The sequence below is a fragment of the Mammaliicoccus sp. JADD-157 genome, assembly GCF_049310805.1.
Taxonomy (GTDB): Bacteria; Bacillota; Bacilli; order Staphylococcales; family Staphylococcaceae; genus Mammaliicoccus; species Mammaliicoccus lentus.
On the sequence record NZ_JBMOVZ010000004.1, the window covers coordinates 115,343 to 166,349 of the forward strand.

Annotated in this window: 47 protein-coding genes, 1 tRNA gene, 1 rRNA gene, 1 other RNA gene and 2 riboswitches (1 of these 52 only partly in view); of the genes, 35 read left to right on the forward strand and 15 right to left on the reverse strand. The window is 33.1% G+C overall.

Features of this window, described 5'->3' with window-relative positions; all coding sequences use genetic code 11:
* Both ACO6VN_RS12115 and ACO6VN_RS12120 read right to left on the reverse strand, forming a co-directional pair.
* A protein-coding gene (locus tag ACO6VN_RS12115) for a GNAT family N-acetyltransferase (protein ID WP_194200229.1) crosses the window boundary here: on the reverse strand, positions 1-205 show its start. It extends 452 nt beyond the left edge of the window; only the first 205 of its 657 coding nucleotides appear in the window; it begins with the start codon at positions 203-205; its stop codon lies off the left edge, out of view.
* Positions 206-353: 148 nt separating this feature from the next.
* Positions 354-1,694 carry a YsnF/AvaK domain-containing protein gene (locus ACO6VN_RS12120; protein ID WP_194200228.1) on the reverse strand — a complete coding sequence of 447 codons (1,341 nt, stop codon included), beginning with the start codon at positions 1,692-1,694 and terminating at the stop codon, positions 354-356.
* Positions 1,695-1,950: 256 nt separating this feature from the next.
* A riboswitch (purine riboswitch) is annotated at positions 1,951-2,053 on the forward strand.
* 106 nt (positions 2,054-2,159) lie between these two features.
* On the opposite strand from ACO6VN_RS12120, the gene xpt reads away from it, so the two are divergent.
* Genes xpt through guaA form a run of 4 tightly spaced genes read left to right on the forward strand, consistent with a single transcriptional unit; the run spans position 2,160 to position 7,073 of the window.
* Complete coding sequence (xpt, locus tag ACO6VN_RS12125; RefSeq protein WP_070044839.1) at positions 2,160-2,735, forward strand: xanthine phosphoribosyltransferase; 576 nt, start codon at positions 2,160-2,162, stop codon at positions 2,733-2,735.
* Between the two features lies 1 nt (position 2,736).
* Positions 2,737-4,005, forward strand: a complete 1,269-nt coding sequence (locus tag ACO6VN_RS12130) for a nucleobase:cation symporter-2 family protein (protein ID WP_064204283.1) — start codon at positions 2,737-2,739, stop codon at positions 4,003-4,005.
* Positions 4,006-4,039: 34 nt separating this feature from the next.
* On the forward strand, positions 4,040-5,509 hold the full coding sequence (guaB, locus tag ACO6VN_RS12135; RefSeq protein ID WP_016999221.1) for an IMP dehydrogenase: 1,470 nt from the start codon (positions 4,040-4,042) through the stop codon (positions 5,507-5,509).
* Between the two features lie 19 nt (positions 5,510-5,528).
* Positions 5,529-7,073 carry a glutamine-hydrolyzing GMP synthase gene (gene guaA / locus ACO6VN_RS12140; RefSeq protein WP_016999222.1) on the forward strand — a complete coding sequence of 515 codons (1,545 nt, stop codon included), beginning with the start codon at positions 5,529-5,531 and terminating at the stop codon, positions 7,071-7,073.
* Positions 7,074-7,152: 79 nt separating this feature from the next.
* Here the strand turns inward: guaA and ACO6VN_RS12145 are convergent, their stop codons facing one another.
* Positions 7,153-8,259 (reverse strand): Gfo/Idh/MocA family protein, encoded by a 1,107-nt coding sequence (locus ACO6VN_RS12145; RefSeq protein ID WP_016999223.1) that lies wholly within the window; start codon positions 8,257-8,259, stop codon positions 7,153-7,155.
* Positions 8,260-8,512: 253 nt separating this feature from the next.
* Here ACO6VN_RS12145 and ACO6VN_RS12150 point away from each other — a divergent pair, with 253 nt between their 5' ends.
* Positions 8,513-9,103, forward strand: coding sequence for a type 1 glutamine amidotransferase family protein (locus ACO6VN_RS12150; RefSeq protein ID WP_016999224.1), 591 nt, complete (start codon positions 8,513-8,515; stop codon positions 9,101-9,103).
* 69 nt (positions 9,104-9,172) lie between these two features.
* Here the strand turns inward: ACO6VN_RS12150 and ACO6VN_RS12155 are convergent, their stop codons facing one another.
* Complete coding sequence (locus tag ACO6VN_RS12155; RefSeq protein ID WP_194200226.1) at positions 9,173-10,399, reverse strand: hypothetical protein; 1,227 nt, start codon at positions 10,397-10,399, stop codon at positions 9,173-9,175.
* A gap of 341 nt (positions 10,400-10,740) precedes the next feature.
* Here ACO6VN_RS12155 and ACO6VN_RS12160 point away from each other — a divergent pair, with 341 nt between their 5' ends.
* Positions 10,741-11,379, forward strand: a complete 639-nt coding sequence (locus ACO6VN_RS12160) for a hypothetical protein (RefSeq protein ID WP_135031838.1) — start codon at positions 10,741-10,743, stop codon at positions 11,377-11,379.
* 68 nt (positions 11,380-11,447) lie between these two features.
* Here ACO6VN_RS12160 and ACO6VN_RS12165 read toward each other — a convergent pair whose 3' ends face one another.
* Complete coding sequence (locus ACO6VN_RS12165; protein ID WP_070044842.1) at positions 11,448-11,981, reverse strand: hypothetical protein; 534 nt, start codon at positions 11,979-11,981, stop codon at positions 11,448-11,450.
* A 132-nt stretch (positions 11,982-12,113) separates the two neighbouring features.
* A complete protein-coding gene (locus ACO6VN_RS12170) occupies positions 12,114-13,727 on the reverse strand; it encodes a BCCT family transporter (RefSeq protein WP_422404744.1) in 1,614 nt (537 codons plus the stop codon).
* A 242-nt stretch (positions 13,728-13,969) separates the two neighbouring features.
* Between ACO6VN_RS12170 and ACO6VN_RS12175 the strand changes: the two genes are divergently transcribed.
* Positions 13,970-14,545, forward strand: coding sequence for an ArsR/SmtB family transcription factor (locus ACO6VN_RS12175; protein WP_016999229.1), 576 nt, complete (start codon positions 13,970-13,972; stop codon positions 14,543-14,545).
* Positions 14,545-15,792 (forward strand): MFS transporter, encoded by a 1,248-nt coding sequence (locus ACO6VN_RS12180; protein WP_026023626.1) that lies wholly within the window; start codon positions 14,545-14,547, stop codon positions 15,790-15,792. Before ACO6VN_RS12175 ends, ACO6VN_RS12180 begins: the two co-directional genes overlap by 1 nt.
* A 19-nt stretch (positions 15,793-15,811) precedes the next feature.
* Here ACO6VN_RS12180 and ACO6VN_RS12185 read toward each other — a convergent pair whose 3' ends face one another.
* Positions 15,812-16,393 (reverse strand): alpha/beta hydrolase, encoded by a 582-nt coding sequence (locus ACO6VN_RS12185; RefSeq protein WP_016999231.1) that lies wholly within the window; start codon positions 16,391-16,393, stop codon positions 15,812-15,814.
* Between the two features lie 36 nt (positions 16,394-16,429).
* Here ACO6VN_RS12185 and ACO6VN_RS12190 point away from each other — a divergent pair, with 36 nt between their 5' ends.
* The 5 genes from ACO6VN_RS12190 to ACO6VN_RS12210 all read left to right on the forward strand — a co-directional run bounded on the left by ACO6VN_RS12190 (position 16,430) and on the right by ACO6VN_RS12210 (position 19,673).
* Positions 16,430-17,401, forward strand: a complete 972-nt coding sequence (locus ACO6VN_RS12190) for a VOC family protein (protein ID WP_422404745.1) — start codon at positions 16,430-16,432, stop codon at positions 17,399-17,401.
* Positions 17,402-17,416: 15 nt separating this feature from the next.
* Positions 17,417-17,779, forward strand: a complete 363-nt coding sequence (locus tag ACO6VN_RS12195) for a hypothetical protein (RefSeq protein WP_070044845.1) — start codon at positions 17,417-17,419, stop codon at positions 17,777-17,779.
* A 229-nt stretch (positions 17,780-18,008) separates the two neighbouring features.
* On the forward strand, positions 18,009-18,332 hold the full coding sequence (locus ACO6VN_RS12200) for a PadR family transcriptional regulator (RefSeq protein ID WP_070044846.1): 324 nt from the start codon (positions 18,009-18,011) through the stop codon (positions 18,330-18,332).
* Complete coding sequence (locus ACO6VN_RS12205) at positions 18,325-18,885, forward strand: HAAS signaling domain-containing protein (protein ID WP_064211292.1); 561 nt, start codon at positions 18,325-18,327, stop codon at positions 18,883-18,885. The genes ACO6VN_RS12200 and ACO6VN_RS12205 overlap by 8 nt, the downstream gene beginning before the upstream one ends.
* The gene (locus ACO6VN_RS12210) at positions 18,882-19,673 is read left to right on the forward strand and encodes a DUF4097 family beta strand repeat-containing protein (RefSeq protein ID WP_422404746.1); all 792 of its coding nucleotides are present in this window, start codon (positions 18,882-18,884) and stop codon (positions 19,671-19,673) included. The genes ACO6VN_RS12205 and ACO6VN_RS12210 overlap by 4 nt, the downstream gene beginning before the upstream one ends.
* Before the next feature lie 116 nt (positions 19,674-19,789).
* Here the strand turns inward: ACO6VN_RS12210 and ACO6VN_RS12215 are convergent, their stop codons facing one another.
* On the reverse strand, positions 19,790-20,122 hold the full coding sequence (locus ACO6VN_RS12215; protein WP_016999237.1) for a helix-turn-helix domain-containing protein: 333 nt from the start codon (positions 20,120-20,122) through the stop codon (positions 19,790-19,792).
* Positions 20,123-20,260: 138 nt separating this feature from the next.
* A riboswitch (guanidine-I (ykkC/yxkD leader) is annotated at positions 20,261-20,359 on the forward strand.
* A 50-nt stretch (positions 20,360-20,409) separates the two neighbouring features.
* Here ACO6VN_RS12215 and ACO6VN_RS12220 point away from each other — a divergent pair.
* Together ACO6VN_RS12220 and ACO6VN_RS12225 are read left to right on the forward strand one after the other, a co-directional pair.
* Positions 20,410-20,733, forward strand: coding sequence for a DMT family transporter (locus tag ACO6VN_RS12220; protein WP_194200223.1), 324 nt, complete (start codon positions 20,410-20,412; stop codon positions 20,731-20,733).
* 1 nt (position 20,734) lies between these two features.
* On the forward strand, positions 20,735-21,049 hold the full coding sequence (locus tag ACO6VN_RS12225) for a DMT family transporter (RefSeq protein WP_194200222.1): 315 nt from the start codon (positions 20,735-20,737) through the stop codon (positions 21,047-21,049).
* 7 nt (positions 21,050-21,056) lie between these two features.
* Here ACO6VN_RS12225 and ACO6VN_RS12230 read toward each other — a convergent pair whose 3' ends face one another.
* Complete coding sequence (locus ACO6VN_RS12230; protein WP_422404747.1) at positions 21,057-21,509, reverse strand: GNAT family N-acetyltransferase; 453 nt, start codon at positions 21,507-21,509, stop codon at positions 21,057-21,059.
* Between the two features lie 107 nt (positions 21,510-21,616).
* Between ACO6VN_RS12230 and ACO6VN_RS12235 the strand changes: the two genes are divergently transcribed.
* The 3 genes from ACO6VN_RS12235 to ACO6VN_RS12245 all read left to right on the forward strand — a co-directional run bounded on the left by ACO6VN_RS12235 (position 21,617) and on the right by ACO6VN_RS12245 (position 25,030).
* Positions 21,617-22,513, forward strand: coding sequence for a TIGR01777 family oxidoreductase (locus tag ACO6VN_RS12235; RefSeq protein ID WP_422404748.1), 897 nt, complete (start codon positions 21,617-21,619; stop codon positions 22,511-22,513).
* 127 nt (positions 22,514-22,640) lie between these two features.
* Complete coding sequence (rocD, locus tag ACO6VN_RS12240; RefSeq protein WP_422404749.1) at positions 22,641-23,852, forward strand: ornithine--oxo-acid transaminase; 1,212 nt, start codon at positions 22,641-22,643, stop codon at positions 23,850-23,852.
* Between the two features lie 107 nt (positions 23,853-23,959).
* Positions 23,960-25,030 (forward strand): NAD/NADP octopine/nopaline dehydrogenase family protein, encoded by a 1,071-nt coding sequence (locus tag ACO6VN_RS12245; protein ID WP_422404750.1) that lies wholly within the window; start codon positions 23,960-23,962, stop codon positions 25,028-25,030.
* 80 nt (positions 25,031-25,110) lie between these two features.
* Here the strand turns inward: ACO6VN_RS12245 and ACO6VN_RS12250 are convergent, their stop codons facing one another.
* Positions 25,111-26,274 carry an MFS transporter gene (locus ACO6VN_RS12250; RefSeq protein WP_064204269.1) on the reverse strand — a complete coding sequence of 388 codons (1,164 nt, stop codon included), beginning with the start codon at positions 26,272-26,274 and terminating at the stop codon, positions 25,111-25,113.
* Positions 26,275-26,451: 177 nt separating this feature from the next.
* On the opposite strand from ACO6VN_RS12250, the gene ACO6VN_RS12255 reads away from it, so the two are divergent.
* Complete coding sequence (locus ACO6VN_RS12255) at positions 26,452-27,381, forward strand: VOC family protein (RefSeq protein ID WP_278759399.1); 930 nt, start codon at positions 26,452-26,454, stop codon at positions 27,379-27,381.
* A gap of 273 nt (positions 27,382-27,654) precedes the next feature.
* On the opposite strand, the gene ACO6VN_RS12260 is transcribed toward ACO6VN_RS12255, so the two are convergent.
* The 4 genes from ACO6VN_RS12260 to gltC all read right to left on the reverse strand — a co-directional run bounded on the left by ACO6VN_RS12260 (position 27,655) and on the right by gltC (position 31,123).
* Positions 27,655-28,422, reverse strand: a complete 768-nt coding sequence (locus tag ACO6VN_RS12260) for a YibE/F family protein (RefSeq protein ID WP_017000867.1) — start codon at positions 28,420-28,422, stop codon at positions 27,655-27,657.
* On the reverse strand, positions 28,422-29,537 hold the full coding sequence (locus ACO6VN_RS12265; protein WP_017000868.1) for a YibE/F family protein: 1,116 nt from the start codon (positions 29,535-29,537) through the stop codon (positions 28,422-28,424). The genes ACO6VN_RS12260 and ACO6VN_RS12265 overlap by 1 nt, the downstream gene beginning before the upstream one ends.
* A 71-nt stretch (positions 29,538-29,608) precedes the next feature.
* Complete coding sequence (locus tag ACO6VN_RS12270; protein WP_194200215.1) at positions 29,609-30,220, reverse strand: DNA-3-methyladenine glycosylase; 612 nt, start codon at positions 30,218-30,220, stop codon at positions 29,609-29,611.
* A 15-nt stretch (positions 30,221-30,235) separates the two neighbouring features.
* Positions 30,236-31,123 (reverse strand): glutamate biosynthesis transcriptional regulator GltC, encoded by an 888-nt coding sequence (gene gltC, locus ACO6VN_RS12275; protein ID WP_064204266.1) that lies wholly within the window; start codon positions 31,121-31,123, stop codon positions 30,236-30,238.
* Positions 31,124-31,267: 144 nt separating this feature from the next.
* Here gltC and gltB point away from each other — a divergent pair, with 144 nt between their 5' ends.
* The 6 genes from gltB (at position 31,268) to ACO6VN_RS12305 (ending at position 40,460) form a co-directional block, all read left to right on the forward strand.
* Positions 31,268-35,761, forward strand: coding sequence for a glutamate synthase large subunit (gene gltB / locus ACO6VN_RS12280; RefSeq protein WP_422404751.1), 4,494 nt, complete (start codon positions 31,268-31,270; stop codon positions 35,759-35,761).
* Between the two features lie 15 nt (positions 35,762-35,776).
* Entirely contained in the window at positions 35,777-37,234 is a 1,458-nt protein-coding gene (locus ACO6VN_RS12285; protein ID WP_415363607.1) for a glutamate synthase subunit beta, read from the forward strand.
* Between the two features lie 60 nt (positions 37,235-37,294).
* Positions 37,295-37,387 (forward strand) — tRNA-Ser (locus ACO6VN_RS12290).
* 132 nt (positions 37,388-37,519) lie between these two features.
* The gene (locus ACO6VN_RS12295; RefSeq protein WP_135031811.1) at positions 37,520-38,437 is read left to right on the forward strand and encodes a S66 peptidase family protein; all 918 of its coding nucleotides are present in this window, start codon (positions 37,520-37,522) and stop codon (positions 38,435-38,437) included.
* A 17-nt stretch (positions 38,438-38,454) separates the two neighbouring features.
* Positions 38,455-39,555: a dipeptide epimerase gene (locus ACO6VN_RS12300; protein ID WP_135031809.1), complete on the forward strand. Its 1,101-nt coding sequence runs from the start codon at positions 38,455-38,457 to the stop codon at positions 39,553-39,555.
* Positions 39,552-40,460: a C40 family peptidase gene (locus ACO6VN_RS12305; protein ID WP_017000875.1), complete on the forward strand. Its 909-nt coding sequence runs from the start codon at positions 39,552-39,554 to the stop codon at positions 40,458-40,460. The genes ACO6VN_RS12300 and ACO6VN_RS12305 overlap by 4 nt, the downstream gene beginning before the upstream one ends.
* Here the strand turns inward: ACO6VN_RS12305 and ACO6VN_RS12310 are convergent.
* Complete coding sequence (locus ACO6VN_RS12310; RefSeq protein ID WP_216683973.1) at positions 40,449-41,195, reverse strand: serine hydrolase; 747 nt, start codon at positions 41,193-41,195, stop codon at positions 40,449-40,451. The genes ACO6VN_RS12305 and ACO6VN_RS12310 overlap by 12 nt on opposite strands.
* Before the next feature lie 120 nt (positions 41,196-41,315).
* On the opposite strand from ACO6VN_RS12310, the gene treP reads away from it, so the two are divergent.
* From treP to ACO6VN_RS12360, 10 genes are all read left to right on the forward strand, one after another.
* The gene (gene treP / locus ACO6VN_RS12315; protein WP_422404752.1) at positions 41,316-42,752 is read left to right on the forward strand and encodes a PTS system trehalose-specific EIIBC component; all 1,437 of its coding nucleotides are present in this window, start codon (positions 41,316-41,318) and stop codon (positions 42,750-42,752) included.
* A 27-nt stretch (positions 42,753-42,779) separates the two neighbouring features.
* Positions 42,780-44,423 carry an alpha,alpha-phosphotrehalase gene (gene treC / locus ACO6VN_RS12320; protein WP_194200208.1) on the forward strand — a complete coding sequence of 548 codons (1,644 nt, stop codon included), beginning with the start codon at positions 42,780-42,782 and terminating at the stop codon, positions 44,421-44,423.
* Between the two features lie 32 nt (positions 44,424-44,455).
* Complete coding sequence (gene treR / locus ACO6VN_RS12325) at positions 44,456-45,193, forward strand: trehalose operon repressor (RefSeq protein WP_017000879.1); 738 nt, start codon at positions 44,456-44,458, stop codon at positions 45,191-45,193.
* Between the two features lie 45 nt (positions 45,194-45,238).
* Positions 45,239-45,507: signal recognition particle sRNA large type (gene ffs / locus ACO6VN_RS12330), an RNA gene on the forward strand.
* A 92-nt stretch (positions 45,508-45,599) separates the two neighbouring features.
* On the forward strand, positions 45,600-46,133 hold the full coding sequence (locus ACO6VN_RS12335) for a GNAT family N-acetyltransferase (RefSeq protein ID WP_064204258.1): 534 nt from the start codon (positions 45,600-45,602) through the stop codon (positions 46,131-46,133).
* A gap of 71 nt (positions 46,134-46,204) precedes the next feature.
* Positions 46,205-47,896 (forward strand): DNA polymerase III subunit gamma/tau, encoded by a 1,692-nt coding sequence (dnaX, locus tag ACO6VN_RS12340; RefSeq protein WP_064204257.1) that lies wholly within the window; start codon positions 46,205-46,207, stop codon positions 47,894-47,896.
* Positions 47,897-47,987: 91 nt separating this feature from the next.
* Complete coding sequence (locus ACO6VN_RS12345; protein WP_017000882.1) at positions 47,988-48,308, forward strand: YbaB/EbfC family nucleoid-associated protein; 321 nt, start codon at positions 47,988-47,990, stop codon at positions 48,306-48,308.
* 2 nt (positions 48,309-48,310) lie between these two features.
* The gene (gene recR, locus ACO6VN_RS12350; protein WP_026023728.1) at positions 48,311-48,907 is read left to right on the forward strand and encodes a recombination mediator RecR; all 597 of its coding nucleotides are present in this window, start codon (positions 48,311-48,313) and stop codon (positions 48,905-48,907) included.
* A 78-nt stretch (positions 48,908-48,985) separates the two neighbouring features.
* The gene (locus ACO6VN_RS12355) at positions 48,986-49,834 is read left to right on the forward strand and encodes a patatin-like phospholipase family protein (RefSeq protein WP_017000884.1); all 849 of its coding nucleotides are present in this window, start codon (positions 48,986-48,988) and stop codon (positions 49,832-49,834) included.
* A 301-nt stretch (positions 49,835-50,135) separates the two neighbouring features.
* Positions 50,136-51,007: ribosomal RNA gene (locus ACO6VN_RS12360) — 16S ribosomal RNA — on the forward strand; the annotation flags it as partial.

A 51,007-nucleotide genomic window follows, 5' to 3' on the forward strand; every position in this document is an offset into this window, starting at 1 on the left:
CATAATGACCAGTTGATAGGCTAACAACCATATCATCTTTAAGACCAACTAAAAATATATAATGATTTTTGATATATTCAGATGTTAATGAATGTATGAACACATGACGATCTTCTCTGATTTCTACTTTGAAAATTTCCTCATACATATCTAATGCTTTTTTAAACAATGGATCATCTATTGATGTGACAACTTCAAAATTCATGTTAATAAACCCCTCGACTCAAGATTTAGTCATATTATAACATATCACACTAAAAATGCTTATACAGTATTTTCTTATATTTCATATACGTAAAATAGAGCCCGAGACAATTATTTATGCCCCGGACCCTTTTAATATTAATGATGTTTTATTGTTTATCATCATCAGTAGGATTATTAATATCTGCTTCTTCTCGTCTTACATTTTCTGAAACGTGTTCTGTGTCTTGTACTTTGTTTTTCTTGATTACAATTTCTTCAGACACTACGTTTTCTTTATCAACATTCACACGTTCTTCATGTAATGGTACGTGAATAGAATCATCCTCATTTGATTCAAAGTCGCTATCTACTTTTTCGTTTACTGGTCGACGCTCGATAGTAACTTCTTCTTTTTCTACAGGTACATCGAACTCTTCAGTTTCCTCAACTACATGTTTATCAACTGAAGCTTCACCAGTTTCAACGTTTTCTTTGTCGACGTTCACTCGCTCTTCATGTAGTCTAACAGCTTCTTCATCTTCTGCCGTTGTATTTGTACTATCAGCAGCGTTTCTGTTTTCATTAGAAGTTAAGTCAGACTGTCGTGTTAAATCGTCATTAGTGTCTTGAGCATTTAAATTTTCTCTTTCATCATTTAAAGATGAACGCTCAGTTTCAACACTATCATCGTGAACTCTAGTGAATTCTGATTCATCTTCACGTGTTAAATCTCTTTGATCTTTTACATTATCAGCTTCACCATATGGTGGTTTTGAATCATTATTATTACGATTTTTAAGTTCTTCTAAATCTCTTTCGTTATCACTAGATAATGTTTCATTTTCATTTTGCTCTGATTGGTTCGCTGCATAACCTGCTGCACCTAAACCAGTAGTGCCCGCAAGAGTAGAAGCTGTAGAATGATCATCAACATCATCATGTGCTTCATTTTCTTCATCTATGCTGTTACCATAGCGATTGGTATCTTTATCATCTTGTGAATCGTCTGATTCATTGTTTACATCTTTTGATGAATTTGCAGAAGCAGCTCCAGCTCCGATACCAGCACCTGTTCCAGCTGAAACACCGCTATTACTATCTTCTTTTGAGAAAGGTTTAGTGTCATCGTAATGTTCGTTACCTAATTGTGAATCTTTCGGATGGCTAGAATCAAAGTTCTCAGTTTCTTCAGTATTATCATTGTCGATATACAATAATATTTTTCCATCATTCAGAGCATTTTTATACTCATCTACATTTTCGTCAGGAACATTGATACCTGTAAGTACTCTTTCTTCTGCGCTTTCACCTGAGAATAATGCAGTAAGTTTATCACTAAATGATCCTCGAGAATTCTTTACTTTTACGTCTGTATATTCTAATGAGTTATCTTCTAATCGGTTTTCAGTTATAACTTGTAAATCACGTTCTCCTAATCCATCTGCTTTCAATTGGTCTATTCGTTGTAGTAATTCACTTTCTGTATTAAACTTTTCGATTTTACCCATACTTAAAACCTCCATAAATTTTGTAATGTGCAAAAACCATCAATCAGTGAATACTCTTATGATGTTTATAGATTAATTTAATATTGTTTTCATAAATACAATATAATTCACAAATACCCTTCTATGAGATAATCAAACAAAACAGGATAAAAATTCTCATTATTTTAATTATTCTGTCTATTTAGAATGTGTTTAAATCCCGTGATAATAAGGTTTTTCCTATTGTAAAAATACTGATATTTTGTTATTATCAATGAATAATTTATTACTAAAAACTCATATAATCTGAAGAATATGGCTTTAGAAGTTTCTACCGCATTGCCTTAAACGATGCGACTATGAGTAAACGAATAACTCTGGAACCAGACTATCAATTTTGTGTGGTTTTATATTATTTTTTACTCATCTTACCTATATTTTAGGATTAAGGTGTGTTTTTTTAATCTAAATGAGGAGGCGAGTAGTGTGAGGACACTACAGAATAGGGTTAAAGAAGATGGTGTAGTTATTGATGAAAAGATACTTAAAGTTGATTCATTTTTAAATCACCAAATTGATGCAAAACTTATGTACGAAGTAGGACAAGCAATTGTCGATCATTTTAAAGAGAAAAAAATAACAAAAGTGTTAACGATTGAAGCTTCAGGTATTGCGCCAGCTATTATGGCTTCTCTACATTTAGATGTGCCTTGTTTATTTGCCAAAAAAGCAAAACCTTCTACAATGACAAATGAATTTTATCACACAGATATTCATTCGTTCACAAAGAATACAACAAGTACAGTTGTTATTTCGAAACAATTTTTAGATGAAGATGATCATGTATTGATTATTGATGACTTTCTAGCGAATGGTGAAGCATCATTAGGTTTACACCGATTAGTTCAATCAGCTAATGCAACTACTACAGGAGTTGGAATTGTAATAGAAAAGAGTTTTCAACCGGGAAGAGAAAAATTACAATCAGAAGGATTAGACGTCTTATCATTGTGCCAAGTTGCATCTTTAGCAGGTAACAAAGTCAAATTGGTGGACGAATAAGATGAGAAATTTCATACTAAGTGTCCAACATTTATTAGCAATGTACGCTGGCGCAATCATGGTGCCTATTATTGTAGGTTCAGCATTAGATTTTACGCCCGAAGAAGTAGCGTATTTAGTAGCAATAGACATATTTATGTGTGGTGTAGCAACATTTCTACAAGTATATAAAGGAATTGGTATTGGACTGCCGGTCGTCTTAGGTTGTACATTTACCGCTGTTGCACCCATGATACTTGTCGGAAACACACACGGAATTAGTGTGTTATATGGTTCAATATTCTTATCAGGTATTATCGTTATTATAATGTCTCCATTCTTTTCATATTTAGTAAAATTATTCCCACCAGTTGTTACGGGTAGTGTTGTAACGATTATAGGAATAACACTTATGCCTGTTGCAATGAATTACTTAGCTGGTGGGGAAGGCGAAAAAAACTATGGAGATAGTAAAAATATATTTTTAGGTGTATTCACACTCGTTATCATTTTACTGATTCAACGATTGTCTAAAGGATTTATTAAATCAATTGCTATTTTATTAGGTTTATTAATCGGAACAGCAGTTGCATCATTTTACGGATTGGTAGATACTTCAGAGTTACATAAGTCAAATTGGTTAGAACTACCACGTCCATTTAGATTTAGTGGTTTCGAATTTGAGTTTGGAACAACAATAGTCTTTGTCATTATCGCAATCGTCAGTTTGATTGAATCCACAGGTGTGTATCATGCACTTAGTGAAATTACAAAACAACCTATTTCTAGAAAAGATTTATCTAAAGGTTATCGTGCAGAAGGTATAGCTATTGTGATAGGTGCCATATTTAACGCGTTTCCATATACAGCCTACTCTCAAAACGTTGGCTTAGTTTCTCTATCTGGAGCTAAGAAGAATCAAATCATGTATATGATGGTTGCACTACTCATTATATGTGGTTCTATTCCAAAGTTAGGTGCGTTAGCAAGTATGATTCCTTTCCCAGTGTTAGGTGGTGCAATGATCGCAATGTTTGGAATGGTTATGGCATATGGTGTGAAAATGCTAGGTGGCATAGATTTCAACAAGCAGAACAATTTACTTGTGATTGCAGTATCAGTTGGGATAGGCGCAGGCATTACCGCAGTACCACAGGCATTAGAAACATTCGGTGAACAATATGCATGGTTAACTCAAAATGGTATTGTATTAGGGACATTTGCAGCTATTATATTAAATTTATGTTTTAATGGGTTAAACAATCAACAAACCAGTGAAAATATGAAATAATGAAAATGAAAATAAATTAATGGAGGTTATATTCATGTGGGAAAATAAATTTCAAAAAGAAGGATTAACGTTCGATGATGTATTACTTGTACCAGCTAAGTCAGAAATATTACCTAGTGATGTTGATTTAAGTGTGAAATTATCTAAGAATATTAAATTGAACATTCCAATTATTTCAGCAGGTATGGATACAGTAACTGAAGCTAAAATGGCTATAGCTATGGCTAGACAAGGTGGTTTAGGTGTTGTTCATAAAAATATGTCTATTGAACAACAAGCTGATGAAGTTCAAAAAGTTAAGCGCTCAGAAAATGGTGTTATTACAAATCCATTTTACTTAACACCTGAAGAGCAAGTATATGCAGCTGAAGCATTAATGAGTAAATATCGTATTTCTGGTGTACCTATTGTAAATAACGAACAAGATATGAAACTTGTTGGTATCCTTACGAATCGTGATTTAAGATTTATAGAGAATTTCTCAATTAAAATTTCAGACGTTATGACAAAAGAAGATTTAATTACAGCTCCAGTTGATACAAACTTAGAACAAGCAGGAGAAATCTTACAAAAATATAAAATAGAAAAACTTCCATTAATTTCTGAAGACGGTAGTCTAAAAGGCTTAATTACAATTAAAGATATCGAAAAAGTGATTGAGTTCCCATATGCTGCAAAAGATAGTGCAGGTCGTTTATTAGTAGCGGCAGCGTTAGGTATTGCTAAAGATACACCTATACGTGCACAAAAACTAGTCGAAGCGGGAGCAGATGCTTTAGTTATAGATACAGCTCACGGACACTCTAAAGGTGTATTAGAAGTTGTTAAAAACATAAGTGAAACATATCCTGATGTAACGATTATTGCAGGTAATGTAGCAACTCAAGAAGGTACTAAGGCGTTGTATGAAGCGGGAGCAGACGTTGTTAAAGTTGGAATTGGACCAGGTTCAATTTGTACGACACGTGTTGTAGCTGGTGTAGGTGTTCCTCAAATTACAGCTATTTATGAATGTGCTACTGAAGCACGTAAACATGGTAAAGCTATCATTGCAGATGGCGGTATTAAGTTCTCAGGAGACATTGCTAAAGCATTAGCAGCAGGCGGTAACGCAGTAATGCTAGGTAGTCTTCTTGCAGGTACTGAAGAAAGCCCAGGACAAACTGAAATCTTCCAAGGTCGTCAATATAAAGTATATCGTGGTATGGGATCACTTGGTGCTATGGAACAAGGTTCTAAAGACCGTTACTTCCAAGAAGATACTACAGCTAAAAAATTCGTTCCAGAAGGTATTGAAGGTAGAATTGATTTCAAAGGACCTTTACAAGATACAATTTATCAACTAACTGGTGGTATTAAGAGCGGAATGGGTTATACTGGTTCTGCTAACTTAGAAGAACTAAGAGAAGAAGCTCAGTTTATTAGAATGACTGGCGCAGGACTTAAAGAATCACATCCACATGATGTTCATATAACTAAAGAAGCACCAAACTATTCATTTTAATTAAAGGAGCAGGACTATTATGGAAATGGCTTTTGAGCAAGAATTAATTCTTGTATTAGATTTTGGTAGTCAATATAATCAATTGATTACACGCCGTATAAGAGAAATGGGCGTATATAGTGAATTACACGACCATGAAATCTCAATGGAAGAAATTAAGAAGATGAATCCTAAAGGAATTATCCTTTCCGGAGGCCCAAATTCAGTATATGAAGAAGGATCTTTCACAGTAAATCCTGAAATTTTTGAATTAGGTATTCCAGTTCTAGGTATTTGTTATGGTATGCAATTAATGACAAAATTACTGGGCGGTTCAGTTGAAAGAGCAAGTGAACGTGAATATGGTAAAGCGACATTAAACGTAAAATCAGATGACGATTTATTCTTTAGCTTGCCTAATAGCCAAACTGTATGGATGAGTCACAGTGATAAAGTTATTGATATACCTGAAAACTTCGAAATCATTGCAGATAGCCCAAGTTGTCAAAATGCAGCTATAGAAGATAAATCAAGAAAGCTATATGGTGTTCAATTCCATCCGGAAGTAAGACATACAGAATACGGAAATGATTTATTAAGAAACTTCATTCGTCGTGTTTGTGAATGTACAGGGAACTGGACAATGGAAAACTTCGTAGATATTGAAATCGAAAAAATTAGAGAACAAGTTGGAGACCGTAAAGTACTATGTGCAATGAGCGGCGGAGTAGACTCTTCAGTAGTAGCTGTCTTGCTACATAAAGCAATCGGTGATCAACTTACATGTATTTTCGTAGACCATGGACTTCTTAGAAAAGGAGAAGGCGACATGGTTATGGAGAACTTTGGTGAAGGCTTCAATATGAACATCATCAGAGTAGATGCTAGAGATCGTTTCATGAAAAAATTAGATGGCGTTTCAGACCCAGAACAAAAACGTAAAATCATTGGTAACGAATTTGTGTACGTATTCGATGATGAAGCTTCTAAATTAGAAGGTGTAGACTACTTAGCACAAGGTACACTTTACACAGACATTATTGAATCAGGAACGAAAACTGCACAAACAATTAAATCACACCATAACGTTGGTGGATTACCAGAAGATATGCAGTTCCAATTAATCGAACCAATCAATACACTATTCAAAGATGAAGTGCGCGCATTAGGAATTGAATTAGGCATCCCAGAACACCTTGTATGGCGTCAACCATTCCCAGGCCCAGGGTTAGGTATCCGTGTATTAGGAGAAATCACAGAAGACAAATTAGAAATCGTTAGAGAATCAGATGCGATTCTAAGAGAAGTCGTACGTGAAGAAGGTCTAGAAAGAGAAATTTGGCAATACTTCACAGTATTACCAGACATTCGTTCAGTAGGTGTTATGGGAGATTACCGCACATATGACTACACAGTAGGTATTCGTGCTGTAACTTCAATAGATGGAATGACAAGTGACTTCGCCAGAATAGACTGGGAAGTATTACAAAAAATATCAAGCCGTATCGTTAATGAAGTAGACCACGTAAACAGAGTAGTCTATGACATAACATCTAAGCCCCCAAGTACAATCGAGTGGGAATAAAAATTCAATAGAATATGGGATGATCCTTTTCCTTAATAAACCCTCCTGTCAAATGTTGATTTGACAGGAGGGTTTTATCTTAATTCGTAATTTCATCAAGTGAAACTTTGCGGTCTTCTTTTAATGAAAGTGTGCTTGCATCTGCGGTTGCTATCGATTCTAGAGCTGCGACACCGTTAAGGAGGTTAACATATTCTTCTGTTACATCTCCTCCTTTAAGAACGTTGTGAAGATAAGACATTTCTTTATCAATACATGTTTGAAGCCATAATGGACATCTGACGCCTGGTTTACCATAAGCAATCGCACCATCCATACCACGACCTGTGTAAATATCAGTTCTTTCATCATCTTCTTGTTGCGTTTCATGTACTAAAAAGTGTGATTCTTTTTCGCCTTTTATTCTTAGTGTGCCACCAGTATTATAAAGATCAAGTTTGATAGCTCCTTTTGTTCCTTCGATAAGGACGTAGTGTTCTCCCCAACGAAAGGCATTTCCATATTCTAATAAAGCATATCGATCATCGTCATACTCTAAATTAATAATTAACATATCGTCTTCATCACCGAAATTATCGCCTTTGTGATAAACATTTCCACCAACAATTGTAACTTTTTGTGGTAGACCTCCCATAATAAACTGGATACAGTCTAATCCGTGAATATGATGATATAAATGGCCGACTGATTGAGAACGTATTTTTTTCCAAGAAACTTTTGATTGTTGTTCTTCCCAACCTGTACGAGTAGCATGACAATATAATACTTTTCCAATTTTGCCTTGTGTAACTAGTTCTTTTGCATAATGAACGCCATTAAAGAAATTCATAATATGTCCCGCCATGAAGATAACACTATTTTTTTCACAGGCATCTACCATAGCTCTACAATCTTCAAAATTTAAAGCTATTGGTTTTTCGCAAAAAACATGTTTACCATTTTCAGCAGCTTTAATAACTGGTTCACGATGAAGATAACTTGGAGATGCGACAATAACACAATCAATGTCATTGCGAGCTACTAAATCATCGAGACTTGAACACGTTTCAGCTTCTAATTCTTCAGCGATTTCCTCTGCATGATTTGGATCAAATACTGCAATTACTTTAGCATCTTCAATTTTATTAATGGAGCGTGCTAAATCAGCTCCAAAATAACCTGTTCCTACAATCCCATAATTAATCATCAATGCTATATGATAGGTATAGAACTACATTTTCATGTGCAGTTAATTTCGAGACCATGGAATCATTTCTCCTACTATGTAAAGCATACAATTACAAATACATTATTTCCATCAACGAAAAATAAAAACATCGACTAATTTAGATAAATCACTATTTCCTAGGAAATTATAAATTTAATTATTCATCTAATAATTTATTTTATCCCTTAAATTTTGTATGATTAAAACAATAAAATAAAAGGAGTCTTCAATTATGAAAAAAGCATTGTTTCTTTTGTTAGATGGTTTTGCTGATTGGGAAGGTAGTTATTTGTCTTCGACTTTAAATCAAAGTGAATCTTGGTCTGTTAATACGATTTCAATTGAAGAGAAGGTAGTTTCTTTAGGAGGTTTTACTGTTTTAATTGATTATATAATTGGTGACGAACCTAAAAATTATGATCTTTTAATAATGATTGGTGCTAATTCTTGGGACAATGACAATCATAAACTATTAAAGTTTGTGCAAGAAACCTTTAATAAAGGTATTCCTGTGGGAGCTATATGTGGTGCTGTTGATTACTTAGCGAAACATGGTTTCTTAAATGACTCAAGACATACTGGAAATACCGTTTATTTATGGGAAGATTATAATGAATATAATTCTAAGGATAATTTTATAGAAGAACAAGCAGTGAAAGATGGAAAATTAGTTACTGCAAATGGTACAGCTCCTATTGAATTTACAGAATTAGTATTAGAATTAATAGAATTTGCTAGCCCGAATAATATCGAAAAAAAGATTTATATGTATAGAAATGGCTTTTATAAATACAATGATAAATATGGAAATCCTTTTGTTTAAATTGTCTATATAACTAAATAAAAGACCCTAAAAATTCAGCTTTACTCCTGAATTTTTAGGGTCTATTTTCTATTTCTTAGTTTCAACTTTCACGAAATTTTCGCTCTTTAATTCGTTTATAAGGTCTTCTTGTTTTTCATTTGTGAAGTTATTCATAACTTCTATTGTGGATTCATCTTTGATGAGGCGTTTGCCTTCTAGTGTGTAATTTTTATAGCCGTAACCTTTATATCTTGTCGTATCATCTGAATATTTGTCATGGTCTGTTATTTTGGCTGTAGTAAGTATTGTATATTTGTCCGGTTCTAACGTAGATGTTGGTGTTACTTTTTCTGATTCGTTATCATCTTCTTCATAACCGAAGCTATACTCATCTTCTTCAGATCCAATTTTGTAATAGCTGCTTAATATTTCTGTTGATTTCTTATTGTATTTCGTACTTTTGTTGTCTTCTTTAATTTGTGTTTTTGTTTTGTCGATGATGTCATTAATGTTATCTATATCATTAACGTCTGGTAAATCTTTAACTTCAACTTGATATGTTTTTGATCCTTTAAATGTTTTTGAACCACTGTCTTGTATATTACTTATTAATTCTTTTGGTAGTTCTAAATTTATTTTATCACCATTTTTCAAGTTGCCGTTGTTAGAGACGGTAAAATTATATGAGCTAATATCATAACCATCACTTTCATCATCTTTAGTAATTAAGTTTAATTTTCCAGAGTTGTTTAAACCAGTAAATTTCGTTTCAATATTAGAGAATATGTCTTTAGTTGTTACAGTTTTAGGTTTTTTAAGGCCTTTTGCTTTGAATGATTTTTTGAATTCTTTCACTTTAAGTTTGTAATCATCTGAAATACCTTTTTTTACAGATAATTTTACTGTCGTTTTATCACCATTAGATAAATTACTATCATTATATGTATCGAGCTCAACGCTATCGTATATTTTCTCTGCTTTTTCAAGTTTCTTTTGTTCTTCGTTATTGAAGTTCATAGGGTCTATATCATCTTCATCGCCATTCTTTATCATATCAATGACTTCTTTATTTTTAAATTTGCTTTGTTTTAGCGCTTGAACTAAAAGTTTACGTTCAATCTTTTCTTCTGAGCCTTCAGTTAGTGCAGCATTTCCACTTTTATCATATCCAGAAAATTCTACATCTACGTCTCCTTTTACATCTATCGCTTTGTTTTTAACGACTAATGTAATAATAGTTGCCACAATAATAATAGCTATAATTGCAATAATAAGCCATTTGAATTTAAGTAAATAATGTTTAAATTGTTCCATATCAATTTCTCTCTCCATCCAATTATATATTTATATATATAATTATATACATAATATATATCGTTTTAAAGGGCTCAAAGTAAATCAGATTTAGAAAAACTTATTTTATTAATTGCTTTGTTTGTTATGGAATTTTTTAACAAATATATGTAATATAAAGTTAATATCATATTTGGATAGGTGAATTTTGCAGGGAGTGAAACGTTATAAAGAAGTTACTTTTAGCACTAGTTGCATTTATTGTAATAGGGGCTGCTATATATTTTTTTGTTAATTTAAAATTTGATAGAGATAATAAAATACATCACTATACTTCAAAAGATGGAATTGAGGGTGAATATATGATTTATCCTGTTTCAAACCCTAAAGGTGTATTAGTTTGGTTGCATGGTGACGGTGCTTATGAATTAAGTCATCCTGATTCAGAGTTGTATCTAGGTGGAAAACTTGGCGTTAAGAAGGTAGCTAAAGATAAGAATTTAACTTTAATTGTTCCTAAAACACCAGCCGATGACTATACTTGGTGGAAGAAGGGCGAAGAAAACTCAAAATATTTAATAGAACTTATTTCTTCTATACCCAATCATGATCATTTATGGATTGGAAGTTTTTCAGGTGGTTCAGAAATGACAACTTATTGGTTAATTGATCAATTACCAATGTTAAACGTTAAAGAAGGAGGAGCGGTTCTATTTGGTGGCGGGGGTTCGCCGAAAACAGAAGGTATAGCGAATCATGTAAAAAAAGATGAAATAGTATCAGGAACATTTCCATTAACTTGGATTGTTGGTGAAAATGACTATGGCCTTCAGACTGAAGATGATCCATTCAGTGCTATTGAAACAAGTAAAGAAGGTCAGTTATTCTATAAGAAACAAGGATGGAAGACAGAAAGAAAAGAATTAAAAGGATACGAACATGTACTTTCTAAAGATGGTGAAGGTTTATATGGTTATTATCTAAAAGAATACATAAATTAGAATAATATTATAGAATGGGACTACGAAATTTTTTTAATAAAACGAAATTTCTGTCCCACTCCTTTATGTCACTTTATGTTGAGGATTTTTTCGATATCTTGAGTAGACTTCCATTCTTCTAAAGTAGAAGGATCAATATGTAGAAATGTTCCATCTTCAGTGTTGATGTATTCTCCGTCTTGAGAACCTTTACCACCGAAGTAATAGGGCTGATTATTTTTTTCGAAATAATCTTTAAGGGCTTGTTTTAAAGATTGTCTTAATTTAATTTCTTCTTTAACTTCATTATTGTCGTAATAATAATTATCGATTTTAGTCGAACCTGAAGTTATGCCACGGTGTTGGTTCATATATGCTATTTCTTCCCAACTAAAGTATAAGTATTCGCCCGTACCAAAGGAATATTGAGTAAGTGGAACAATAGAATCCTTCCATTTAATATTAATAAACTCAGTTAAATCTTCAATTTTTAGAATGTAGTTATCATTATGATCTTTCTTAACATTAGGAACACTATTAATCCAACTTACTACATCTTCTTCAGTATTGAATGCACCTATTAATTGAGTTGTTTCATCGTCTTGAAGAGATAATATATACACTATAATCGCCTCCTTTTTTCCTAATTTTACCACAGCATAATAAATTTAAAAGGTAGAGGAACAGAAATCTAATTGTCATAAAAAAAGATCCCGAGACGAATTTTTATGTCTCGGAATCTTAAAATGTTTATATTATACAGGTCCATTATCATAATAAGTTTCTTTTTTAGAACTATCTCTTTTTTCATTCTCAAATGAATCTATATATTCTTGATAACGTCTTTTATTTGGTGTAATAGTCATACCTAAATACTTACGATCACCGTTAGCATCTTTATAGAATGCAATCACCATCAAAATAATTACAAAGCTAAATGGTAGAGCTGAAATAATTGCGGCGGATTGCAGAGCGTCTAGACCTGTATCGCCACCTGCTAATAACAATACATACGCAATAGCTGATAAAGAAACGCCCCATACAATTTTTACAAAACCTGATGGATTTAATCTGCCGAAAGATGTTTGCATGCCTAAAACAAATGTTGCTGAATCTGCTGATGTAATAAAGAAGGATGCAATCAGAGCTAACGCTACAATTGATAGAACAAATCCAAACGGCAGTTCATTAAAAATACCAAATAATTGTGTTTCTGCAGGCAATTTAAATATAGCATTGTGTTCTTTTCCAGTTTCTATACCTGTAACACCGAATACAGTGAACCATATAATACTGATTACTACAGGTACTCCTAGAACACCACATACGAATTCACGAATAGAACGACCTTTAGAAATTCGAGCAATAAATAAACCAACGAATGGACTCCAACTCATCCACCAACCCCAGTAATATATCGTCCACGTTTGCAGCCATTGTTCTTTTTGCTCATTTAATGGTGCGACGTCTAAACTGTTATAAATAAGCGTGTTTAAATAATCACCAGTACCTGCTGTCATCATATTTAAAATTAATAATGTAGGGCCAACTATAAATAAAATAACGAGTAATATAGTTGCTAATATCATATTTAAATTACTTAAATATTGGATACCTTTACTTAAACCGCTCCAAGCACTATATAAGAACAGAACTGTTACAATGACGATGATAATGCCTTGTACTAGTTTATTATTTGGCACATCAAATAAGTAATTTAAACCTGCATTAATTTGAATAGCACCTACACCTAGAGAGACAGCTACACCTATGATTGTAGCGAAGACAGATATAACATCTACTGCTGTACCTATAGGGCCTTCAACTTTATTACCTAAAATAGGACGTAATGTTCTAGATATAAGCCCATTTTCACCTTTACGAAATTGAGAATAAGCTAAACATAAAGCAACGATTCCATATATTGCCCAAGGGTGAAATCCATAGTCCATAAAGGAACCTCTAAAAGCTTCTACCATTGCCTCTTTTGTTTCAGGCTTTGCTGTTGGAGGAGCAAGATAATGAGCTATTGGTTCAGATGCCCCATAGAACACTAGACCGATTCCCATACCTGCACTAAATAGCATAGCCAACCATGAAACTGTATGAAATTCAGGTTTGTCATCAGGCTTTCCAAGTTTTAATTTCCCGATAGGGCTAAAGACTAAGAAAATAGTAAAGCCTAAAATAACTGTATAAAGTAACATGTAATACCATCCGAAAGTAGTCGATACCCAAGCTGACATCATACCAGTGATTTCTCCGAATTGTTTTGGGAGAATAGCGCCGATTACTACAAGGAAACCAACAATACTTGCCGCATATACAAATACATTAGAAAATTGTTTTTCTTTATTGATAACATTCACTTCCCCTTTAAAAATAAAATACAGTTTTAAATCATACCATAGTGAGTAAGATATTCAACCGTGCATAGGGAGGTAGTGAACTTTCATGAAAGTGTTTATAAGTATTAAAAATTCTGTTGATTATGATTAGACCATACTTTGTACCAAATTTTGACTTACATGTATCATTAAAATATATACCCCTTGTTTTAATTTATTTAATCGGTTAAAATAAATTAACCGTAAAATATGGAGGGGAAATAATGGAATATAATAGATATGAAATTAATACTTTTGATGAACTGAAATGTATTTCTGATAAATTGAGAATGGAAATCTCAATGTTGCTTATTGAAAAAGAAATGACAGCAACTGAAATTGGCAAGAAACTAGAGATACCGAAAGCCAAAATTTTTTATCACCTTAAAGAATTAGAAAAGTATGAAATGGTTAAATTGAGTCGAAGCGAGGTTAAAGGGAGTAACGTGTATAAATATTATGTGGCGACGCATAATGGTTTTAAAGTGAATCCTCATTTATTGAATGTTTATCAAGAAGAAATTTCTAATTCTACTAAAGGTATGATGCTAGCGCAAATTAATAGAACAATTGATGTTTTGAATACTTATGGTTTAATTACTACTGATGAACAGTTAATTTCTAAGACGGTTCAAGCTAGGTGGTCTAAAGCGCAGTTTGAATCTTTTAATGAGCGACTAGATCAATTAATTGAAGATATTGATAAACAAGAAAAAGATGGCTCAGAACCTTTATATTATTTAAACATGGTAGGGTTTGAAGTTAGCGATAAAATTTTTAATCGTCAGGATAATGAATAATGCGGTCAGTCTTAAAACATCATTCGTTTATGCGCTTGATATTTGGGAGGTTACTAACAAATACTGCCGACAGTATTTATTTCATTACCACGATGTGGCTTATTTACGATATTACTAAAAGTTCAGCTATGACGGGATTATTGAGTAGTTTAATTGTAATACCAAGCTGTTTACAAATGTTTTATGGTCCTGTTATTGATCACTTTAATGTGAAGAAAATACTCATTAATTCTCAGCTTGTGCAAGCAGTTTTGATTGGGTTTATTGCAGTTATGTTATTTTTCAACTATGAAAATGCAGTTATTATTATCATACTTGTAGTATCAGCTGCTCTATTAGGCGAAGTGTCTTATCCTATTAGTAATAAATTAGTCCCTTCGTTATTACCAAAAGATAAAATTGTAACCGGTAATGCCATGATGTCTTTTTCTAATCAAAGTATGGATTTAGTATTGAATACTGTTATATCTATTTTAATATCAGTGGTGAGCATTTATTCATTATATGTTATGAATACGATTGTGTTTGTTGTAGCAGCAATTGTGTATTCTACAATTAAAATAAAAGCAAACCAAAATATAACGAATCAATTCAGTTTCAAAGATTATAAGCAATCTTTAGTAGAAGGTATGTATATTGTTAGACATTCTTTGCTATGGATTTTTCAGATTGGTGCTTTTTCCGTTAATTTTGGTATTGGAATAGTTTATACAGCATTACCAGTCTTATCTCATTATTTAAATGAACCTGTATACTACGGATTATTCTTGTCTGCTATTTCATTAGGTATGGTTTCATCGACTTTAGTTGTAAGTTTTATTAAGAAATTTCCTTTCGGTAAAATTATGGTTATCACATTTTTAATGTCGGGTGTATGTTTGTTAGTAGGATTTATTTTGCCCGTTTATCTATATATTGCTTTCTTTGCTGTCAGTTGGCTTTCAGTGGGATTAGCTAATATTTTATTTTTATCAGCTGGACAAGCAATTATTCCAGAATTTATGTTAGGACGCATTACATCCATTACTAGTAGTTTAGGTGTGATAGGTTTGCCATTGGGCAGCTTGATAGGAGGATTCTTATTAGAAGTGATTAATCCTATTTCCATGATTAGTTTAACAGGATGTTTCTTTATTATATTAGGCATCATTTGGTTATTGCATCCGCAACTATTTAAGTTAAAAGCGATTGACCATTTAACTTTGGAAGATTTTAATATTAAAATAAAAAATAATCCTCCAAATTAAAATTGGAAGATTATAATTGTTAAATTAAACTTTTTAATAACTCTATTTCTGGATCAACTAGCTCATGGCCGCTATCTAATAGTTCAAAATGAACTTTTTTGAAGTAAGGTTTAAGTTGTTCTGCTAAACCTTTCACATCGCCTGGAAGCGCAGAATAATCGTTAGCACCAGCGGTAATAATTAAAGAAGTGTTATGATAATTTTTTGAAATGTTATAATTTAATTGAGCTGGATGTAATAGTAAAATTTGATCTACGTGTGCTAAAGATTGCTCGAGCAGACCAAGTATAAAGTTTGCTCCATTTGAGTACCCTAAAAATATGACTTTATCATATGAATGTTCGTAAATGAAATGGTTCCAAAATTGTATGAATGATTTTGTACGATGGTTAAAATCATCTCTATCAAGTTGATTGTTTTTCAGTGGTGCAAAAAAGCGTCTTTCTGTGCCTTCACCAACGTTGCCTAAAAAGCTAAGTGTATTGACATCTGGCATTATTTCACCGGAGATAGGTAGCAGCTGATATTGATTGCCCCCAGTACCGTGAAACAGTACAATAAGCGTATTGTTATTTTGATTTTCTTGTAAGAAGTATTCCATAAAATCTCCTCCATAAATTTGAAAGGGGTGTCGTGTATGAATCACCATTCAATTATACACCATGTATCCATTATAAATAATGACGCAGAACAATCTTTTAATTTCTATCGTAATATATTAGGTCTTAATTTGCTAATGAAGACTGTAAATCAAGAAAATTATGAAATGTATCATATATTTTTTGCAGATAAATACGGACGTCCTGGGACTGAAGTAACTTTATTTGAAATGAAAGAGGGAACTAATAATCATTTCGGTACGAATGCGTTTGATAGATTATTATTTAAAGTGCCTTCAAAAGAATCTTTAAAATACTGGGAAAGACGCTTCGATGAACTTGACGTTTGTCACTATGGTTTAGAAATTTACACTGACCGCAGTCTTATTCGCTTCGAAGGTCCAGACGAGACACCACTAGGTTTAATCGTTATGTCTGATCAAGAGAGTTTAGATGATTATTACACAGATGAAAAAGGTATAATACCTATAGAATATCAAATTATTGCATTGGACTCTGTACATATGCGAACAATGTATCCTGAGGCAAGTAAACAATTTTTTCAAAAATTATACAACTGGGAAGCGTACGAACGTACTACATTTTTCGATACTCAATTACCCGTTGAGATATTGCATAACAATCAACACAGTATGTACCATGAGATACATATCGTGCATGACACATTTAATAAACTTGAAGAACAAGGGTTTGGGGGTATTCATCACGTAGCTATCTCAGCAGATGATGAGGAAGCACTTGTTCAAATTGAAAAGACATTAGATAAATTGAATATGAAACACTCATCAATAAAAAATAGAGGTTTCTTTAAATCTATTTATTATAGAGATCCTAACCAAGTGCTTTTTGAAGTTGCAACAATGAAACTCAATATCGACGAAGTGAAGTTCGAACAAAAATCTTTCGAAGAAATACCACTTTATTTGCCAGAACATTTAGAAGAAAAACGTACATTTATTGAAAAACAACTTAGAAAAACAAAATTTTAAATGAGGTGATTCTAATTGAATTCAGTAATTGAAAATATTAAATTTAAGCCACTTCGATTTACATTTACGTTTGTATTACCAGCTATTTTAATCATAGTATGTTTAGCCATATTTAAAACATCAACATTCACTTTATGGATGGGCGCGTTCTGGATTATACTATTTTTCCTAAACTTTAATCTATTTATATCGAGTGAAGTTTTAAATGATAAACTTAATAACATAATTAAAGAAAAAGGAATTACAAAAGAACAACTATTTGATATAACTGGTTTAACTAAATATGAAGTGACTGAAAGAAATGGTTATTATGACTTTTATTTCTCAGGATCTAAAAAGAAAAAATATTTAAAAATGCTTAAAAATTATAATGCTTAAATAGATAGTATTTGATTTGAAAATCCTTGTTCAAGATAATTCTCCTAATCCGTTAGATGTTAACTTTCGGATTAGGAGATTTTATTTTTATATCGTATTTTTACTTTTTGATATAAATATATCTAAAGTATTTATTGTTCAGTACCTTGCATTGTTTAATAGTGTGTGGTATATTTTTTGCAACAGCTATTATACATTGTTTAGTACTGAATAATGTGGGGGAAAAATTATGAATATACAATTTAAAAAAGGTGCACTTGAATTTATAGTATTACTTATTATCAAAGGTGAAGACCAATATGGGTATTCATTAATTCAAAAAATAACACCTAGAATCATGATATCTGAAGGAACGATTTATCCATTACTTAGACGTTTAGTTAAAGACGATTATTTAACGACTTATTACAAACCTTCAACTGAAGGACCAGCTAGAAAATATTATAAAATAACGGATTTAGGAATTGAGAGGTTAGAAAGTTTGTTAGATGAATGGAAGAGCTTTACAGAAGCGGTAGATTTATTTTTAGAGGAGAGTGAAATTGATGAATAAAAAGACATATTTAAACACGTTAAATAAACATTTGAAGAATATTTCTGATGAGGAACGTGCCGATATTTTAGATGAATATGAAACTCATTTTATTAGTGGTATCGAAGACGGACAAACTGAAGATATGATTGCTAAAGAGCTAGGACATCCTAAAGAAATTGCTAAAGAGCTCAATGCGACATTAGCACTTGATAGAGCAGAAACAAATAATAAAGTGGGTAATGTATGGCAAGCCATTATATCTGTGATGGGACTAGGAATATTAAATTTCTTTGTTATTTTAATTCCATTTGTCATTATTATTTCTATTTTATTTAGTTTTATCGTGACAACATTATCTTTATTAATTACACCAGCAATGTTGATTGTAAAAGGGCTTTACAATGGATTTGATGCAATACAATCAATTGACGTTTATGTTGTCCTAACTAGTTTTGGTTTAGGTTTAATGATATTTACAGTCACTTATTTATTAACGAAATGGTCGTATAAATTGTTTGTAAAATATTTAAGATGGAATATTTCTATCGTTAAAGGAAGTGCTAAATCATGAATAAAACATTATGGATATTATTTGGTGCTGGATTAATTTTGTTTATATTATTTGGCACTATGATGTTAATAGAAGGTCAAAAATCAGCAAAGAACACGAGTGAAGAAACGCTTATTAATGAAACTTACCAAAGTGAGATAAAGAATATCAAAGTAAATGGAAAAGATGCAGCCGTAAAAATTAAAAAAGGTAACCAATTTAAAGTGAAATCAGTTGGAAGCAAAGATGATTTCCAAGTAAGCTCAAAGGTTAGAGGCGATACTTTAGATATTAATGTTAAAAATCAATTTGACATAATAAATTTTGATTTATTTAAAAACATGCATACACAAATTGAAGTTACAGTACCAGAAGAATTAAATAGCTTAAATGTAAAAACAGATACAGGGAAATTAAGTGTTAAAGATATTAAATCTCAAACTTCAACATTTAAAGTAGATACAGGTGTGATAGATATTTCAAATTCACAATTGGGAAATTTAAAAGTGGATTCAGATACTGGAAAAATTTCAACACATAATATAGATTTTAAAAGTGGCAAATTAGAAGCAGACACAGGAACAATTAAAATGAATGGTGTACCAGCTGATAAACCACTTAATATTAAGACAGACACAGGTGCTATTAAACTAATATATAATGAAGCACCAAAGAATACATTTTTAGATATTGAACAAGACGTCGGTAATGCTAAAATAAATCAACCAGAATTGAAAAATAAAAAAGTAGGATCTGGAGATAATTTAGTGAAAATTACGAGCGATGTGGGTTCTATTCAAATAGATTAATCAAATATTTTAGAAGCACTTAGGACATAAGTCTCAATTCAAAATAAACAAGCATATCACTTAACTAATATTTTAGATAAAAAGTGATATGCTTATTTTTATAAAATCATTATAAATTATTTTGAAGAAATATCTTTTATTAAATGATAAACTTCTCTTTTCTTCTCTTTACTTAAAGATCTTAATAATTGTATAGATTCATTAATGAGCATGGAGTCTTCTTCGTCTTCATAAGCTTCAGGGACATTGACCCACCCCATGATATACGCAGGTGTTGTTGAAAGGGCGATAGCTAATTTTTCGACCATTTTTGGCGTTAGTTTAGAAGTCTGTCCCGTTTCATAACGAGAAATTGTAGACTGGTTTACATCAGCTAGTTTAGCTAATTTATATGTCGTAAATCCAAGTTCTTCCCTTCTTTGTTTAATACGATATCCTGTATGATTCAATGATTTCACCTCAATTACTTTAAATCATAGTCTGTTATATATATTATATATGATTTGCGTTGTTATTTGTTAATTTGTGATACGAATTATACTTTTATTGACCAGTCAAAATCTATTTGCTATAATTCAAATTAATTTAATAAAGCTTTCTAGGGTTCCGTAACACAATGTTAGCCTGGACCGAGAGAAAGCCACAAGTTAATGCTTGTGACACGGAAGGATAAAAGCCTGGGAGACTTATTTTTAATATAAGTTTCCCGGGCTTTTTAATTTGAGGAGGAATCATAATGAATTGGTTAAAAATTATCATTGGTGCAGTATTTGAGGTGGTCTGGGTAGTTGGTTTAACACATTCAAGTAACGTATTAGAATGGATTGTTACTTTAATAGCTATTGTAATTAGTTTCTATTTATTAATAACAGCTTCAAAAGCATTACCTGTTGGAACATCGTATGCAGTTTATGTTGGTTTAGGTGCTACGGGTGTCACAATTGTTGATTTTGTATTTTTCGGACAGCCAGTCGTTATTGGCAAAATCATTTTAATCATCACACTTATCATCGGTATAGTAGGTCTTAAATTAGTTACACCAGAAGGGGAGGAAAGTTAAAATGGCTTGGTTAATATTAATTATGGCAGGTTTATTTGAAATGTTAGGCGTACTCTTCATAAATATTTACTCAAAAAGAAATAACGTTAAATCTTTATTAGGTCTCATGTTATTCTTTGGCTTAAGCTTTATTTGTTTAACAATCGCAATGAAAAGTATTTCAATGAGTACAAGTTATGCTGTTTGGACAGGCATTGGTGCTGTCGGTGGTGCATTATTAGGAATTATATTCTACGGTGAATCCAAAAACATGAAAAGAATTTTATTTATCGGAATCATACTAGCAAGTACAATCGGTTTAAAATTAATTAGTTAACGTTATTTTATAAATCATAATTTATTTCCATCCATTCATGTGCTTCTTCAAATCCTAATTTTTTATAAACGGGTTTACCTAAAGGAGAAGCAGCTAAAAATATTTTTTTAATGTCACGCGCTTCAGCATCTTTAATGAGTAAAGAAATAATTTGTTGTGCGATGCCACGACCTCTAAAGTTAGGATGTGTGTATATATTAGTTACGTATGCACGTTCTCCTGATTGGTTTATGTATGAAGGAGGAAATGGATAATAAATAATTGCGCCCGTAGCAATTACTTCTTCATTTTCGACTGCTAAAAGCTGATAAAGAGATTCGTCTGTTATGACATTTGTAAAAAATGTTTCTAAATCATGATCAATATCTATAATGGGGTTTGAGCCTTCATCTATTAATTGTTGTTTTCTTAGTTTTACAATTATATTTAAGTCATCAATCGTTGCTTTTCTTATATGCATGATAACTACTCCTTGTCGTTTATTTATTATGGGTCATTTTTTGATTTAAGGGTATAGTACCATTATAGATGAACAAATAAAACAACTTAAATTAAAGTAGGGATAAAATGAAAAGAATACTCATAACAGGTGGCACAGGTTTAGTAGGAAGTGAACTAGTTGATTATTATTTGGCAAATAACGATGAGGTCTATGTTCTAACGAGAAGTGATAGAGATTCTAACAATACATCTTTATATTATATTAATTGGTCGAAAGACAATTGGGAAAAAGCAATACCGAAAATAGATGTTGTAATCAATTTAGCCGGAGCTAGTTTAATGAACCGTTGGACAGAGGATTATAAAGAAACTATTATGAATAGCCGTATAGAATCAACGAATCGTTTGTTTAAATTTTTTGAGGCACAAGACTATGCACCAGAAGTATTATTTAACGCGAGCGCAGTTGGTTATTATCCACCTTCCAAAGTTGTATCTTATGACGAATATGATCAATTCTTATCTCATGACTTCTTATCTACAGTCGTTGAAAGATGGGAAGAAACAGCATTATTATTTAAAGAATTAGGAACAAGAGTCGTTATCGGTCGATTTGGTATCATTCTTTCTAATAAGGGAGGAGCTTTGACTACAATGGTTAAGCCTTATAAATTCTTTGTTGGCGGTTCTTTAGGTTCAGGAGAACAGTGGATGAGCTGGATACATCTTGAAGACTTAAAAGAGGCCATAACAACTTTAATTAATAATAAAGATAAACAAGGTGTGTATAATATTTGTAGTCCAAACCCTGTGCGTCAAAAAGTGTTAGGAAAAACAATTGCTCAAACTATAAATAGACCGCATTTCTTGCCAGTACCAAAATTTGCTTTAAGGGCGGTCTTAGGTGAACAATCGACAATGATATTAGATGTACAAAGAGTATTTCCTAAGAAATTATTGGAGATGCGTTTTCCATTTAAATATCCAGAAATTGATGAAGCAATCAAAGACTTATTAAATTAAATAGATTAAATTATTAAAAGAGAAGTGAAAAACTTCTCTTTTTGTTTTGACTTATTCTCCGATAATATGTATCATATATGAATAATAATACGAAATATAGAATATTTATTATGAAGGTGGATGTTAAATGAATAATTATATTGAACTAACTGAAAAGTATAGCCCGAATAACTATAGCCCTTTAAATATTGTTTTGACAGAAGGTAAAGGTGCATATGTTAAAGATTCAGAAGGTAATACATATATTGATTGTGTGTCAGGTTTCTCTGTATTAAATCAAGGACATTGTCATCCGAAAATCATTCAAGCATTCTTGGAACAAAGCCAAAAGATTACGATGACTTCAAGAGCTTTATATAGTGATAATTTAGGCGTGTGGGAAGAAAAAGTATGCAAACTCACGAATAAAAATAAAGTCTTGCCGATGAATACTGGAACTGAAGCGGTAGAAACAGCGATTAAAGTTGCGACAAAATGGTCACAAGATGTGAAAGGTTTAAATGCGCATGATGCTGAAATTATAGCGATGGAAGGTAATTTCCATGGCAGAACAATAGGCTCATTATCTTTATCATCAAATGATCAATATAAAGAAGGGTTTGGTGAGCTAGCTGGCAATATAAAATATAGTGAATTTGGAAACATTGAGGATTTATCTTCTAAAATCACATCTCAAACTGCAGCTATTATATTAGAACCAATACAAGGTGAAGGTGGCGTCAATATTCCACCAAAGAACTTTATTAAAGAAGTTAAAGAATTATGTGATGAACATAATATATTATTAATAGCTGATGAAATTCAAGTCGGATTAGGCAGAACTGGTAAGATGTTAGCAATTGAGTGGGAAGACGTTGAAGCGGATATAATATTACTCGGAAAAGCTTTAGGTGGTGGCTTTTATCCAATATCAGCAATAGCTGCTAATGATGATATTATGCAAGTTCTGACACCTGGAACACATGGATCGACTTTTGGTGGTAATCCATTAGCTTGCGCGGTTTCAATAGCATCATTAGATGTGTTAATCGATGAGTCTCTACCAGAGCGCTCTGTAGAATTAGGAGATAAATTATTAAAGGGTCTCCAAGAAATTAAAAGTACAATTATTAAAGAAGTAAGGGGCCGTGGTTTATTTATGGGAATAGAACTCAATGAAAATGCACAAGAAATAGTATCAGAAATTAATCAACAAGGTGTTTTATGTAAAGAAACACAAAGAAATATTATTCGTTTGGCACCTCCATTAGTTATTGAAGATAAAGATATTGATACCATCATTAACGTTATAACTGGTGTTATAGAGCGTGTATCAACGAAAGAATTAAATGAAAAATAAAATTTTTAAACGTTTTTAGTTAATAATTGTAATCATTATGTTAAAATTTCTTGGGTATTTATAAAATAAGCAATTATTTATGATACTAAAAGAAAGGAGTTTTAAAAATGAAAATTGCAATTGTTGGCTCAGGTAATGGTGCAGTAACAGCTGCTTTAGATATGATAGATAAAGGTCACGAGGTTAAATTATATTGCCGAAACCAGTCTATAAATAAATTTGATAAAGCTTTTGAAAAAGGTGGATTTGAATTTAATAATGAAGGCGATAGTAAGTTTATAAAATTCACGAATATTAGTGATGATATTGAATATGTATTGAAAGATGCAGAATTAATTCAAATGATTATACCATCATCATTTATAGAACATTATGCTAAAACGATGGCGCCTTTTGTTAAAGAGAATCAATTAATACTCTTTAACATGGCAGCAGCAATGGGATCTATTAGGTTTATTAATGTATTAGAATCTAAGCATATTGATTTTAGACCACAATTTGCTGAAGTTAACACATTAACGTATGCTACACGTGTTAATTATGATACTGCAGAAGTAAACGTATCTTTAAATGTGAAAAAAGTGCACTTTTCAACATATTATAAAACTTATTTAAATGAAAGCTTTAAATTAGTAGAGCAGTTATACCCTTATGTTGTTAAAGAAGAAAGTTTATGGAAAACAAACCTAGAAAACGGTAATCCAGAAGTACATCCTGGCCCAACTTTATTAAACGTTGGTCGAATAGATTACTCAAAAGATTTCTCATTGTATTCAGAAGGTATTACACCTCATACGGTAAAATTACTTCATGCTGTAGAATTAGAAAGATTGGCACTCGGAAGAAAATTAGGGTTTGAGTTAAATACTGCTAAAGGTGCTCGTATTGAAAGAGGTTATTTATCAATAGAAGACGAAAACGTTCCTCTTAATAAATTATTTAATGACAGTCCTGTCTTTTCTCAAATACATGGACCAAATTCAGTAGACAATCGCTATCTTACAGAAGATATTGCATACGGATTAGTACTTTGGTCAAGTTTAGGGAAAGTTATCGGCGTAGAGACACCTAATATAGATGCAATTATCGCTATTGCATCGACAATTCTAGAAAGAGAATTCTTTGAAGAAGGTCTAACAGTAGAAGAACTTGGACTAGAAAAACTAGGTTTAGCATAAAGCAAAAAGTGTTAACAATAAAAAAGAGTAAAGACATCTACACACTGTAGATGTCTTTACTCTTTTTATTAATAAATTATTTAAGTTGTGCTATCTCTAAATAGAGAACGGCTAATGAATACAGCTATAAAGGTTAAGAGTAGTGACAATATACCAATGCCTAACCATTCTAAATGTACATAGATATAACCGCCTAATATTGTTAATAAACTTGAGCCTACATAGTATCCTAGTAAATATAATGTAGACGCATGAGATTTGCTTGATTCTGTAAGTGTCGCTATATAACTACTTTGAATAGAATGTGCTCCAAAGAATCCAAATGTCATTGCTGCTAAACCTACAATATCAATAGGTAAGTATGTGATGAATGTTAAGGCAATTCCTACAATCATAATGGTAATGGCAAGTGCGTAAGCTTTTTTAACACCAAGTTTAATACTTAATTTACCGAAATTGATAGAGCTATATGTACCAATTAAATAAAGTATAAATATAAAAGCAATAGTGGATTCGCTTAAAGAGAATGGAGGTTGTTCAAATCTAACAGTAATATAACTGTAAATTGTCACGAATGTACCCATTAATAAAAATGATAATGACATTGTTTTTAAAACTGCTGGAATTTTTAATAATTGAATGTATTTAAGCAAATGTTGTTTAGGAGAAATCCAGTTCGGAGTTTGGACTTTTGATACAGGTAATAAAGAGACCATCAAGATAGCAAAAATTAAATTAATTACGCTTAATGTACCAATTGCAATTTGCCAATTGAATAAATCAGTTAAAATACCGACAACGACACGTCCAGACATACCACCAAACGTTGTGCCTGCAACATATAAACCCATAACCTTACTTACACGGTCTTTATGAACTTCATCAGCAATATATGCCATGGCAGTAGAAGGAACGCCACTAAGTACTAAACCCATTAATCCTCGAATCACTAAGAAAGCCTCAAATTGCTTAACAAATACACTAATCAAAGAAAGTATACTCACTAATAATACAGAGATAGACATCATACGTTTTTTTTCAATGTTGTTTAACATTGGAACGATAACTAATCCGACACCTAGCATAAAAGTAGAAATAGAAAGTGTTAAGCTCACATCAGATAACGAAACATCAAAATAGTGACTTAAGCCATTAAATATCGGTTGAGTTACATATAAACTGGAAAAAATAATAAAACCAGCTAATAACAAAGAAATTGATCTCTTTTTCTGTTCACTTGTCATGACGCATCTCTCCTTATTTTTTAATCATACATTTAAAAAAATGATTTTTCGAAAAATATGCATATTAAGACTACCCTCTCACTGAGTCCACTGCGACCGGTGTCTAAAGTGAGTTGTATTTTTGTGCATGGATAATGAAACAGTTATAATGTACTTAAATATATAGGAGGTACAATTATGGTAGAAATATTAAGGCATCATCATATTTCAATGTTAACGAAAGATGCGAAGTTAAATAAAGATTTCTATGTAAACAAACTTGGTTTACGATTGTATTTAAAGACAGTCAATCAAGATGATACATCTATGTACCATTTATTTTATGGAGATGAAGTTGGCACACCTGGAACGTCATTAACATTTTTTGAGTTAAAGCCGATGGGTCAAACTTACAAAGGTACGAATAGTATATCTAGAATAGGATTGCTTGTACCTAGTGAAGAAAGTTTAAGTTATTGGAAAAAGCGCTTTGAAGAAATGGACGTCGACCATGATGCGATTGGCATTTACAATGGGCTTATGGCACTTCATTTTCGTGATCATGAAGGTCTAGAAATGGTATTGTTACCGAATGGTGATAGAAGGACGCCACAAGATTGGCGTAATAATAGTTATTCAGATGTTCCGAAAGAACACCAGATTATGGGCATGGGGCCAATAGAATTTAAAATGGACCAAGTTACTGATATGAAAAACTTCTTGGAAAATGATTTAAACTTTGATGTCGCTGATTCCGAAAGTGAATTGCTTTATACAAGAGATCAAGAAGGATTGTATAGTGATATCGTACTAGTTGAAGAACAAGGAAAAAGAGAAAAACCGGGTAAAGGTAGTATTCACCACCTTGCTTTATCAGTCGCGGATGAAGAAGAGTTAAAGAAAGTAAAAGAGCTATTAGATAGTAAGAATGTCGTACATTCTGGCATAATAGATAGAGATTTCTTCAAAAGCTTGTACTACAGACATTCACATATATTAATTGAATTTGCTACAGAAGGACCGGGTGTCCCATACGATGATATTGATCAACTAGGAGAAAAATTAGATTTGCCAAATTTCTTAGAGTCTAAGAGAGAAGAAATTGAATCAAATTTAGAGCCTATTTAATTAGAAAAGAATTCAGAAGATAAATGTTCTTGAGAACGAACAAAATCTAAAGTTTTATAAAAAATGAGGCTGGGACATAAATACATGTCTCAGCCTCTTTTATTATAATGGCAGTAGCTGACTGGATTGAAAATGCACTTATATCAAGCTTTTTCCAACCCTAGTCATCCTTGCCGGGGTGGGACTACGAAATCTATTTATTAAAATGAGATTTCTGTCTCACTCCCATTTATTTTGAGTAAGGAATTTATTTTCGAACTTTTTTTACATACTCTAATGTTCATTTAATTTATTGCGTCTTTTTATTAATTGTACTGTGATGATAGACGTTATAGGAATAGCGATACTGACTGCTATACCACCTAATAATATTGAAATGATTTCAGCTGCAAATATTTTAGCGTTTATAATTTCTCCAAATGTATAATTTAATTTTCCAAACCAAAAGAACAATGTAATTTGTCCGCCTATATAAGCAAAATATATTGTGTTTGTTGTTGTTGATAATATATCTCTACCTATAGTAAGTCCAGATTTAAAGAGTTGTTTTAAAGATATATTTGGTTGTGCTTCATATAGCTCGTACATAGGAGAACTGATAGAAATTGTTAAATCTATTACAGCTGCAATTACAGCTAAAACGATGGTAAAGACCATTAATTGTGCATAGTTAATACCGATATTCATCGAAAAGATATAAGTTTCATCTTGTTCTTCTTCTGTGAAACCTTGCAACATAGATATATCTACAATAAAGTATATTAATCCTATGAGAATGAGCGTTGTTATTATTGTAGCTAAAAATGCTGATTGTGTTTTTGTATTATATTCATTGATATAGAACAAATTGATGCATGCTATTAATAAACAAAAGATGATAAGCACGATAAAGATTGGTGCTTTATAGATAATAAGTAATATTGCGATAAATAATGTGAATATGTTTAAGAATAATGTTATAAATGAACGAAATCCTGTTTTGCCTCCAACTAAAATCATTAAAATGAGAAGGATAACAGCTAAAATGAAAGTAGTATCCATTATTTAGCCTCCTCTCTCTGCATAAATAACATCACGATAAAAATCGTAATAGGAATCGTGATGACAATACCTATTCCGCCCATCAAAGCTCTTGAAATTTCAAGGGACCAATTCATCGATAGTGTATACGTTACAGTATTGTTGTTTTTAAAATAAAGTATAACCATTGGGATACTTCCGGATAAATATGCAAAGAATAGTATGTTGGTCATTGTACCCATAATATCTTTACCTATATTGATACCAGATTGCTTTAACCGCTTCATAGATATTGTAGGATGTTGCGCCTTTATTTCATATAACGAACTTGTGAGTGTGATGGCAACATCCATAACGGCTCCTAAAGAACCGATTAAGATGGAAGCTAAGAATATTTGTGTTGGTTGAATTGTTAAAAAGCTCATCGTTTCATATTTGATACCATTACTGTTTGTTAAAGTCATAATCAGTTGAGAAATTCCTATACTGATAAAAGTGCCGAGCAATGTTGAAAGAATTGCAACGAATGTCTTTTTTGAAAACCCACTGACTAAAAGTAACGAAATGATAGTAGAAAAAATAACGGTTATAGCCATTAAAATAAAGAAATGCTGATTATCGTTTTTCATGAAATAATTAATCATTATTAAAATGACAGATACATTTATAAACAACGAGATAATTGAATAAAGGCCAGATTTTCTACCAACCATGAGTAAAGTGAATAAAAATAATCCGGTCATAAACACGACAGACGTATCTCGTTTTAAGCCTTTAATAATTGCAGAGCTTTCTTCACCAGTGTATGAGATGAGAACTTCATCACCTTTACGGTACTTTTCAGAGTCAGTAAGTGAGTCTGTGTATTTATGAGGTACGGTTAATGTTTTGCCTTTATATTTTCCGTTAACAATTTTTAATTTTATGTTTTCGGTATGTACGATATCTTTGTTTTTATTTTGGTCAACTGTATTTTTACTTTTTTGATCCGTAATATTTGTGATGTGGCCAATAGGTGTCTTATAAAATTGCGCGTTATATTTTGTGAAGATTAAAGCCCCTATTAATAATACGATGAAAGCTAATATCGCTATATTGAAAGGTTTCTTTAAACTCGTTTTGAATTGCTGTTTCATATCATTGCACCATCACTTTTAATTTGTATTGAATAACGTATAGTATACGTATGAAAAAATGTGAATTCAAACTATTTCCATGTTTGTTCTATTGGTAATGTATCACGCTTTCTCGCTCTCGAAATATAAGGATGCCCCGCAACAGTAAATCTTAAATGTTTTTCTGTCCATTCACCTTTGTTAGGTACGCCAATGCGAGCAGATGTATCGATGTTTTTAGGGTACTTCCGATTCACCGTATCGATTTTAAGACTGCCCGCTCCAATTTTTGTACCATCCAGTGATTTAGATATTTGCATAGCTTGTGTGAATTTCCCAGGTCCATTTGTAAGTTCCACACCCGTCTTGTGATTACGGTTGATTTCCATTTGTTCTATGCCATTTTCAGGTTCTATAGCTCTTAATAACACACCTTGAGGTTCACCTTCAGTTTGTGTAACGAAGTTGATGAGCAACTGTTTGTGCATACTATGAGCATAAATTGTGCCACCTTCACAATATAGCGATTTGACACTCTTTGTATTTTTCCCGTTAAAGGAATGTGCAGCTTGATCGTGAATACCTACATATGCCTCTGTTTCTACAATATAACCTGTGTAAGTTAAGTCTTCAGTTTCATGAATCAGTCTTACCCCTAGTAAATCCTGAGCAATCTCTTCGGTTGTTCTATTAATAAAGTCCATTGATTTAATTACCTCCTAATGATAAGTCGTTTGTCTATGAAGTAAAGTCTGAGCAAAATTGACGAATGCATTTAATTGCGCATGTTGGTTGTTCTGTTGATAGACGATATAAATTGTTCTTTTCAGTTCTGTGTGCGTAAGAGGTATTTTAACAAGGCGTTCATCCTCTATACCACCACTTAAATAATCAGCGATAATTAAAACACCTTTCTCAGCTAGTAGTGTTTGTTTTAATAAAGTTGGATTTGAAATTCGATATACTTTTTGTGAAGCATGCTTCCTTATAAGTTGTGCGATTTGATCCGGCAGTGTGTTGTAATAATAAATATATTGATGACTGAGTTGAGACAATGGTGGTTTCGGGTTCATAGATAAATCATTGTTGTTATGAACATATAAATTATAAGTTTCTTCAAACAAAGTGTTTTTAATAGTGTTTTTATTATTCATCATTTTAGGTGTTAGTTCACAAAGTGCGATGTCTATTTGATGAGCGTTTAGAGCTTCTTCAATTTCTATAGGTGTCATAAGCATCGGTCTTATTTCTATATTATGTTCTTGTTCAAACGATTTAATAATTGCAGGTAAGGCTTGTGCAACATAGCTTTCAGTATAAGCTAGTCTAATAGCTCTCTTATCAGTCTGGTCTTGATGAATAAATAATTCAGTAGTTTCTTCTACTAAATCTAAAATTTGATTCGCGTAAGATAGTAGTAATTCACCACGTTCAGTTAATTTTACATTTCTACCTTCTCTTAAAAATAAAACTGTATTGAGTTCTTTTTCTAAATTTGCAATTTGTCTGCTAATAGCTGATTGAGCAATTTCTAATTCTAATGCAGCTTCTGAAATGTGTTCTCGTTGTGCGACTTCTCTAAAGTATATTAACTGTTTAATTTCCACGCTTCCCACCTCTTAGATTTATATTATCTAATTTTTAGATATATTTCATCTATTTTATATATTGTTAAGATAAGTCACATTAAAGTATGATGTTAACTATAAATTAGAGAAGATTCTGAAATTTTAAATTCGAGGTGATGTAGTATGTCATTAAAAAAAGATAGAAGACGACTTGGCCTATATGATTCAGCAGATGAGCATGATGCTTGTGGAATTGGTTTTTACGCCAATATGGATAATAAAAGGTCACATGATATTGTACTGAAATCAATTGAAATGCTTTGCAGATTAGATCATAGAGGTGGAGTTGGCGCTGATGGTATTACTGGCGATGGTGCTGGTATTATGACAGAAGTCCCTCACCTCTATTTTAAACAGAAGCTAAAGTTAAAATTACCATCTGAAGAACATTATGCAGTAGGGATGTTTTTTACAGATAAAAAGATTGCGGGTAGTATTCACGAAAAAAAGTTCAATGCTTTCTTTGAAGAAGAAGGCTTAAAAGTTATAACGTATCGAGACGTACCAGTAGATACTTCTGTATTAGCTGATCATGTTGCAGAAACAATGCCAGCAATACAACAAGTTTTTGTTGAAAATAAAACGAGCGAACATTTTGATCGTTCGTTATTTATTGCTCGTAAACAAATTGAACGTTATGGTGAAGAGCAAAATTTAGATTTATACTTTGCAAGTTTATCTAGAAGAACGATTGTATATAAAGGTTGGTTGCGATCGGATCAAATTAAAGGATTATATGTCGATTTATTAGATGACGCATATGAATCAAAATTCGGTTCAGTTCATTCAAGATTTAGTACGAATACATTTCCGAGTTGGAAAAGAGCTCACCCTAATAGATTATTGATGCATAATGGTGAAATCAATACGATTAAAGGTAATGTGAATTGGATGAGAGCGCGCCAAGATAAATTAATAGAAACGATTTTTGGAGATGTTAAAGATAAAATTGGAGAAGTTTTAGACGAATCTGGTAGTGATTCTTCTATTGTAGATAATGCGCTTGAATTTTTAAGTTTAAGTATCCCACCAGAGCAAGCGGCTATGTTACTTATACCTGAACCATGGTTATACAACGAAACACAAGACCCTAAAATTAGAGCTTTCTACGAATATTACAGTTATTTGATGGAACCATGGGACGGACCAACGATGATTAGTTTTTGTGACGGTGATAAATTAGGAGCATTAACAGATAGAAATGGATTAAGACCAGGTCGATACACAATTACTGACTCAAATGAAATTATTTTCTCATCTGAAGTTGGAGTAATTGATGTTGATGAAGAGCATGTTCTATATAAAGGTCAATTAAACCCAGGAAAATTATTACTTGTTGATTTTAAAGAAAATAAAGTTATTGAAAATGACGAATTGAAACAAAGAATAGCAAGCGAATATCCTTATGAAGAATGGGTACGTCAACAAGATTTAAATATTAACGACGTCATAGCGACACCATCAAGAACAAGTCAAGATCAATTATTCCAATTACAAAGAAGGTTTGGTTATACAAAAGAAGAAATCAATAAATATATGACGGAGTTAGTTAGTGAGCGAAAAGACCCGATTGGTGCTATGGGATTTGATACACCAGTTGCAGTATTGAGTACACAACCTGAATCATTATTTAATTATTTTAAACAACACTTCGCACAAGTTACCAATCCACCAATTGATTCATATCGAGAAAAAATTGTAACGAGTGAAATGGTTTATTTAGGCAAAGAAGGTAATCTATTAGAACCCCATCAAGATAATACGAAACGTATACAGCTAAATCATCCTGTATTGTCTAAAGCACAACTTCAAAAAATCCAAAATAGTACTTATCAGACAAAATTTATTTCTACGGTATATGAAACATCGCTTGAAGATGCTTTAGACGAACTATCGCATAAAGTTTCACAAGCTGTAGCAAATGGTGCAGAAATAATAGTACTAGAAGATGAGTCGGTAAATGATTTAGAAAACCAATTTGCTATGCCGATGTTATTAGCAGTTAGTCATATTCATCAAAGTTTAATTAGAACTGGTCAGCGACTTGATACAAGTATCATTGCATATTCAGGTGAATGTCGAGAAGTCCATCATTTAGCTACTTTAATTGGATATGGCGCTAATGCAGTTGTTCCATATTTAGCACAGTATACAATAGAAGACTTAACAGAAACGGTTAGACTAACAGGTACTGTAGAGCAGAATATCGATGCGTATAGTCAAACGTTGTCAGCAGGATTGATTAAAGTAATGGCTAAGATGGGTATCTCGACTGTTCAAAGTTACCAAGGCGCTCAAATATTTGAAGCGATAGGTTTAGGCCAAGATGTGATCGATAAGTACTTTACAGGTACACCGTCTAAACTATCAGGGATTTCAATTGAAACGATAGACCAAGAAAATAAAGCGAGACAATCTGAAAATATTAAATATTTAAATTCTGGAAGTACGTTCCAATGGAGACTACAAGGTGACTATCATGCCTTTAACCCTAAAACTATTCATTTATTACAACATGCGTGTAGAGAAAATGATTACAAGATGTTTAAAGAATATTCAGAAGCGGCTGATAGTGAAAGAATGACCCATTTAAGAAACTTGCTTGAATTCAAAGAGAAAAAAGCAATCGATTTAAAAGAAGTAGAATCAGCTGATCAAATTGTAACAAGATTTAAAACAGGGGCAATGAGTTTTGGTTCAATATCTGAAGAAGCACATCAAACATTAGCAGAAGCAATGAACCGTATTGGTGGTCGTAGTAACAGTGGTGAAGGTGGAGAAAATCCAGAGCGTTACATCGTGAAACCAGATGGTACAAATTATATGAGTGCTATTAAACAAGTTGCATCTGGTAGATTTGGTGTTACAAGCGATTACTTGCAACATTCTAAAGAAATTCAAATTAAGGTAGCGCAAGGTGCTAAACCAGGTGAAGGCGGACAATTGCCAGGCACTAAAGTTTATCCTTGGGTAGCTGAAGTTCGTGGTTCAACGCCTGGTGTAGGCTTAATATCACCGCCGCCACATCATGATATTTATTCAATTGAAGATTTAGCACAGCTAATCCATGATTTAAAAAATGCAAACCGCAAATCAGATATTAGTGTGAAACTTGTTTCAAAATCAGGTGTAGGAACAATTGCTGCAGGTGTAGCAAAAGCTCATGCAGATAAAATTGTTATTAGTGGCTATGACGGCGGTACTGGTGCTTCACCTAAGACAAGTATTCAACATGCAGGTCTACCATGGGAAATCGGTTTATCGGAAACACATCAAACACTTATGTTAAATGGTTTACGTTCCCGTGTCACATTAGAAACAGACGGAAAATTAATGACTGGCCGCGATGTTGCATTAGCATGTGCATTAGGCGCTGAAGAATTTGCTTTCGCCACGGCACCGTTAGTAGTCCTTGGCTGTATTATGATGAGAGTTTGTCATAAAGATACGTGTCCAGTAGGGATTGCTACACAAAATGGAGAATTAAGAAAACTATTTACTGGAAAAGCAGACCATATAGTAAACTTTATGTATTTTATTGCCGAGGAAATAAGAGAAATTTTAGCTTCATTAGGCCTTAAGTCTATGGATGAGTTAGTAGGTCGAACAGATTTATTAGAAGTTTCGGAACGCTACTACACACACCCTAAAGCGAAAGAGCTAGATTTAGAGGCATTACTATTTGTTATCGAAGGAGATAAACATCGCATTATGGATCAAGATCACCAACTTGATAAAGGTTTTGATTTGTCTAAACTTTATGATGATGCTAAAGCTTCTATTGATTATGGTGAGAAATTTGTTGGAAGCTATAATATTAGAAATATTGAGCGTAATGTTGGTGTGATAACTGGTAGTTATATTACGGAAGTACATGGAGAACCTGGACTCCCAGAAGATACGATTTATGTCAAAACGTTTAAACATGCAGGACAAAGTTATGGTGCATTCACGCCTAAAGGTATGACTTTACATCATACTGGCGATGCGAATGACTATTTCGGAAAAGGGTTATCAGGCGCTAAACTTATTTTAAAGGCTTCAAACGAAGCAAGAGAAAATAATATTATTGTTGGTAATGTATGTTTTTATGGTGCAACGAGCGGTACAGCATACATTAATGGACGAGCTGGTGAACGTTTTTGCGTTAGAAATAGTGGTGTAAATGTGGTTGTAGAAGGCGTGGGTGACCATGGTCTAGAATACATGACTGGTGGACGTGTCGTAATTTTAGGTGATGTTGGACGTAACTTCGGTCAAGGTATGAGTGGTGGCGTGTGTTACGTTGCTCCGTCTGACATAGATGCATTTAAAAGAACAAACGCACTTGACACGCTAGAATTTGAAACTTTAAAAGATAAAAGTGAAATTACTAATTTGAAATTAATGCTAGAGGACCATGTTAAATATACAGATAGTAAAAAGGCGAAAATCATGTTAGAAGATTTTGATTTAATCGCGGAGAAAGTTGTAAAAGTCATTCCGAAAGACTATAAATTGATGATGCAGAAAATTTCACAGCATAAACTAGAAAATGAAGAAGATGCACTGTTAAATGCGTTCTTTGATGATCGTAAATCTATAGGTGATGAAGAAGAATTAGCTTCTGTTTATTAAGAAGGAGGGCATAATATGGGTGAATTTAAAGGTTTTATGAAGTATCCTAAAAAGCAATTGGATGAGTTATCTTTAAAAGATAGAATTAATGGATATGAACCGTTCCAACAAAGATTTACTACAGAAGATGCTTCGACACAAGGCGCCCGTTGTATGGACTGTGGAACGCCTTTTTGTCAAACAGGTTCATCATTTGGGAGAGATACGATAGGTTGTCCAATAGGTAATTATATTCCGGAATGGAATGACTTAGTATATAGAAAAGATTTCGAAGAAGCTTTTGAAAGATTGTCTGAAACTAATAACTTTCCTGAATTTACCGGACGTGTTTGTCCAGCACCTTGTGAGTCATCTTGTGTGTTAGCAATAAATAATGATTCAGTAGCGATTAAAGGTATAGAACGTACAATTATAGATGAAGCATACGATATGGGGATCGTTAAACCGAAAGTTCCAAATACACGTTTAGAAGAAAAAGTCGCTATTATCGGAAGTGGACCTGCAGGCTTAACCGCAGCAGAAGAGTTAAATTTATTAGGGTATCAAGTCACGGTATATGAACGTAATCATAGACCAGGAGGACTATTAATGTATGGTATTCCAAGTATGAAATTGGATAAATCAGTTATTGAGCGCCGTATTAAATTGATGGAAGAAGCAGGTATTGTTTTTAAGACCGACATTAATGTAGGGAAAGACATCACGAAAGAAGAACTTAATGAGCAATATGATGCTATTATCGTTTGTACAGGGGCTCAAAAAGGTAGAGACTTACAATTAGAAGGACGTATGAGTTTTGGTATTCATTTCGCAATGGAATATTTAACTGAACAAACACAACTACAAATGGGAGAAATTGAAGAACCAACAATAACGGCAAAAGGGAAAAATGTGATTGTAATTGGCGCGGGAGATACTGGTGCAGATTGTGTGGCAACTGCACTAAGAGATGATTGTAAATCAGTAGTCCAATTTAATAAATATGTACGATTAACTGATAAAATGGAACAAAACACTGCGTGGCCATTACCAATGCCTATATTTAAATTAGATTATGCGCATAAAGAATATCGTGAAAAATTTGGATTTGAACCAAGAGCTTATGGTATTCAAACAATGAGGTATGATGTAGACGAAAACGGTAATATTAGAGGTCTATATACACAAGTATTAAAAGAAACAGATGACGGTATGGTTATAGTAGAAGGTACAGAACGTCATTGGCCCGCAGATTTAGTATTACTTTCAATAGGATTTGAAGGTACAGAACATTTAGTTCCTCATTCATTTAACTTGAATACTGATCGTAATAAAATCGTAGCTAATGAAAGAGACTTTAAAACAAATCAAGATAAAATATTTGTTGCAGGAGATGCTAGAAAAGGTCAAAGTTTAGTTGTTTGGGCAATTAAAGAAGGACGTGAAGTAGCAAAAGCAGTAGATAAGGCGTTAAAGGAAAAAATTACAATATAAATTATTGAAATATTATTGACATCAGTCTTGGCTTGGTATAAGATAAATATTGTCTTATTTGGAGGAATACCCAAGTCCGGCTGAAGGGATCGGTCTTGAAAACCGACAGGGGCTTAACGGCTCGCGGGGGTTCGAATCCCTCTTCCTCCGCCATTATTATTAAATATCCAAGACTATTATATAAACAAGCACTACCTACTTTTGTAGGTAGTGCTTTTTGTTTTGTACAAATGTTTTATAATTTTGTTATAATATAAGAATATTCTGACAAAAAGGGGTGTTTTAATGAAAGCGAAGAGATTAAAAAAGGGAGATACAATCGGTGTTGTTGCTTTAGCAAGCCCTCCGAACCAAGAACATTTAAAAATTGGCTTGGGACGTTTGGAAGAGCGATATGATATTCATTTTAAATTAGCGGAAAATATACACGATACTTACGGTCATCTAGCGGGAACAGATGAAGTAAGACTAAAAAGTTTGCTTGATATGTTAATGGATGATGAAGTAAAGGGCATCATATGTGCATGTGGAGGATATGGAACACCGCGTATTGTTGAACAAATTGATTTTAATCTTTTTAAAAAACACCCAAAAATTATATGGGGCTATAGTGATATAACTTGCTTACATAATGCCATTAGACAAGAAACTGGGTTAGTAACATTTCAAGGGCCAATGATCTCTTCTGATATTGGAGAGAATTATCATGATATTTCCATTAATAGCTTTGAACAATTGTTTGAAGGTAAAGATTTAAATTACCCTGTAGAACAGTTAAGATTTAAACCATTTGTGAGTGGTCGCGTAGAAGGAGAGATAGTAGGGGGATGTTTATCGCTTTTAGTATCTAGTTTAGGGACACCTTATGAAATTGATACAAAGGATAAAATACTTTTCTTAGAAGATGTAGGAGAAGAACCGTATAAAGTAGATGGTTTTTTACAACAATTAAAATCTGCTGGAAAGCTAGACGATGCAATTGGATTTATAATTGGTCCATTTACTAATAGTAAACCTAAAAAGCCAGAGAAATCATTAAAAATGGAAGAAGTATTACAGCATTTTATAGGCAGTTTAAATAAGCCTACTGTAAATGAAGTGGATATAGGCCATTGCACACCACATTTTGGCATTCCATTTGGGACTAAAGCAATATTAGATGTAGATAAAAAGGTTTTGCAAATTGAGTCTGGTGTTTATTAATGCAAAGGGGGATGGGTATGTTTATTACAGATATTAAATACTATAGATATAAAACGCCTTTGAAAAAGTCTTTTAAGACAGCTCTTAGAACTGTTGATGTTATAGAAAGTATTTATGTATTTATTGAAACGAATCAGAAAGAGATGGTTGGTGTTGGTGAAGCAGTACCAACGTATGTTATTACGGGAGATACAAAAGGTGGAATAGAAGCAGCTATAGAAGAGGTTTTTAAACCATTGCTGATCAATAGGCCATTATCTATTGGTTTATTGGATGAAATGGACGAAGCCTTAGTAGGAAACTCTAGTGCAAAGGCAGCAATAGATATCGCTCTATATGATTTGCTTGCACAAGAAGCGAAGTCTCCTCTGTATGAATACTTAAATAATGACCCGGGAAATAAATCATTAGAAACTTGTTATACAGTAAGTTTAAATGAAGCAGATGAAATGGTTAAAGATGCTTTTAGATACATACAAGAAGGATATAATCACTTAAAAATAAAAGTCGGAAAAGATAGTGTTGAAACAGACTTAAATAGATTAAAAGCTTTAAGAGCTGCCTTACCTAAAGATACAACGCTTAGTGTAGATGCTAATCAGGCTTGGAATGAAAAGGGAGCAGAACAAGCTTTAAAACATTTTGATGAAGCGTCATTAAATATTGAAAGTATAGAACAGCCGGTTAATAGAAATGAATTTTCAGTATTAGGTAAATTAACAAAAGATTATCAAATTCCACTAATGGTAGATGAAAGCTTATTTAGTGTCCATGATGCTAAACGATTAGTTGAGGTTGGAGCGATTAATCTATGGAATATTAAACTTATGAAAACAGGTGGCATTCATCAAGCGCGTAAAATACATGAAATAGCTAACAAATATGATATTACTTGTATGGTCGGTTGTATGATGGAAACGCATGTTTCAGTAACTGCAGCGTTACACTTTAGTTTAGCTGCCAATAAAGTAACACGAGTGGATTTCGATGCGCCTCTTATGGTTTCTAATCGTGAAGTAGTAGGTGGTATAGCTTATAATGGTTCGAAAGTGACGGCGCCAAAAGGTTATGGTTTAGGAATTGATAGAAAATCTTTACTTAAGAAGGTGAGTGTATGATCAAGTATTGCAGAGTAAACGTTGGCACAATTTGGAGAGATACAGATAAAGCACGAGATATAGATCGTGATGGTATTATGTACCCAGCTGATATCCAACGATGGTTGTTGGAACTTAATTTAGAAGAAAAACTATCATTTACTGAAGACAGTCGAATAGACACACAAGTACTGTATGGTGAAGCGGTTGAAGTATTGGAAGAGCAAGACGGATGGAGTTATGTTATCTGTTTAGAACAACCATCCAAACAACATGATAAAGGTTATCTAGGATTTATACCTTCTAGTCAACTGGGCGATATGAATATCAAGGCATCCAATCAGCGCATGCGCGTCAAAGTGCCAAAAACTACATTGTTCAATACAGATTTCACAACTAAACAAATTTTATCATTTAATACAGTATTGCCTGTCTTAAAATTAGATCAACAATTTATCGAAGTAGAGACACCAGAAGGTATCGGACTTATTGATGGCAAAGATATTGAACTGAGTGATGAATTTGGCGCATTTAAACAAGGTTCAATGCAAGGCGTTATAGATAATGCTAAATTATTTATTGATTTACCTTATTTATGGGGAGGTATGTCTAGTTATGGTTATGACTGCTCTGGATTATGTTTCCACATGTATAAAAGCCAGAATTTCAATATACCTCGAGATGCAGATGAACAATATGAAGCTATGACGGATATTCCTTTAGATGAACATTCTTTAAAGCCAGGAGACTTACTATTTTTCAGTAAGCCTGAAGATAAAGGTTTTCTTTCCCATGTAGGTATTTACATGGGTGAAGATATGATGATTCATGCACCGCATACACCTAGAAGTATTGAAATTGTTAAACTAACAGGTAGTTATTATCAAAAAATCTTAGTAAAAGCAGCTAGGCTATCAACATTTTAATATAGATTGAATCATATAAGACCCGAAATCGTGAGAGAATTTTATCGCTTTTTCGGGATTTTCTGTGTTAGAAAGAAAACTATAATAATAACACTTTTCTTTAAATTGTATAATGCCTACATCGTTTGCTACATGGTCGTATTCTCCAGTTTTTGAATAATAAATCAATTGATCTTCATAAAATGATTTAAAGATAGAAACTTTATCATTTAAGTGTTGATGACGCATAATTTCTAACATATCATCTCCATTTGCATGTTGAGTGATATATCGAAGCATGTTAATCATATCTTCAGAAGTTGTATAATTTTGTTTACCTTGGTCTATCGCGTCAGCATCCATCATTAATCGGTTTAATTCAGTGTTTTTACAATTCAAAGTTTGTTGTATAAACAAATTGATATGTTGTTGGCCGAAGTAATTAATTAATATATTTGTTGCTGTATTATCAGATACGACGATCATTAATTGAACAAGGTCGTTAACGCTTAAGTACGGGATATCCAATGTTTGTAATACTCCGCTCCCACTCACTTTATGTTCTATTTTTAAATTTTCTTGTCTTTCTTCTTTATTTAACTTCGAAAAAATATAAATCATAATCGGAATTTTGATTAAACTTGCTGATTCGAATATTTTCTTTTCGTTGTGATTTGTTAAAAATGTCTCATTCTCGGAAGCAAATTCTAATGAAACGTTATCGTGTTCCATATATTCATGTGTTAAAAATGACATAATTTATACCTCCTTTATTCAATCATACTACAGAATAAAAGTAATATTTATTGAAAGCCTTTACATACTTGTATATACAAGTTATAATTCAAGTAATAAAAAACAGGGGGAGTGAGTTCAATGTCTGTAAATAGAGAAGAAGTGAAACAGATTATTGATGCTATAGGTGGTAAAGACAACGTAGATGCAGCCACACATTGTGTTACCCGCTTAAGATTAGTGTTAAATGATGAAAGTAAAGTTAATAAAGAAGCTTTAGACAACGTCGATTTAGTGAAAGGGTCTTTTGCAGCAAATAATCAATTTCAAATCGTTATTGGTCAAGGCACAGTTGACGAAGCTTATAAAATTTTCCAAGAAGAAACGGGAATTGGAGAAAGCTCTAAAGATGAAGTGAAGAAAGTTTCGGAACAAAAAATGAATCCTTTGCAAAGATTAATTAAATTGCTCGGTGATGTATTTATTCCTATTTTACCTGCAATCGTTACTGCAGGTTTATTGATGGGGTTAAATAATGTGTTAACAGCTGAAGATTTATTTGGTCCTAAATCTTTAGTAGACCAGTATTCATGGTTAGCTGATTTTGCAAACATGATTAACGTTATTGCGAGTACAGCATTTATCTTCTTACCTGCCCTTATTGGTTGGTCAGCTATGAGAGTGTTTGGAGGTAGTCCAATATTAGGATTAGTATTAGGACTTGTACTTGTTCATCCTCAGTTAGCTTCTCAATATGATCTTGGTGGCGGTAAATCAGATGAAATTCCAGTATGGCATATGTTTGGTTTAGAAATTAAACAATTGAACTATCAAGGTCAAGTGTTGCCGGTATTAATAGCAACATGGGTACTATCTGTAATTGAAAAATTCTTAGCTAAACGTGTGCATGATTCAATCAAAATGTTAGTCGTTGGTCCAGTCGCTTTATTAATAACTGGATTCTTATCATTTATTATTATAGGACCTTTAGCATTAGAACTTGGTACACTTATTACGAATGGTATTAAAGGAATATTTGATAGCGCAGGTTGGTTAGGTGGCGCAGTATATGGTCTGTTCTATGCTCCGCTTGTTATTACAGGTTTACATCATATGTTCTTAGCAGTAGACTTCCAACTGATGGGAAGTAGTATAGGCGGTACTTATTTATGGCCAATCTTAGCTATATCTAATATCTGTCAAGGTTCAGCGGCATTTGGTGCTTGGTTGATTTATAGAAAGCGTAAAATGGCAAAAGAACAAGGTTTAGCAATGACTTCAGGAATATCATCTTTCTTAGGTGTTACTGAACCAGCTATGTTTGGTGTTAATTTACCATTGAAATACCCGTTTATAGCCTCTATCGTTTCATCTTGTTTACTAGGTGCGTTTATTGGCGCAAACGGCGTATTAGGAAAAGTTGGTGTTGGTGGTGTGCCGGCAATTATTTCTATAACACGTGAATATTGGGGTGTATATATTATCGCTACATTAATAGCTATGGTGTTACCAGCTATTTTAACAGTGGTATTCTCAAGATTTGCTAAAGAACAAGCGAAAGAAATGGTGCAAGAATAATATTATTAAATAAAGGAGTTCATAAACATGGCGGTTTCAGATTGGAAAAAATCAGTAGTATACCAAATATATCCGAAATCATTTAACGACACGACTGGCAATGGTCAAGGGGATATAAACGGGGTTATCGAAAAATTGCCTTATTTACAAAAGTTAGGTGTAGATTATGTATGGTTAACACCTATTTATGAATCGCCAATGAATGATAACGGATATGATATTAGTGATTATTATGCAATCAATCCTGATTTTGGTACGAAAGAAGATGTTGAAAAGTTACTTACTGAAGCACATAAACTTGGCATTAAAGTAATGCTGGATATTGTGATTAATCATACGTCTACGTCACATCATTGGTTTGTTGAATCTAGAAAGTCTAAAGATAATCCGTATAGAGATTATTATATTTGGAAAGAAGGTACTAAAGATGAGCCGCCAACAAACTGGGAATCTAAATTTGGTGGTAACGCTTGGGAGTACGATGAACAAACTGAAAGTTATTATTTAAGATTATTCGACGTCTCTCAAGCTGATTTAAATTGGGAAAATGACCAATTGAAAGAAGAAATCTATGAAATGATAAATTATTGGATTGATTTCGGCGTAGATGGTTTTAGATTTGATGTTATTAACTTAATTTCTAAAGGTGCTTTTGAAGATTCAGAGGAAATCGGTAAAGAATTTTATACGGACGGGCCAAAAGTTCATGAATATTTACATGAATTGAACCGAAAAACTTTTGGAAATAAAGATATTATGACTGTAGGAGAAATGTCTTCTACTACAATAGAGAACTGTATAAAATACACCAACCCTGAAAGACAAGAATTAAATAGTGTATTTAATTTCCATCATTTAAAAGTAGATTATAAAAATGGTGAGAAATGGTCTGATATGAAATTTGATTTTATAGAATTAAAACGTATTCTGATGGATTGGCAAGTTAATATTGCTAAAGGTAATGGATGGAACGCTATTTTCTGGTGTAATCATGATCAACCGAGAGTTGTGACAAGGTTTGGTAATGATGAAACAGAAGCTAACAGAGTTAAATCAGCTAAAATGCTTGCTATATCACTTCATATGTTGCAAGGAACACCTTATATCTATCAAGGTGAAGAGATAGGTATGACTGATCCTAAGTTTACATCAATCGATCAATATCGAGATATTGAAACATTAAACGCATATCGTAGTCTAAGGAATCAAGGCTTGGATGAAGAAACGATTATGAAAGTTATTGGACAAAAATCTCGTGATAATTCACGTACACCTGTTCAATGGACAGATGAGGAAAATGCCGGTTTTACAACAGGCACGCCTTGGATAGGCATACCGGATAACTATAGAGAAATTAATGTGGAAGCGGCGATTAAAGATAAGAATTCAATCTTCTACACTTATCAGCAGTTAATTGATATTCGTCATAAACATGATATTATAACGTATGGAGATGTAGAACCACTATATATGGATCATCCAGACTTGTTTATTTACAAAAGAAAGTTAGATAATGAAGAGTGGTTGATTGTAGCTAACTATACAAATGATAAGGTTGAAATACCTGAGGATATTGATATGGAAGGCGAATTGATAGTGGCTAATAATGATTTAAATGGCAATATGCTAGAGCCTTTTGATGCATTTGTTGTTAATTTAAAAAGCATTTAACTATGAAGTTTTGAAGGTATAGAGGTGAAACAATGAATAAGTATATGAAAATCTATCAGTCAATTTGTAAAAAAATTATAAATGGTGAATATGCACACTTACAACAATTACCTTCAGAAAATGAATTAACAAAGATATATTCAACTTCGAGAGAAACAGTAAGAAAAGCATTAAATCTTCTACAAGAAAAAGGTTATATACAAAAGTTACGTGGAAAAGGTTCAGTTGTTATATATGAAGGAATTATTCAATTTCCAATATCTGAAATGATCAGTTTCCAAGAAATTAATAATAGACTAGGTCTTGACTATGAAACGGTAGTTGAAGTATTTGAAGTTATCAATGCTGAAGACGAGCCAATTGTTCAACACGCTTTAGAATTGAATAATCACGATAAGCTATGGCACGTAATTCGAACAAGACAAAAAAATAATAAAGTTCATATCATGGATGAGGATTACTTTGTTTGCAAAGTGATACCCAAACTTTCAAAAGAAGTAGCGTCTCATTCGATTTATCAATATATTGAAAATGAAATGAATGTAGAAATAAGCTATTCAAATAAATCTATTACTTTTGAAAAAATGACAGAGAAAGAAGAACGATATTTTGGGCATTTAGATCCTTTATATACAGCTACAGTTAGAGGTATTGTTCATTTGAGTAATGCTGAAAGATTTCAATATAATATCTCTAGACATATTGCGACAGAATTCAAATTTGTCGATTTTTCTAGAAGGGTTTTGAATAAACCTGTAATAGATCAATAGTTTTTTCTTGCCAAGTATAATGGTTTTGTTGTACTATATAAAGTGCCGTGCTAAGTGGGGAGGTAGCGGTTCCCTGTACTTGAAATCCGCTTTAGCAAGACTGAATTCCTTTGCCGCGGACATATTATTGTGAGGTCTGCCCTCAGCACGTGGTGTCTGAAGACGTCGGTCCTATGCAATACAAACCCATGAATCATGTCAGGTCCGGAAGGAAGCAGCATTAAGTGGATCATTGTATGTGCCGTAGGGTTGCCGAAGTTTAGCTAACGACTGAGGTAACGCTTGTGATGTTTGTTCCAAGCAAAGGTGCACGGTATATTTTTTATTCAACTAAACATATTATATATAAATCAAAAAAGGGTGACCTCGGTCACCCTTTTTCTTATATCAGGAGGATATAGTATATATGACGCAATTATATATCGGAACGATTATAGAATCTGAATATGAATTAGCGAAAGAAGTAGTGAAAAAAGCTTTTTTAAATACTGATTATGTAAATGCGAAAGAACATGAATTAATAGGTAGAATTAGAAAATCTCCACATTATAATGCCGAGTTAGAAGTAGTTGCCAAGACAGAAGGCGGAAAAATACTAGGGCATGCGATGATGACAGAAGTAACAGTCGATTCAGAAGAAGATAGTAATACAGTTCTAACTTTAGCGCCAGTATCAGTTTTACCAGAAGTCCAAAATAAAGGGATTGGTAAAGCTTTAATTGAAGCTTTAGAGTATCGAGCTTATGAAAATGGTTATATTGGTGTTGTCGTCATGGGAGATGAAACATATTATCGCGAACTAGGTTATAGAAATGCAGCGGAATTTGACATTTATCCTTCATTTGAAATTAAGAACGAAGATTTTATGTTCAAATATTTATGGGACCATCCTAACAAAGAAGTACGAGGTATAGTTCATTTTCCAGAAGAATTTCGATGATTTATATTAAGAAGAAATATTGATTCGTGATATAATAGTTGTTATGAAGAATTAAACTTGGAGGTGCCATTTTGAATTATCAAGCTTTGTATCGGATGTACCGACCACAATCATTTTCAGATGTTGTTGGTCAAAAGCATGTAACGAAAACATTAAGAAATGCTATCCAAAAAGGAAAGCAATCGCATGCTTATTTATTTAATGGCCCACGTGGAACAGGAAAGACAAGTATTGCTAAAATATTTGCTAAAGCAATTAACTGCACAGTAAATACAAATGGTGAACCTTGCAATGAGTGTGCAATTTGTAAAGGTATCACACAAGGGACTAACTCAGATGTTATTGAGATAGACGCAGCGAGTAATAATGGCGTAGATGAAATTCGTAACATTAGAGATAAAGTTAAGTATGCACCTAGCGAATCTAAGTTCAAAGTATATATTATTGATGAAGTTCATATGTTAACTACTGGAGCTTTTAATGCGCTTTTAAAAACACTTGAAGAACCACCTAGTCATGCTATTTTTATATTAGCAACAACAGAACCTCACAAAATTCCACCAACTATTATTTCAAGATGTCAAAGGTTTGATTTTAAAGCAATCAATTCTGGAGAAATTGAAGATAGACTTGCATTCGTAGCTGATCAACAAGAGATTACTTATGAACAGGAAGCATTAGCATTTATTGCTCAAGTGTCTGAAGGTGGCATGAGAGATGCTTTAAGTATTATGGATCAAGCGATTGCCTTTGGAGACGGTCATTTATCACATGAACACGCGTTGAATGTTACGGGCAGTGTGGACAAAGCAGCTTTAAATGCTCTGTTTCAAGATATCGTTGCTAAAGATATCAAGCAAGCATTTATGAGATATCATGAGTTTATATCTAGTGGTAAAGAAGTTAATAGACTTGTTAATGATATGATTTACTTTATTAGAGATGCTATTGTAGCAAAGACTACTGACCGAGAAGATGAAGAACATGCTTTAAACCAAATCGATTTAAATACAATGTACAAAATGATTGATTGTATAAATGATACACTTGTTTCTATGCGTTTTGCGATTAATCAACAAGTTCATATTGAAATATTGATTGTGAAATTAACAGAACTGGTTACACGTAATCGTCAACAAGAAACACAACAAGAGCAACCTAACCAAAATATTTCTAGCGATGTAGAGAATAAAATTAAACAATTAGAAGCTCAAATCACGCAACTCTCTCAAAACGGTGTACAACCAAAAGCGAAACCTGTTGAAAACAAACAAGGTGTTGCAAGGAAACAATCGAAACATGTATTCTCAATACGTCAAATTGAACGTGTATTAGATCATGCAAATAGAGATGATTTGAATTTATTAAAAGAAAAATGGCAAGCAGTTATTGAATCAGTTAAGCAGAAAGATCAACGAGCGTTAGTCAGCTTGTTATTAAATTCAGAACCAGTAGCTGCAAGTGAAGATCACGTGCTTGTTAAATTTGATGAAGACATTCATTGCGAAATCGTAAATAAGAACGATGAGAAAAGAGAACATATCGAATCTATAGTCTGTGAAATAGTGAATAAGACAGTTAAAGTAGTGGGTGTTCCTAATTCTCAATGGTTACAAGTAAGGCAACAATATATTCAATCAAAGAAAGCAAATCCAACCGAAACTAAAAATGAACCAGAACAAGAGAACAAAGAAGAAGCGGATATTGTTAAGAAAGCTCAAGAATTATTCGGCGAAGATACTGTTCATGTAACAGATGAGTAATACATGACATAGACTTCAAAGGTATGTATAATAAATATGACAAAAATTAATTTTCTATAATAATTATAATAGATATTAGGAGGACAAAATTATGCGCGGTGGCGGAAATATGCAACAAATGATGAAACAAATGCAAAAAATGCAAAAGAAAATGGCTGAAGAACAAGAAAAATTAAAAGAAGAAAAAATTGAAGGAACAGCTGGTGGCGGAATGGTTACAGTTGTTGTTTCAGGACACAAAGAAATCTTAGATGTTGTTATTAAAGAGGATGTAGTAGATCCTGAAGATATCGAAATGTTACAAGACTTAGTTTTAGCTGCAACAAATGATGCTTTGACTAAAGCTGATGAAGTAACTGCTGATCGTTTAGGTAAACATACAAAAGGTCTTAACATCCCTGGAATGATGTAATGATGTTTTATCCAGAACCTATATCGAAATTGATTGATAGTTTCATGAAATTGCCAGGTATTGGTCCAAAGACTGCACAGCGATTAGCGTTTCATGTATTAGATATGAAAGAAGATGACGTTGTTCCGTTTGCAAAAGCACTTGTTGATGTAAAACGAGAATTAACATATTGTGAAACATGTGGTCATATAACAGATGTTTCGCCTTGCCAAATATGCCAAGACAAACAAAGAGATCACTCAGTTATATGTGTTGTTCAAGATTCTAAAGATGTTATCGCGATGGAAAAAATGCGCGAGTATAATGGTATGTACCATGTACTTCACGGTGCGATATCTCCAATGGAAGGAATTGGACCAGAGGACATTAATATACCATCATTGCTAGAGCGTCTGAAAAGTGATGAAGTAAAGGAAATCATTTTAGCGACAAACCCTAATATAGAAGGCGAGTCCACTGCAATGTATATTTCTAGGCTTGTTAAACCAATAGGCATAAAGACAACGAGATTAGCTCACGGTTTACCGGTCGGCGGTGATTTAGAATATGCAGATGAAGTGACACTTTCTAAAGCTATTACTGGCAGAACTGAAATTTAAAGAATTATTTTGCAACCTGTTTACAAATATGTAGCAGGTTGCTTTTGTTCAATTATATGATTAGAAAAGAGTGTAAATATGATAAAAGACACAGGTTTAATCTTAGAAGGCGGCGGCATGAGAAGTATGTATACAGCTGGTGTCTTAGACTTTTTTATAAAAGAAGATATATATTTTGAATATAACATCGGCGTTTCTGCTGGTGCTTCTATGGCTGCTAGTTATATTTCTAGACAGTTTAGGCGTAATCATCGTGTGACAGCTAAATACATTAAAGATAAAAGATATCTTTCTTTATCTAACTATATAAAGAGGAAAGAATTATTTGGGATGGATTTTGTCTATCACTATATTCCAACTTATTTAGAACCGTTTGATTTTGAAAAGTTTGATCAAGCTGAAGAGAAGTTCGTAGTTGTTACAACAGATTGCGAAACGGGTGAAGCAGTTTACTTTGATAAAAATGATACAAAGGGTAGTTTATTAACTGCATTAGAAGCAACAAGTTCTCTACCATTGATGGCTAACCCTGTTCAATATAAAGGACACACGCTTTTAGATGGTGGTATTGTTGATCCTATTCCTATTAAGAAATCTATTGAAGAAGGATATACTAAAAACGTTCTTATATTAACAAGACCAAAAGGATATAGAAAAACACCTAGTAGGTTTTCTAAAGTATTTAGAATGAAGGCTTATCCTAAAGTTAATCATTTAATGGAATTAAGATATAAACATTACAACAAAACATTAGATTGGATTGAAGAGGAAGAAGATAAAGGAAATATCTTTGTAATAAGACCAACTAACACACTAGCAGTAGATAGAGTAGAGAAAGATCCAAGGAAATTAGATGCTTTATATAGAGAAGGATACGCAGATGCAGAAAAAATCTATAAAGATTTAAAAGAATATGTAGAGAAATAATCATATTAGGGTACATTAAGTGTTTTGGTGTAATTTTGATGCTTGAGAAAGGGTTGTATAGCCTGTATAGTTATATCTTGTGAGCGAGAGATATTGAAAACATCAAAACACTTCAAAAATTAATTTTAAAAAGTTGTTGACTTCACCAAATGAAGCGTGTATAATTATTTCTTGTGATGCAAAATGAACATTGAAAACTGAATGACAATATGTCAACGTTAATTCCAATAATTGAGTACTGAAAGTACTTCAAAGAGTGATTGGCTTAACCAATCAACAAGAGCTAATCAAGCTTACTTCTTTTATGGAGAGTTTGATCCTGGCTCAGGATGAACGCTGGCGGCGTGCCTAATACATGCAAGTCGAGCGAACAGATGAGAAGCTTGCTTCTCTGATGTTAGCGGCGGACGGGTGAGTAACACGTGGGTAACCTACCTATAAGACTGGGATAACTCCGGGAAACCGGGGCTAATACCGGATAATATATTGAACCGCATGGTTCAATGTTGAAAGACGGTTTCGGCTGTCACTTATAGATGGACCCGCGCCGTATTAGCTAGTTGGTAAGGTAACGGCTTACCAAGGCAACGATACGTAGCCGACCTGAGAGGGTGATCGGCCACACTGGAACTGAGACACGGTCCAGACTCCTACGGGAGGCAGCAGTAGGGAATCTTCCGCAATGGGCGAAAGCCTGACGGAGCAACGCCGCGTGAGTGATGAAGGTCTTAGGATCGTAAAACTCTGTTGTTAGGGAAGAACAAATTTGTTAGTAACTGAACAAGTCTTGACGGTACCTAACCAGAAAGCCACGGCTAACTACGTGCCAGCAGCCGCGGTAATACGTAGGTGGCAAGCGTTATCCGGAATTATTGGGCGTAAAGCGCGCGTAGGCGGTTTCTTAAGTCTGATGTGAAAGCCCACGGCTCAACCGTGGAGGGTCATTGGAAACTGGGGAACTTGAGTGCAGAAGAGGAGAGTGGAATTCCATGTGTAGCGGTGAAATGCGCAGAGATATGGAGGAACACCAGTGGCGAAGGCGGCTCTCTGGTCTGTAACTGACGCTGATGTGCGAAAGCGTGGGGATCAAACAGGATTAGATACCCTGGTAGTCCACGCCGTAAACGATGAGTGCTAAGTGTTAGGGGGTTTCCGCCCCTTAGTGCTGCAGCT

Coding starts and splice junctions, on each gene's coding strand:
- ACO6VN_RS12120 (WP_194200228.1), bottom strand. CDS start 1,694: ATGGGTAAAATCGAAAAGTTTAATACAGAAAGTGAATTACTACAACGA.
- ACO6VN_RS12130 (WP_064204283.1), top strand. CDS start 2,737: ATGAGAAATTTCATACTAAGTGTCCAACATTTATTAGCAATGTACGCT.
- guaB (WP_016999221.1), top strand. CDS start 4,040: ATGTGGGAAAATAAATTTCAAAAAGAAGGATTAACGTTCGATGATGTA.
- guaA (WP_016999222.1), top strand. CDS start 5,529: ATGGAAATGGCTTTTGAGCAAGAATTAATTCTTGTATTAGATTTTGGT.
- ACO6VN_RS12145 (WP_016999223.1), bottom strand. CDS start 8,259: ATGATTAATTATGGGATTGTAGGAACAGGTTATTTTGGAGCTGATTTA.
- ACO6VN_RS12150 (WP_016999224.1), top strand. CDS start 8,513: ATGAAAAAAGCATTGTTTCTTTTGTTAGATGGTTTTGCTGATTGGGAA.
- ACO6VN_RS12155 (WP_194200226.1), bottom strand. CDS start 10,399: ATGGAACAATTTAAACATTATTTACTTAAATTCAAATGGCTTATTATT.
- ACO6VN_RS12160 (WP_135031838.1), top strand. CDS start 10,741: ATGATTTATCCTGTTTCAAACCCTAAAGGTGTATTAGTTTGGTTGCAT.
- ACO6VN_RS12175 (WP_016999229.1), top strand. CDS start 13,970: ATGGAATATAATAGATATGAAATTAATACTTTTGATGAACTGAAATGT.
- ACO6VN_RS12180 (WP_026023626.1), top strand. CDS start 14,545: ATGCGGTCAGTCTTAAAACATCATTCGTTTATGCGCTTGATATTTGGG.
- ACO6VN_RS12185 (WP_016999231.1), bottom strand. CDS start 16,393: ATGGAATACTTCTTACAAGAAAATCAAAATAACAATACGCTTATTGTA.
- ACO6VN_RS12190 (WP_422404745.1), top strand. CDS start 16,430: ATGAATCACCATTCAATTATACACCATGTATCCATTATAAATAATGAC.
- ACO6VN_RS12200 (WP_070044846.1), top strand. CDS start 18,009: ATGAATATACAATTTAAAAAAGGTGCACTTGAATTTATAGTATTACTT.
- ACO6VN_RS12205 (WP_064211292.1), top strand. CDS start 18,325: ATGAATAAAAAGACATATTTAAACACGTTAAATAAACATTTGAAGAAT.
- ACO6VN_RS12210 (WP_422404746.1), top strand. CDS start 18,882: ATGAATAAAACATTATGGATATTATTTGGTGCTGGATTAATTTTGTTT.
- ACO6VN_RS12220 (WP_194200223.1), top strand. CDS start 20,410: ATGAATTGGTTAAAAATTATCATTGGTGCAGTATTTGAGGTGGTCTGG.
- ACO6VN_RS12225 (WP_194200222.1), top strand. CDS start 20,735: ATGGCTTGGTTAATATTAATTATGGCAGGTTTATTTGAAATGTTAGGC.
- ACO6VN_RS12230 (WP_422404747.1), bottom strand. CDS start 21,509: ATGCATATAAGAAAAGCAACGATTGATGACTTAAATATAATTGTAAAA.
- ACO6VN_RS12235 (WP_422404748.1), top strand. CDS start 21,617: ATGAAAAGAATACTCATAACAGGTGGCACAGGTTTAGTAGGAAGTGAA.
- rocD (WP_422404749.1), top strand. CDS start 22,641: ATGAATAATTATATTGAACTAACTGAAAAGTATAGCCCGAATAACTAT.
- ACO6VN_RS12245 (WP_422404750.1), top strand. CDS start 23,960: ATGAAAATTGCAATTGTTGGCTCAGGTAATGGTGCAGTAACAGCTGCT.
- ACO6VN_RS12250 (WP_064204269.1), bottom strand. CDS start 26,274: ATGACAAGTGAACAGAAAAAGAGATCAATTTCTTTGTTATTAGCTGGT.
- ACO6VN_RS12255 (WP_278759399.1), top strand. CDS start 26,452: ATGGTAGAAATATTAAGGCATCATCATATTTCAATGTTAACGAAAGAT.
- ACO6VN_RS12260 (WP_017000867.1), bottom strand. CDS start 28,422: ATGGATACTACTTTCATTTTAGCTGTTATCCTTCTCATTTTAATGATT.
- ACO6VN_RS12265 (WP_017000868.1), bottom strand. CDS start 29,537: ATGAAACAGCAATTCAAAACGAGTTTAAAGAAACCTTTCAATATAGCG.
- ACO6VN_RS12270 (WP_194200215.1), bottom strand. CDS start 30,220: ATGGACTTTATTAATAGAACAACCGAAGAGATTGCTCAGGATTTACTA.
- gltB (WP_422404751.1), top strand. CDS start 31,268: ATGTCATTAAAAAAAGATAGAAGACGACTTGGCCTATATGATTCAGCA.
- ACO6VN_RS12285 (WP_415363607.1), top strand. CDS start 35,777: ATGGGTGAATTTAAAGGTTTTATGAAGTATCCTAAAAAGCAATTGGAT.
- ACO6VN_RS12295 (WP_135031811.1), top strand. CDS start 37,520: ATGAAAGCGAAGAGATTAAAAAAGGGAGATACAATCGGTGTTGTTGCT.
- ACO6VN_RS12300 (WP_135031809.1), top strand. CDS start 38,455: ATGTTTATTACAGATATTAAATACTATAGATATAAAACGCCTTTGAAA.
- ACO6VN_RS12305 (WP_017000875.1), top strand. CDS start 39,552: ATGATCAAGTATTGCAGAGTAAACGTTGGCACAATTTGGAGAGATACA.
- ACO6VN_RS12310 (WP_216683973.1), bottom strand. CDS start 41,195: ATGTCATTTTTAACACATGAATATATGGAACACGATAACGTTTCATTA.
- treP (WP_422404752.1), top strand. CDS start 41,316: ATGTCTGTAAATAGAGAAGAAGTGAAACAGATTATTGATGCTATAGGT.
- treC (WP_194200208.1), top strand. CDS start 42,780: ATGGCGGTTTCAGATTGGAAAAAATCAGTAGTATACCAAATATATCCG.
- treR (WP_017000879.1), top strand. CDS start 44,456: ATGAATAAGTATATGAAAATCTATCAGTCAATTTGTAAAAAAATTATA.
- ACO6VN_RS12335 (WP_064204258.1), top strand. CDS start 45,600: ATGACGCAATTATATATCGGAACGATTATAGAATCTGAATATGAATTA.
- ACO6VN_RS12345 (WP_017000882.1), top strand. CDS start 47,988: ATGCGCGGTGGCGGAAATATGCAACAAATGATGAAACAAATGCAAAAA.
- recR (WP_026023728.1), top strand. CDS start 48,311: ATGTTTTATCCAGAACCTATATCGAAATTGATTGATAGTTTCATGAAA.
- ACO6VN_RS12355 (WP_017000884.1), top strand. CDS start 48,986: ATGATAAAAGACACAGGTTTAATCTTAGAAGGCGGCGGCATGAGAAGT.